Raw genomic sequence first — 57,671 nt, forward strand, 5'->3', positions numbered from 1 at the left:
GACGCTACTAGCATCGCTTCGCATAGTGGCGCGATCGGCGCCTCCGGGGAAGAAAAATGTCGACCGGAACTTCCGAGTCTAAGGTCATTGATGCTCTGCTAAGCAAGCTCAGGTTTGAAATATGTCGCCGTTAAAAGCCGTGACTGAAACGGGTACGGATTGAAGGCGCTTTCCGATCGCCTTGCGGTAACAACGATATCGGCATTGGCCGATGCATCAGCCGATTGTTGCACCGGCTCTAGAACTTTAGAAGTATTCTAAAAAACAGAAATTGACAATAATGACACATGCAACAATATCTATCAATATTTTTCTTATCGATAATTCCATAGGCCCAACTTATCATTATTATAATTTGGATCAGCCGATATTTTAAAGAAAAATCGCGAATTATCTGCCCAATTTCTCGAGAATATCTTCTCTAAGGCGCTGCTGCTGTCAAGAAAGTTAGCCGCTATTATCAGAACGGGCAGCTATTCCGGACGATCTGCAAGTTAGAGCGCGAGCCGGTTCCCCTGAAGTGAAGCCCCTCGACCGTCGTTTGTGTGACAGCTGTGCCATTCAGGTTTAAGCGCCGCAAATGTATTTGCAAAGACAGGCGAGCCACGCGCGGGTGCAGAGCCACGTATCGGCCGAAGATCCCGCCGCTGCGTGTAACCTTGCCCGTGAACGACCGGTAGTACTCACAGGCAACATCATTGCTTAACAGTCTACACCAGCAGTCGGGCTTATGTTCGCTTCACGCAACCACCACAGGCTGTCGCTTATCTGCACGGCAATTCGCTTCGGCGGGACCATTGCTCAGCGTGATATCGACAGGGATACCCGACATGCGTGGAGTGCCATTGATCGTCTGCAGGTCGCGATCGGTGCTAATGAGCTGGTTGGTCGAAACCCCTCCATCGAAATAGGTATCTTCGTCGGGAAGCCCGCCAAATCCATGGCACACAGAGATCACAGCCTTGCGGACGCTCGCATCCGACTGCGCGACAACCTGGATTGCGCCCGTGTCGGACTCGATCTGGATCCAGTCGCCATCACGGATGCCGATTGTCTCCATGTCTTCCGGGTTCATATAACCCAGATTCGAAGGCATAGCCCGCTGCAGTTCGGTTATCTTGAAGCCGATCGAGTTGAAACGATGCCGTTGGCGCCGGCTCGACATGAGGAACCCAAAAGTCCTGCCATTGCTCTTGAACGCGCCAAAGGTCGGGACATCATCGAGCAGAGCCTTCAGCTCCTCTTGGACATCGTCCGGCATGGTCGTGAAGCGGTCTGCGGTCTTGGGATCGCAGGCCAGCGCGACCGTCCCGGGATCACGGAAACATCCCAGCGTTTCCTGCTTGATCTCGTCCCAGGGCGCGAGCGCCTTGTGGGCCACGATCGCCAGCATCTCGTCCTCTGTCGGCATCTGTTCCATGTCGAGCGGAATGCCGTGGAAATGGATCGTCTTGCCAAGCCGCTTTGCCAGATGCCAGAAGACATCGAACTCCGTGCAAACGTCCGAGCCGGCAGGCGGATTGGTGAGCGATGGCGTGTAACGCGTATAGGGTCTCGGGTAGAGCACCTGCTCGAAGATGTGCATCGGCAGGTCAGCGCGCTCGTAAAACATCCGCGGCGGCAGGATGTAGTGCGACAGATGCGCCGTCGGGGTCATGAAAGGTTCGATGCTGACAAACAGTTCAAGCGATCGCAGCGCCTGCACCATCTTGCGCTGGTCGGGCACGCAGGTGGCCGGATTGCCGCCAAGATTGAACAGGAACTTCACCTGTCCCGGTCCAGGCTGGAGGATATCGTCCGCCATGGCTGAGGTCTGCATCTCGCCGCAGACCGGTCCATAACCGTTGATGCGATTTCTGGGACCCATGTCCCAGGTCCGCGGCAGCCGGACAACCTGCGCCGGCAAAGAGCCGGTCGGGAAGAGGAAGCCGGCGTTCGTGATTTCCTCGCCCTCTCGGGTGTAGCGGCCACACACGACATTGAGGCATTCGATGAGATGCTCGGTTACATTGGAATGGGGCCCCATGTCCGGCCCCGTGCCGCTGCTCGCGATGCCTTTTTTGTTATCGCGGGCAAACATCTCGGCAATCTGCCGGATCTGCTCAACGGGGATGTCGGCGCGGTGCGCGACTGACACCGCGTCGAAGGGCGCCACTGCTGCGCGAAGCAAATCGAGGTCCGCGACATGTTCGTCGCAAAATGCCTTGTCGTACCATCCCTCTTCCAGGATCGTTCTGAGGACGGCAGCGACGATCGGCCCGTCCTGTCCCGGGAGTGGCTGGACGAAGAGATCAGCATGGCGTGCCGTTTCCGTGTGGCGCGGATCCATGACGATCAGCTTCATGCCACGCGCCTTATGCTCCTTCAGCCGTTTGACCGGGTTGCGACAGTCAAGCTGGGTGATGGAGACGAGCGGATTGGCGCCAATAAGGAAAGCAACGTCGCTGAACTGCACGCGATGCTTGCCCGCCGCCCAATAGCCGAGCCGGGACATGACGATGGTCTTTGCCGACTGGTCGATTGTCAGCGTCGAATAGTTTTTGCCGCTGCCAAGGGCTGCCAGCCAATCGGTCAGCAGGTTGAGCGTGACAGCATAGAAGAAACCGCCCGATCCCCGGAAGCTCGCGATCGCTTCTGGTCCATCACGCTCGTAAATCTCGGCAAGTTTGTCACCGATCTCGGCAAGCGCGTCCTGAAGCGCGATCTTCTGGAAACTGCCGTCCGGCATGCGCTTGAGCGGATGCAGCAGCCGATCGGCGCTGTTGTGAAAGTCCGGCGCGTTGGAGCCCTTGGAGCAGACAAAACCCAGCGTTTGGGGGTCATCCTTGTCGCCGCGGGTCGCGACAATCCGGTCATCCCTGTCGAGCGTCACGATCGTGCCGCAAAGACCCGTGCAGATCCGACAGAAGGACTTCACCTCTCTCAGGTCACCTGGCTCAACATCCGCCATGACAACAATCCTCTCGCCAAAGCGGGCTTTTGGGTACCCGCAATTCTGTTATGACCCGCCCCCTTGCCGTTCGAGCGACTGGATCGTGGAATTCCAAAGCGGCTATTCAGCAGTGGCGTAAAGCTCCTGCTCGGACAGGCCTATCTGCCGGTAAACCGGCACTGGATCGTAATAGTCGCGCCACGCCGTGATCTTGCCGCGCGCGTCGAGCTCGAAAACACCGGACATCCTGGCCGAGACGCGCTTTCCATTGTGTCGCATCGTGACATGGTCTGTTCGCTCGGTGAAGACGAATGGACCGGATGCGCCGACGGCGTGGATCCTGCAGACACAGTCTTCGTACAGTTTGAATTGTGTCTCGATCGCCTTGCGGATCCCTTCGGGACCTTAAAAACGTTCGGAGTCGGGCACCCCACTTGGTAGTAGGACGTCTCGCCCAGGAAGGAGGCATATAGGTCCAATCCGGATCGCTGGTGTGGAAGACTTCAAGAAATTCCAAGACCGTTTCGGTATTGCTCGCCATCCCACCGCTCTCCTTGCAGCTACTGCCCGGCCATTTTGAACGGTGCAGATTTCAGCTTGCATTGGATCTATCACGGTAACATAACGTCGTTCAACTAATAAGTACGATAGCGATTGGCTTCGGCGGACAGCATGTACCGTTGGGTCCAAAGCGATGTGGAAGGGAATAGATGACCGAGAAGAGCGCTGTGAAAGCTCGAACTGGGGGCCCTGGCCGCCCCCTTCGGGCGCGCTCCGATGAAGCCAAGGAAAGCGTACGCCTCCGTCTCATCGAGATCGGGCGTGAACTGTTTTCGACGATGCCACATTCAAAAGTGACGATGCGAAAAATTGCACAACAGGCAGGTTATTCCACAGGCGTTGTTTATCATTATTTTGCTGACGGGGACGCGTTGTTTGATGCCATTCGCGACGCAGAGCTATGCCGATCCGAAGCAAGCCTCCTTGCTGCTCTGAAGGACATCGAAGATCCCGAAGCTCGGCTCAAGGCCTATGTTGTCTGTACTCGAAGCTACACTATTCACATCATGCAATTGTTTGGCACGCGTTTCCTGAGCGGCTCACATGACTCGGGCGAACCTGGGACTGCAATTCCCAGCGTCTCGCAATTCGATCCCTCGCCCGCGTCCGCTCGCATCCACGCTTTATGCGACACCTTGCTTCAGGACCTTTTCGACACTCTGCCCTGCCACCCTTTACCTATTCACATCGCAGCAGACAGCCTGATCGGGGCGATCAACAGCAATCTGATCATGGCAGGCGCCTCGAGTTATCGGCAATGGGCCGACCCCATAGAAGTAGGCGACAGGATTTTCGACGCGCTCATTTCCTATTGGCGCAGCCGCGCTTGCGAGATGGCCGGAGCGACGATCGGAGTCGATCAGCATTCTGCTCCACGGACTACGGAGGTGGCAGACGGAAAGACCTGATCAGCGAACGTCTTAAGCTGGTCGCGAGCTGCCAGAATAGCGGGCGGATCGCATCTGGACATGGAATTTCGGTGGCTAAGTGGCAAGGAGGGGTCGTCTAAAGTCATCGCGTTGGCTGGTTGCCCTGGCCGCAAGTGCGCGGTGAGCCAATCCGACCGATCTGGGTATGTCTCGTTCCCAAATGATCAGTACGTGGAACCATGGAGCTTATCTCAGACCGTCCAGCAAAAGCTCAATGAAGCTCATCCAAAACTAGCCCAGAACACGCGTCGGGAACGTTTCGTACGCGACCGGCAGGAGCGGCCTGAACCTAATATATCGATTTTATTGAAGATTTTGGTGGACGCACTAGGGCTCGAACCTAGGACCCGCTGATTAAGAGTCAGCTGCTCTACCAACTGAGCTATGCGTCCACATCGTTTGGAGCAGCTTGGTGGCCTGCTCCGTCGTGAGGTCGGCCGGTTAGCATGATCCTCCCGGCTTGCAAACATAAAATGATGCAGCGCCGAAAAAAATCCCGCTGCCGGATTTCAGGACCAATCACTTGGCCGATTTCCTCGCCTGCAGGACCGATCGATGCTCATGATGATGCCAACGCAGAGCATCACGGTCAGCATCGATGATCCACCATAGGACATGAAAGGCAGGGGGATGCCGACGACCGGTGCGAGCCCCATGACCATCATCAGATTGATCGCCATGTAGAAGAAGATGGTGGTGGTAAGGCCTGCTGCGGCAAGTCGGGCGAACTTGTCCTGCGTGCGCGTCGATACGCGAAGGCCCCACCGGAACAGCAACATGAACGCGCAGATCAGTAGAATACCTCCCACCAGCCCCCATTCTTCCGCCATGGTCGCAAATACGAAATCGGTGTGGCCTTCGGGCAAATAGTCCAGGTGGCTCTGTGTTCCCTTCAGGAAGCCCTTGCCGAAAATGCCACCTGATCCAATGGCGATCTTCGATTGACTGATATGGTATCCAGCGCCCAGCGGATCGCTTTCAGGATCAAGGAAAATGAGAACCCGTTTTTGCTGATAATCATGCAAGAAGCTGAAAACTATGGGGATGATGGCCGCCAGCGCCAATGCCGATCCGATGAAAAGACGGAGAGGCAGCCCAGCCAGGAACATGACGGTGATGCCACCGGCCGCTATCATGGTTGCCGTGCCCAGGTCGGGTTGGATCAGGACCAGCGACCAAGGGACGCCGATCAGGACCAGTGCGGGCCAGATCGCGTTCCATCGGCGAATTTCTCCGACGGAAAGCAGGGCGTAAAATCGCGCGACGGCAAGGACGATGATGGGTTTCATGAACTCCGATGGCTGAAGCTGCATGAAACCGAGATTGATCCACCGCTGGCTTCCGCCCGCCACTCCGCCGACCAGTTCGACCACCACCAGCGCAATCAAGACGGCCGCATAGGCAGGGAAAGCGAAACGAGCGAAGGTCTCCACCCTTATCCGACTGAGTACCAGCGCCATCACCGAAAAGAGGATGAAGCGGACGATCTGGTTGACAGCCCATGGCGTCATGCTGCCGCCTGCAGCGCTGTAAAGAACGACAGTGCCGAAAGCGGCAATCGCCAGGAGCAACAGCAGCACGCGCCATGGAAGTTCAGTGAGGGGCTGGGGAATGATGCTCATGGCGCGCTGGCCGGATTTGAGCCCGGAGGCGGCGGCGCATCATTATCGTCTTCCGGAGCCGTGCCGGGCACAGACGACATTGGCGGTGTGGTTGCGTGGGCCGCATTGCTGGCTTCGGGGGCTGGGACTTCACCCTTCTTGATTGCATTGGAAAGGCGAAACGCGGCGGTTTGCCGCGCCAGACGCTCTGCGGGCGTGCCGCCCCAGCCTTTTTCCAGCGTTTCTAGCTTTTCCGTCGCTTTCTTCGGGTCGAAGAGGAAGGACAAGGTATCGCTACAGATCATTGGCGCGTCTTCAACCCGGTTGATGTGACCGCCATGCTCGATGATGCAGCCCACCGCGTAGCGCGGATTGTCGAATGGAACGAAGCCCTGAAACAAGGCGTGGTCGCGCAGCTTGAAGGGCAAGGAGGCATTGCCGCGTACGCCGCCTGCGCGTTCGGACATGGAGATTCTGCGAACTTGGGCTGTGCCGGTTTTACCGGCGATCATCACTCCCGGGATGTTCATACGCGCCGCGCCACCCGTTCCACCGCCGTTCACCACCGCGCTCATCGCGTCGCGGATGACGACCAGATGGCCTTCATTGACGCCGACCGGCTCGGCTTCGGGGCGATCGGCGCCATGGATGAAATTGGGCATGAGTTGCCTGCCCGTGGCCAGCCGCGCCGCCATCACCGCCATCTGGAGCGGGTTGATCAGCATATAGCCCTGACCGATGGTGGCATTGACCGTGTCATATACCTGCCATTGCTGCCCATATTTCTTGAGCTTCCAGGCAGGGTCCGGCACCGTTCCATAGCTCTGGCTGGGAAAGGGCAGGGGGAATTTCTGTCCCATGCCCACGCGTCGCGCCATGCTGGCGATCCGGTCCATGCCAATGCGCTGGGCCATCTGATAGAAATAGATGTCGCAGCTTTGGGCAATGGCGGTCCGCATGTTGACCGCGCCATGACCGCGCCTTTTGTGGCAGTGGAACAATGTGTTGCCAACTCTGATCGCGCCCGCGCAGGTCACTGTTTCGGACGGTTGGACACCCGCTTCCAGTAGTGCGAGCGCTACCATGGGTTTGACGGTAGAGCCCGGCGGATATAGCCCCTGCAACGTTTTGTTACGCAGTGGGACATGATCGTCCTTCGACAGCATTTCCCATTCCAGGTGACTGATGCCGTCGGAAAAACTGTTGGGATCGAAACTGGGCATGGACGCCATGGCCAGCACATCGCCGTTGCGGCAATCGAGAATGACGACGGAACCGCTCTGCGTGGCAAGGCGCCGGCCCGCATATTCCTGCAATCCGGCGTCAATTGTCAGGCGGATGGTGTTGCCGGGCATATCCGGCCGGGTGGTCAGTTCACGCACGATCTTGCCACGCGCTGTGACTTCGACCCGCTTGGCGCCCGGTTTCCCGGTCAGTTCCCTATCGAACGACCGTTCCAGACCATCCTTGCCGACCTTGAAGCCAGGTGTGATGAGCAGCGGGTCCTTGCGTTCTTCATATTCCTTGGCGGAAGCCGCGCCGACATAGCCCAGCAAATGCCCCACGGACGCTCCCGCCGGATAATAGCGAGAAAAGCCCTGGCTGGGCGCGACGCCGGGCAGGTCGGGCAAGCGGACGCTGACGGCAGCATATTGATCGTAGGTCAGCTTGTCCGCGACCTGCACCGGGCGGAATCCGGGCGATTTGTCCAACTCTTCCTTGATCCGCTCGATTTCATCCGACTCCAGCGCCAGCAGTGCGGCAAGGCTGCGGATGGTGCCTTCGGCATCCTTCACCCGCTCAGGGATCAGGTCGACACGGAAATCGGTGCGGTTATTGGCCAGCGGCCGGCCATTCCTGTCTATGATCCATCCACGACGCGGCGGAATGAGCGTCAAATTGACGCGGTTGCTTTCCGACAGGAGCTTGTATTTCTCATTCTCCGCCACGCTGATCCACGCCATGCGTCCAGCCAGCAACAGGCCAAAACCGCCTTGCAGCCCGCCCACTACCATGGCCCGACGCGTGAAGGTGAAGGACTGGGTGGCTTCCGTGACGATCTTGCGCTTGGAACGGGGAAATTTCATGCCATCACGCGCCAGCTGTCTATCCGGGCGCATTGCCGCACGATGAAGGGAAAAAGCAATATCGTCCAGAACATCTGCGGCGCGACCAGTATCAGCTTGATTTCTCCTCCACCGGTGATGCGCGCGAAGAATACGCCTCCAGCGAGGCAGAAGATAATCGCGACCGAAGCGATAAGCCAGTCCTGCCGATAGCCGCGCCACACCATTCTGTGTTCGATGGCGTCGATGCCGATCAGGGTCAGTGTCCAAAGACACATGGCGGAACCAATAGGTTGCCCGCTCAACATGTCATCGAACAGCCCCAGCGGCAGTCCGATCCATGCTCTCCACAATTCGGGGCGCAATAACCGCCAGGCGAGCAGAATCAGAAGGCCAAAGGGCGGCATGGACGGAAATTGAGCAATTACCGGCAGGGCCGTGACCATCGATCCCACCAGGACAGTGATGACCGGCGTGCCGGTCAAGCGGAAACGGGAAGGATGGCGGCCAAGTCGGGTGGCATGGTTAAGATGCCGGTCGATCATCGGGCCGCCGCATTTTCTGCGGCGGGCGCCTCTTGCTCAACGGGGGCGTTGGCTTCAGAACGGGTCACGACCTGCTCGAAAGCGCGCTCCACGACGACGGCATCCACGCGCGAAGGGTTGGCGAGCGGGACGCCATAGCCGATTTCACCTTGTACGCGGACCACCACAGCAACGGGAATATTGGGCTGATAGATGCCGCCTATGCCGGACGTGACCAGCAGGTCGCCGGGCTTGAAAGGGTTGCGCCCTGCCGACAATGCGCGGATTTCCAATGTGCCGTCGCCAAGACCCGTTGAAATCGCCGGAATATTATCGTTGGCGCGCCGCACCGGAACGATATTGCTGCTGTCGGTCAGCAATAGCACTTCGGCCGTGTTGGGTGTTGTGATGTGCACACGCCCGATCAGTCCTTCGGGAGCACGCACCGGCATTCCGGTCTTCAACCCTTGCCAGCTGCCCGCATTCAGCCGCGCGAAACGCCGCGTACTGCTGGAAGAGGAACTGATGAGGCGGGCGGCAAGCAGCTCGCTTCCATCTTCATCCACCAGTTTCAACAGCTTCTTCAGCCGCGTATTTTCCTGCGCGACAGCCTTCGCTTCGATGATGAGGTTGCGATCCGCTTCCACTTGCCGGCGCAATGCGACATTCTGTGTGCCGGCGCGCCAATAGGCGGCCAGCACTTCATCCAGGGACGCCGCTCCGCTAACCATGTGGCGAAGGCCTGTGGACATCGGACGCGTCAATTCGGCCGCGCCGGTTCGGATAGCGGCAAAACCCGTGGGATCGAATATGGCGACTACCACCAGCAGCAGGCCGACGACCGCGCCAGTCACCGCCACCACATAGCTGGCGAACAGGCTATATTGCGCCTTCCGGTTATGGCCGGGGCGTCGGCTGGGTGGCCGCGCCATCTCTTGTTCCCCTGTGCCTTAGGTGGTTTGCAGCACGCCCCGGAAGATCGGGTCTTCCATCGCCCGTCCGGTGCCGATCGCGACGCAGGTCAACGGATCTTCCGCGATGGTGACGGGCAGTCCCGTTTCATCGCGCAGTTCGTCGTCCAGCCCCTTGAGTAGCGCGCCGCCGCCGGTCAGCACGATGCCCTGATCGACAATGTCGGCCGCCAGTTCGGGCGCCGTGTTTTCCAGTGCGATCCGCACGCCTTCGACAATGGTGCTGATCGGCTCGGCCAGCGCGTCGGCGATCTGGCCCTGATTGATGCTGATTTCCTTGGGCACGCCGTTCACCAGGTCGCGGCCCTTGATGTGGATCGTTTCGCCTACGCCGTCTTCGGGCGGCTGGGCGACGCCGAACTGCTTCTTGATACGCTCGGCGGTGGCTTCGCCGATCAACAGGTTGTGATGGCGGCGAACAAAGGAAACGATGGCTTCGTCCATCTTGTCTCCACCCACGCGGACGGAGGTGGTGTAGGCAAGGCCGCGCAGCGAGAGGACCGCGACCTCAGTCGTGCCGCCGCCGATGTCGACGACCATCGAACCGATCGGTTCGGTAACGGGCATGTCCGCACCGATCGCAGCAGCCATGGGTTCCTCGATCAGGAACACCTGACTTGCACCCGCATTGCTGGCCGCGTCACGGATGGCGCGGCGCTCGACGCTGGTGGAACCGCTGGGCACGCAGATCACGATTTCGGGGAAGCGCCAAGGGCGCTGCTTGCCGCCATGCACCTTCGTGATGAAATGCTTTATCATCTGCTCGGCGACGTCAATGTCGGCGATGACGCCGTCGCGCAGCGGGCGGATGGCTTCAATCGAATCGGGCGTCTTGCCCATCATCAACTTCGCATCGTCGCCCACGGCCTTGACGCGCTTGACCCCGTTCAGGGTTTCAACCGCCACCACGGAAGGCTCGTTCAGCACAATCCCGCGCCCACGCACGTAGACCACCGTATTGGCGGTGCCCAGATCGATTGCCATATCCTGAGAGGAGAATTTGAAGAGACGCGAAAAAATCGACATGCCTTATCCTGTTCAGCCTGCCCTTGACCGACGAAAAAAAGCTGGGGCTGTGGGTCGCGGAAAGCGCTCGCTTGGGCTAGTCACTAACTAATGTCAATACGCCGTCTGCCCGAACATCTGGTCAATCGCATCGCCGCGGGCGAAGTGGTCGAACGACCCGCCAGCGCGCTCAAGGAAATCGTTGAAAACGCACTGGATGCCGGAGCGAGACGGATCGTCATCCGCTTGTCCAATGGCGGGCTTGATCGCGTGGAGGTCAGCGACGACGGCTGCGGCATGGATTCGGGCGAAATCGCGCTCGCGCTGGAACGTCATGCAACCTCCAAGCTGCCCGATGACGCAATCGAGAATGTCGCGACACTCGGCTTTCGGGGGGAGGCGCTTCCATCCATCGCCAGCGTGGCCCGACTGTCGATAGACAGCCGCCCGCATGGGATGGACGGTTGGAATCGCACGGTGGATAATGGCGCAGTGGTGAGCGAAGGCCCCGCAGCGCTCCCACCCGGAACACGCGTGGTGATGGAAGAGCTTTTCGCCCGTGTGCCGGCGCGCCGCAAATTTCTGCGCTCTTCCAAGTCCGAATATGCCGCCTGCATGGATGTCGTCCGCCGACTGGCGATGGCGCACCCCTCCGTTGCCTTCAGCCTGGAGCATGACGGGCGCCGCATATTGAACGTGCAGGAAGGGGATTCGCGGGAGGACCGCGTGGCCGCACTCACCGACCGGGCGCTGGCGGACAATCATGTCATCATCTCGCTGGAGCGGGAAGGGGTGCGCCTGTCGGGCGTGGCGTCGATCCCAACCTATCATCGCGGCGTCGGCGATCATCAGTTTCTGTTCGTGAACGGCCGACCGGTGCGCGATCGACTGCTGGTGGGGGCGGTCCGCGGCGCCTATGCCGACATGCTGGCGCGTGACAGGCATCCGGTGGTCGCCCTGTTTTTGGACGTGCCGCCGCTGGAGGTCGATGTGAACGTCCATCCGGCCAAGACGGAGGTGCGCTTCCGCGATCCAGCAATGATCCGGGGCATGATCGTATCCGGCCTCCGCCGCGCGCTGGATGCGGAAGGCTTCCGCGCCGTTCAACATGCCGATCCCGCTGCGCTTTCGGCCTGGAAAAGCGAGCCTATATCCCCAACGCCGATCAGTGCCATGCCCATCTTCGAGGCGGCAAATGCCAGCGCGTCTGCGTCCCCCATCTTCGCGGATCGGCGCGCCAGTTTCTTCACGCCCCCGCCGCAGGCTCGCGCCGAAACTGCCGCAGCGCCTGCGCCGGAAGGCCAGAATTTTCCTCTCGGCGTTGCGCGTGGGCAAGTGGCGCGCACCTATATCGTTGCGGAAGCGGAGGACGGCCTCGTCATTGTCGACCAGCACGCGGCGCATGAGCGGTTGACGCTGGAACGGATGCGCCGCGCGATGGAAGGGCAAGGGGTGGCTTCACAGGCGCTCCTTCTTCCAGAAGTCGTCGAACTGGACGAACCTGCCTGCGACCGGTTGGAGGCGCGGGTGCCGGAATTGCGCGAATTTGGTCTGGAACTGGAGCGTTTCGGTCCCTCGGCCATGTTGGTGCGCGCTATTCCCGCGATTTTGGGGCAGGCCGACGCACAGGGGCTCGTCACCGATCTGGCGGACGATCTGGCCGCATATGACAGCGCGCTTTCGCTCAAGGAGCGTCTCGACCTCATTGCCGCGACCATGGCCTGCCATGGATCCGTGCGCGCGGGTCGGGTGCTGAGCGTGGCGGAAATGAACGCCCTCCTGCGTGAGATGGAAGTCACGCCCCGTAGCGGCCAGTGCAACCATGGCCGCCCCACATGGGTGAAGCTGGGCCATGGCGACATCGAAAAGCTGTTCGGAAGGAAATGAGGATGAAGCATTTTCCAAACATGCTGATGCTCGGCATATTTTCCATCCCGCTATCGGCCTTCGCGCAGACGAGCGAGAAATCGGCCTGTGAAAGCCCAACGCCGCTTGCCGAGCCATGGACGAGTTGGACGCAAAGCGGGGCCGTCATCGCGGGAGGAGATAGTGTCAGCGCGCCTCCCCTTATCCTCGGAAAACCTGTAATGGCAACGCTTCGACCATCAGCTTATGTGCACTATGCAGTAATTCCCGACAAAGGCGCTGGTCAGGGGCAGGGCGGTCTTTTTACTTTGTCGCTCAGGGTTCCGGCACATGTCGGCATCGCGTTGTCCGATGCGGCTTGGGTCGATGTGGTCGATAACAAGTCTACGGTTGTGGCAGCGGACCATGGTCATGGTCCCGACTGTTCGGGCATCCGCAAGATCGTCTGGTTCGATCTGCGGGAGGGCCTGCACCTTGTCCAGATTGCCGGTGCGCCGGGACAGGAAATCCGTATCATGGCTGCGGATGCGTTGGCCAACCTGCCTGCGCCGCAGCCGGACGACGAAGATTTTTAGGGAGGATTTTCAGGCGGCGGTGGGCCGGGTCCGCGCCATGGTAATAGGAATCATGGTCAACACGGGTTCGTCGTGTTGATTGAACAGCATGACCTTCGATTTCACGATGCCCATTTCCGGGCGGCTTCGTGATGCCGATGTCTCGATGATTTCCGCCGTGCCACGAAGCGTGTCATCGGGACGGACTGGCCTTAGCCAGCGCAATTCGTCAATGCCGATGCCGCCAAGGCTCGCTTCCTGCCAGCCATGTTTCTGCATCTCGGTCAGAAACATCTTCATATAGAGCGCCAACGTGTGCCAGCCGCTGGCGATGATGCTGCCGAAATGGGTTTCGGCCGCGGCCTCGTCTGAGAGGTGAAAGGGCTGGAAGTCATATTTGGCCGCGAACTCGATCACTTCCTCGCGATCGACCGTCAACGGACCGAAGCTGATGCTGTCGCCCAGTTTTATATCTTCGAAATAGATGGCTTCGCTCATGCCTGGTTCCGTTTTCTTCTGCAACGAAGGCGGAGGTAAAGATGCTTTACGTTCGCGTCAAGTGAATCAAGGTCGAGCTAGTCGATCCAGCGCCGCAAAAGCTGCCAGGCTTCGGCCTTCTTTTCACGCGGCATGGAGGCGTAAGCGCCGCTGGAAGAGGGCAGGTCAATCAGCGCCAATCCGCTATCCTCGCCAATCTGCCGCCTCCCATGGAGCGCGGCTGTTTTTCCGTTGAAGGCGATTGCGCGCAACATGGGAAACCGCGACACAAAGATAGGAAGGTCGCGCAATTCCGCGCCCCGGATCGCGCTGTCCAGACTGCCTTCCCGATCCGCGCTTTCGATGACGTCCCACAAGCCCACGCCTCGCATCCGCAGCCTTTTGAGACGCATTGCGTATGGCAAGCCGCGCAAATCCTCACCCAGCACGTCGCCGAGCAGCGACCAGAAGGCATTGCCGCGATGGGCATAATATTCCCCCTGTCGGATCGAGGCGTCGCCGGGCAGGCTGCCGAGGATCAGCAGGCGTGTATTTTCATCCACGCTGGGGGGAAAAGCCGCCTTGCGCTGCGCCGGCATCTGTCCGGGACGCAGCATGCCGGATCAGACGTTGAAGCGGAACAGCATGATGTCGCCGTCCTGCGTCACATAATCCTTGCCTTCGGAGCGCCACTTGCCCGCTTCCTTGGCCCCGGCCTCGCCGTTGAATTGGACATAGTCGGCATAGGCCATGGTTTCGGCCCGTATGAAGCCCTTCTCGAAATCGGAATGGATCGCGCCCGCCGCCTGCGGAGCCTTCGATCCCTGCGTCACCGTCCAGGCCCGCGCTTCCTTCGGCCCCACGGTGAAGAAGGTTATGAGGCCCAACAACTCATATCCCGCCCGGATGATCCGCGCGAGGCCCGCTTCGGCAAGGCCCAAGGCTTCAAGATATTCGGCGCGTTCCTCCACCGGCATGGTGATGAGTTCCGCCTCGATCGCGGCGGACACGATCACCGCCTTGGCGCCTTCCGCAGTGGCCTTTTCGAACACGCGCGCGCTATGGGCGTTGCCCTCCGCGGCCGCCTCTTCCTCGACATTGCAGACATAGAGAACGGGCTTGGCTGTCAGCAGTTGCGCCTGATGGAAGAGCCGTTCTTCCTCGTCGTCGCGGGGCTGCGTCAGCCGCGCAGGCTTGCCGTCGCGCAGCAGGTCCAACGCCTGCCCCAGCACGGACGCGGCGGCTTTCGCCTCCTTGTCGCCCTGCGCCGCTTTTTTGGCGAAGGCAGGCACCCGCTTTTCCAGGCTTTCAAGGTCCGCCAGCATCAATTCCGTTTCGACCGTCTCTGCGTCGGCGATGGGATCGACCTTGCCGTCTACATGGGTAATGTCGTCATCCTCGAAGCAGCGCAGCACATGGACGATGGCGTCCACCTCGCGGATATTGGCAAGGAACTGGTTCCCCAGCCCTTCGCCCTTGGATGCACCGCGCACCAGCCCCGCAATATCGACAAAGGCAAGCTGCGTTTCGATGATCTTGGCCGATCCGCCGATCTTCGCGATGGTCTGCAACCGCTCGTCCGGCACCGCGACCTGCCCGACATTGGGTTCGATGGTGCAAAAGGGATAGTTCGCCGCCTGCGCCGCCTGCGTTTCGGTAAGCGCATTGAACAGAGTGGATTTCCCCACATTGGGAAGCCCGACGATACCGCAACGAAAACCCATGGAACTGCCTTCATGTCTGGATGATGGCCGCGCCGATAGCCTTTTCCCGCCCGCTTGGCCAGCCTGCCTCGCAGGGGGTAGGACAAAAGGCGCAATTGCAATATCTGCCTTATGGTCCCAGCGGGACCCGAGCTTGAGGAGGCTGCAATGACCCAGGATGACCAGCAGATGTTCGTGGACGAAGCCGGAAGGCGCTGGCCCCGGCGCCCCGCGCATGAAACGGGTCCTTTTGGCCGCTGCCCGCGCTGTGGAGAAGGGCATATCTTCACTGGGTTCCTGAAGATCCGCGACCATTGCGATGTGTGCGGCCTTGATTATTCTTTCGCTGATCCGGCTGACGGCCCTGCGGTCTTTGTCCAGCTTTTCGCCTGCGTGCCGGGTGTCATCTTTATTGTGATGCTGGAAATCATGGCGCGGCCGGGTCTCTGGATTCATTTGGCAGTCGGCGTGCCCGTGCTGATCCTGACTACCATTTTGCCGTTGCGTCCTATCAAGGGATGGCTAGTCGCCGCGCAGTTCACCAACAAGGCGCAGGAAGCGGGTACGGCCGAGCTGTGGGCCAGGTTGCACGGCACCAAGGGAGAGGGCCCCAACGCCTGACCCGTCAAGTGATGACGCTTGGTCCTTCCATCCCGGTGAAGCCGGAAATATCTGCGACCTCCTGCGCCGCCTTCACCAGCGGCGCCAGCGCCTCTGCCGTCGCCATGCCAAGTTCGCCGCTGCTGCCGACATAGCGTTCGATATAGATGCGTAGGGTCGCACCTTCCGTTCCCGTTCCCGACAGGCGGAACACCACCCGCGATCCGTCCTCGAACAGGATACGCGCGCCCTGGTTGCGGCTAACGGACTGGTCGATCGGATCGGTATAGGTGAAGTCGTCGGCTTTTTCCACTTTGCCGCCACTGTTCGACGTGCCGGGCAGCGATGCCAGCTTGCCGCGCAACGCTTCCATCAGCGCGTCGGCCTTATCCTTGGCGATGCCTTCATAGTCATGCCGGGCATAGTAATTGCGACCATAGCTGACCCAATGCTCGGTCATGATCTGGGCGACGCTTTGCCGCCGAACCGCCAATATATTGAGCCACAGCAGCACTGCCCAGATGCCATCCTTCTCCCGTACATGATCGGAACCCGTGCCCGCGCTTTCCTCGCCGCAGATAGTCGCCATCCCGGCGTCCAGCAGGTTGCCGAAGAATTTCCAACCCGTCGGCGTCTCATAAAGCGGAATGCCCAGCTTTTCCGCGACCCGGTCAGCGGCGCCGCTGGTCGGCATGGAGCGCGCAATACCTTTGAGACCCAGCGCATAGCCGGGTGCCAGATGCGCGTTCGCCGCCAGCACCGCCAGCGAGTCCGATGGCGTCACATAGCTGTGCCGCCCAATGATGAGGTTGCGGTCGCCATCGCCGTCAGAAGCCGCGCCGAAATCGGGCGCGTCCTCGGCCATCATCCGGTCGTAAAGCTCCTTGGCATGGACCAGATTGGGATCGGGGTGATGATGACCGAAGTCGGGAAGGGGGATTGCATTCCGTACGGTGCCAGCAGGCGCGCCTAGTCGTTTCTCGAAAATTTCGATCGCATAAGGACCGGTCACGGCGCCCATGGAATCGAAGGATAGGGTAAAGCCGTCCGCGATCATCGCCCGGATTGCGCCGAAGTCGAACAGGCCTTCCATGAGATCGGCATAACCCGCCACTGGATCGACGACCTCTACGGCCATCTCGCCGAGCAGGCTCGTGCCCAGCGTGTCGATGTCCACCTCACCCGCCTCCAATATTCTGTAGTGGTCGATGGTCAGCGTTCGTGCGTGGATGGCTTCCGTCACCTTTTCCGGCGCGGGGCCGCCGTTGGACACGTTATATTTGATCCCGAAATCCTCGTCCGCCCCACCCGGATTGTGGCTGGCCGACAAGATCAGCCCGCCAAAAGCGTCCGATGACCGGATCAGATGCGATGCAGCGGGTGTCGATAATATTCCGCCTCGGCCCACCAAAACGCGCCCGAAGCCATTGGCCGCCGCCATCTTCAGCGCAATCTGGATCACTTCGCGATTGAGGAAACGTCCATCGCCGCCCAGCACCAACGTCTTGCCTTCAAACGCTTCCAGGCTGTCGAACACCGATTGAATGAAATTTTCCGCATAATGGGGCTGCTGAAAGACCCGAACTTTCTTTCGGAGGCCCGAAGTGCCCGGTTTCTGGTCGTTGAAGGGGGTGGTGGACAGACGCTGAATCACCCAAAACCTCTCAGCATGTTGGAATTAATGCCTTATGGCCTGCCGTGCGCTTCTTGTGCAATGCGGAACGGCGCCATTCCGGCGCTGCAAAGAGGCTGGCTGCCGCTCAATCGGCCATCCGCAGCGCTACTTCGTTCATGAAACGCGCGTCGTCGCCCTTCGCCAGCCACTCCGCCTCCGCGCCGATCGCGCCTAACATGTCGGAAAGAGCGTCCATCTCGCTCTTGTGGTAATTGCCAAGGACATAACCGTGCACCCGGTCCTTATGCCCCGGATGCCCGATGCCGATTCGCACGCGCCGGAAATCCGCGCCGATATGCGCGTCGGTTGAACGCAGGCCGTTGTGCCCGGCATTGCCGCCGCCGCGCTTCACCTTCACCTTCATTGGGGTAAGGTCGAGTTCGTCATGAAACACAGTTACGTCTTCCGGTGCCAGCTTGTAGAAGCGCATGGCTTCGCCCACGGACCGGCCGCTTTCGTTCATGAAGGTCGCCGGTTTCAGGAGGAGGATCTTTTCGTTGCCGATCCGGCCTTCTTGCACCCAGCCCTGAAATTGTTTTTTTACGGGGGTAAAGCGATGCAGGTCCGCGATCACGTCCGCCGCCATGAAGCCGACATTGTGCCGCTGCATTGCATATTGGGGACCGGGATTGCCAAGGCCTACCCAGATCTGCATCGTCCCATGCTCCCGAAAAGAAAATCCCGCCCGCCGGGTAGGCGGACGGGATCGGAATTTCCAGCCCTCTGGCGGAAAGGAAAGGCTTATTCGCCTTCCTCGACCGCCGGAGTTTCGTTGTCGCCTTCGGAACTCTTAAGAGCAGACGGCGCAACGATGGTCGCGATGGTGAAGTCGCGATCGTCAATGGCGGTCTTCGCGCCCTTGGGCAACGTGACGGCGCTGATGTGGATCGATTCGCCCACGTCAAAGCCCTTGAGGTCGACGACCAGATCGTCGGGGATATGGGCTGCGTCGACGATCAGTTCGATCTCGTGGCGCACGACGTTGAGCACGCCGCCGCGCTTCAGGCCCGGCGAAGCGTCTTCATTCTCAAAGCGAACGGGCACGTTGACGTGCACCTGGGCATGTTCGGAAACGCGTAGGAAGTCGGCGTGCAGCGGACGGTCGGACACGGGATGGAAAGCCACGTCCTTGGGCAGGGTACGCACGGCCTTGCCGTTCACTTCAACCATGACGACCGAATTGAAGAAGTGGCCGGTGCCGAGCAGTTTGCCCAGGAGCTTTTCCTCGACGTGGATCGACAGGGGTTCTTCATTGTTACCATAGATGACGGCGGGAACGCGGCCCTCACGGCGGAGGGCGCGGGAGGCTCCCTTGCCTGCCCGATCGCGTGCCTCGGCCGACAGCGTAAGCTGCTCGCTCATTTGCATGTCTCCAAAAGCGTAAATATTGCGGTTTAACCCGTGACGCCTCCAGGGATGACCATCACGGGAAGGCGGCCCTGTAGCAGAAAGGCGTCAGAAGGCAAGGCTGCGCTCAACTTATTGCAGGCGCGTGATCGAAAAACCCTTTGCCTTGAGCAGGTCGATCAGATTGTCGGTGCCGGTCAGATGTCCCGCACCTACCGCGATGAATGGGCGACCGGTCATCGGCTCGATGGCCTTTGCCCAATCGCGGTTGCGGGCGATCAGCACGGCTTCCTCGACCAGTGGATCGGGCTGATCCCCTATCTGGTCCTCCTTCGCGATGGCGGCCATGTCGCCCTTCATCCACGCATTCAATATGCGGTCGTAAAGCGCGCGCATGTCCTTCGCCTCATGCACGGTTTGCACCAGCAGGCGCCGCTGCGCCGCTTCGGGCAAAGTGTCGAAGGCCGCGAACTGCCGCTCCACGGTTTCGAGGCCGTCGATGGGCTTCCCCGCTGACTTGAAGGCTGCGATCAATGCCGGTTCGACGCCATTGTCCTGACTGACGTGTAAGGATTGCTGCGTTGCCGCCGACAGGAGCATTGCCGCAGCCCAGCTTTCATAGCCCGCCAGCGCCTGTGTGCTGGTGCCTCCGCCCGCGACGATCTGCTCCAGCGCGTCACGGTCGGCGGGGGGGATGCGGGCTTCCAACGGCGGCAGATCAGGGCTGCGCCCCATTTTCTCGAACAGCGCCAGCGTCTTTTGCGGATTTTGTAGATCTGCCGCCTCCAGAACCAGCCTGTCGGCCTGTTGGATAGCTTCCCCGAATGTGCGGGTTTGCCACGCAATTCCCTTTGGCAGCACATGAATGGTGCCGAAAATCCACCCGTCCAGCGCGCCCCGTTGCACCCGCCAGATGGCCGGGCCATGCTCCGGCTGCGGCGTGGGAGGTTCCTGCCCGCAGGCTGCGACGAAGGCGAACGCAAGGAGGGTCAGGAAGCGAGCGAAGATGCGTATCACTGACTCATTCCTGGATGCGCGCCGTGCTGATTCCCAGCGCTTTCAACTGGTCCTGCACACTGTTTTTTCCTGCCAGATGTCCCGCGCCCACGGCAATGAATACGGTTCCTGGCTGCCCCATCCGCGCCTTGATCCATTGCGCCCAGTGGGCGTTACGCTGGAACAGCAGGATCTGTGCCAACTCTGGCGTCGCTTCGAGCGATTCGTTCATTTCCTCGGCCAGCTTGTCCGGTTCACCCGCCTGCCAGTGTTGGACCAGCGAATCGAACTGCGCCTCTATGTCGTTAAGGCCTTCTACCGTCGAATTGAGGAAGGCTATCTGCTGCTCCATCGGCAGCGCCGCGAAATAGCCGATCTGCTGCTCCGGGGTTTCCAGCGCGCCTATCTTCTTGCCGGTGGCCCTAGCAGCGGCGCTCAACAGCTTTTCCACGCCCTGATCGGCCTTATATCCCAGCTTTTCCAGTGGCGCGACCGATAGGGCAAGGCCGGCCATCCACGGATTGAAGACTTCGAACGCTTGCCAAGGCAGGCCGTTGGCCTCCATCGCTGCCTGATATTTCTCGCGCGCCGTGGGCTCCAGCCGCTTGGAAAGCGCCGCCGCGTCCCGTGCGATGGCTTTCGCGCCCATAATGGAGGCCATCTCATTCGGATTGTCCGGCTCGATGATTTCGAGCACCAGTTCATCGGATTGATCGAAGGCGCGCCTAATCCCGCCCTTGAACCAGTCCACGCCCGGTTTCAGTACATGGACGGTCCCGAACAGATAGATGGTCGTGTCCGCATCCTTCACTTCCCACAGAGCAGGGGCGATAAGCCCATTATGCGCTTCCGTCCGGGCGAACGCTGTGCGGTGTTCCGCAAGCAGTCCGCCAGACAGCAACAGCGCGGCGACTAGCAGCCGGGGGAAAAACAATCTCATCTCAGCCCGATATCCTGTGATCCATTCTCCATCCATGCGGACGTGGGAGCGCCAGAGCAAGGGGATTAACCCTCATCGGCCCCTCTTGCCCTTGACCGTTCGCCCCGGCTGCGCCAAGGCGCGCGGCAAAGAAACCGTCATTTCCGAAGGACCATCGGTGGCCGAAGGCAAAGCGCTATCCTTTCAGGATTTGATCCTGACCCTTCACGCTTACTGGGGGAAGCAGGGCTGCGTCATCCTGCAACCGTATGACATGGAAGTGGGCGCAGGCACCTTTCATCCTGCGACTACGCTCCGCAGCCTCGGTCCGGATAACTGGAATGCTGCCTACGTTCAGCCCAGTCGTCGCCCGACCGATGGCCGCTATGGCGAGAACCCCAATCGCCTACAGCATTATTACCAGTACCAGGTCATCATGAAGCCGTCCCCGGCGAACTTGCAAGACCTCTATCTGGGATCGCTTCGGGAAATCGGCATCGACCCACTGGTCCACGACATCCGCTTTGTGGAAGACGACTGGGAAAGTCCGACGCTAGGCGCATGGGGTCTTGGCTGGGAAGTCTGGTGCGATGGTATGGAAGTCACCCAGTTCACCTATTTTCAGCAGATGGGCGGCTTCGACTGCAAACCCGTCGCGGGCGAACTGACCTACGGCCTTGAACGCCTCGCAATGTATATCCAGGGCGTCGACAGCGTCTATGACCTGAAATTCAACGATGCCGGTGTTACCTATGGTGACGTGTTCCTCGCCAACGAGCGGCAGATGTCGAAATGGAATTTCGAGATCGCCGATACCGAAAAGCTGTTCCGTTGGTTCCGCGACGCCGAAGCGGAATGCAAGACCTGCATAGAAGCAGGCGTGCCCCTTGCCGCCTATGATCAGGCAATCAAGGCGAGCCATGTCTTTAACCTGCTCCAGGCTCGCGGTGTCATCTCCGTGCAGGAGCGCGCCAGCTATATCGGTCGCGTCCGCGAACTCGCAAAGGGAAGCTGCGAGGCATGGATGGAAGTGAACGGGTGGGCCGCATAATGACCGATTTCCTGCTTGAACTGCGTTGCGAGGAAATCCCGGCGCGGATGCAGATCAAGGCATCGGACGACTTGGCCCGCCTCTTTACCGAGGAATTGGGCAGGGCAGGTCTGAAGCCCACCACTATCGACAGTTTCGCCACACCCCGCCGCCTGGCGCTGATCGCCCGTGACCTGCCGCTCGAAACGTTGGCGGTGAACGAGGAGTTCAAAGGCCCCCGCACCAATGCCCCCCCGCAGGCACTGGAGGGTTTCCTCCGCAAGACCGGCCTGAAACAGGAGCAGCTTGAGGACCGCGACGGCGTCTGGTTCGCCGTCGTGAATACGCCGGGTCGCGCTACGACGGAAGTTCTCGCGGAAGCCATTCCTGCCATAATCCGTGCTTTCCCCTGGCCCAAGTCGATGCGCTGGGGCACGGCGTCGCGGACGACTGAAAGCCTCCGCTGGGTCCGGCCGCTGCAAGGGATCGTCGCGATCCTTGGCGAAGACCTTGTCGATATTGAGATCGAGGGCGTCAAAAGCGGCTACACCACGCTCGGCCACCGCTTCCACCATCCCGGTGAGATCACCATAGGCGGTGTGCAGGACTATGCCGAAAAGCTGCGCGCCTGCCATGTGATCGTCAGCCATCGGGAACGACAGGCAATCATCGAGGCGAAAGCCAATGAAGCCGCTGCGGCGCACGGCTATACCGTGATCGAGGATAAAGGCCTGGTCGCGGAGAATGCAGGCCTCACCGAGTGGCCCGTTCCGCTGTTGGGCGATTTTGATCCCGCCTTTCTTGAGGTGCCGCCTGAGGTTATCCAGCTAACCTTACGTATCAACCAAAAATATTTCGTCCTAAGCGATCGCGCGGGCAAACTGGCTCCCGCCTTCATCTGCACCGCCAATATCGAGGCAAAGGATGGCGGTGCGGCAATCATCGCAGGCAATCGCAAGGTTCTGGCCGCGCGCCTTTCCGATGCCCGCTTCTTTTGGGAGCAGGACCGCAAGACTAGTCTGGCGGACCATGCGAAGAAACTGGAACGCATCACCTTCCACGAAAAGCTCGGCACCGTCGCCGACAAAGTGGAGCGCGTGGCGAAACTCGCCCGCTGGCTGGTGGAAGAAGGCATCGTGAAGGGCGCGGACGCGGATCAGGCCGAACAGGCTGCCCGCCTCGCGAAGGCCGACCTCGTCACCGAAATGGTTGGCGAATTCCCTGAATTACAGGGCGTCATGGGTGGCTATTACGCGCGCGCCGAGGGGCTGCCCGATGCTGTGGCGAACGCTATCCGCGATCATTACAAGCCAGTCGGGCAGGGCGATGATGTTCCGACTGCCTCGGTGACGGTGGCTGTGTCATTAGCGGATAAGTTGGATACGATTGTCGGCTTCTTTATTAAAAATGAGAGACCGACCGGCTCGCGAGACCCCTTCGCATTGCGCCGTGCGGTTTTGGGCGTTTCTTCCACGACGATAGATAACGGACTTAGAATACCGCTTAGAAAGGCAATCGTTGAAGCTGCCGTGAACGTGCTTTTGCAAACTGAGCCATCGGTTGGCCATAAGTTGGTAAAAGTTTACCCATCGTTGATCGCCGCCGTTGGCGAAGGTACTGCTACGGTAGCGCTGACAGCGGCCTTGAATGCTGTTGAAACGCCGAAAGAAGAGGCGGATCAAGTTTGGAATATCGTTTCTGAGGCAGTGCCTTCCATTCTCGACTTCTTCGCTGACCGTCTAAAGGTCCAGCAAAAGGAAGCAGGCGTTCGCCACGACCTCATTGACGCGGTGTTCGCGCTCGGCGGTGAGGATGATCTCGTCTGCCTTCTGGCCCGCGTGAAGGCGTTGCAATTCTTCATCGCTACCGACGACGGCGAGAACCTGCTCGCGGGCTACAAGCGCGCCGCGAACATCCTCAGGAAGGAAGGCGTGGAGCAGGCGGAGCAAAAGCCGTTGTCTTACACACCCGAAAAAGCGGAAGCGGACCTCATCGCTGCGCTCGAAGGAGCCGAGCCACGTGCGCGGCAGGCCGTGGAGACGGAAGATTTTGAAGGCGCAATGGCGGCGCTGGCCATGCTTCGCGGGCCCATCGATGCTTTCTTCGAAAGCGTCACGGTCAATGATGCCGATCCGGCCAAGCGTACAGCGCGTCTCGCGCTTCTTGCGCGGGTGCGGGACGCGGTTCACGCGGTTGCTGACTTTTCAAAAATTACCGGATAGCGGCAAAAAATGGCGAATTCTGTGAGACAGTTGCGACTTTGCGCGTAAAATATCGTAAAAGCAGGTGCATTTGTCGCCTGCATATTGTTTAGGGCTTGTTGCAACGCACAAAGATGCGGCCACGTTTTTGGGAGCCGCGGATATGTTGACGATGGAAGAGAACAGCATGAGCACTACGGCCACTCGTTATGTCTATCGTTTCGGCGGCGGCGTCGATGATGGTGGCAAGGGAGACAAGAATCTTCTCGGCGGCAAGGGAGCTAATCTGGACGGCATGGCCGCCATTGGCTTGCCCGTGCCCCCCGGCTTTACGATCACCACTGAGATGTGCACCCGCTATTATCAGGATGGCGGCGTCTATCCCGAAAGCCTCAAGGCCGAAGTCGAAAGCGGTATCAGCCATATCGAATCGGTGACAGGCAAGACATTCGGTGATGCCGACGACCCTCTGCTGGTTTCCGTCCGTTCCGGCGCGCGCATTTCGATGCCCGGCATGATGGATACCGTCCTTAACCTGGGCCTCAATGACGAAACCGTGCTCGGCCTTGCCACTGCCTCGGGTGACGAGCGCTTCGCATGGGACAGCTATCGCCGTTTTATCCAGATGTATTCTGATGTGGTGTTGGAACTCGACCATGGCGCGTTCGAGGAAGCCCTTGAAATCGCTAAGGAAGATCAAGGCTACACGCTCGACACCGAAATGACCGCCGAGGATTGGAAAGCACTGGTCGCGGAATATAAAACCCTTGTTTCAAAACTTTGGGGCAAGGATTTCCCGCAGAATGTGAGCGACCAGCTATGGGGCGCGATTTCTGCGGTGTTCGGTTCATGGCAGGCCGACCGTGCCAAGGTCTATCGCCGCCTGAACTCCATTCCTCACGACTGGGGCACTGCCGTCAATGTGCAGGCGATGGTGTTCGGCAACATGGGCGACACGTCCGCCACCGGCGTCGCCTTCACCCGCGACCCGGCTACTGGCGAGAACGCCTATTATGGCGAATATCTCATCAACGCGCAGGGTGAGGATGTAGTGGCGGGTATCCGCACGCCGCAATATCTCACCAAGCAGGCACGCGAACGGGCAGGGGCCAAGCCGCTGTCGATGGAAGAAGCGATGCCCGAAACCTATGCCGAACTGGCGCGGGTGTTTGAGACCCTCGAAAAACATTATCGCGACATGCAGGACATCGAGTTCACGGTGCAGCAGGGCAAGCTCTGGATGCTCCAGACCCGTTCGGGCAAGCGCACCGCCAAGGCTGCGCTCAAGATCGCGGTCGACATGGCCAGCGAAGGGCTGATTTCGGAAGAGGAAGCCGTCGCCCGCGTCGATCCCGCCGCACTCGACCAGCTTCTGCATCCCACGCTCGATCCTAAAGCGTCCCGCGACGTGCTGACCAAGGGACTGCCTGCTTCGCCGGGCGCGGCTTCGGGCGCGATCGTGTTCGACGCCGATACCGCTGAGCGCCGTAATGAACTGGGCGATTCGGTCATTTTGGTCCGCGTCGAAACCAGCCCCGAAGATATTCACGGCATGCACGCGGCCAAGGGCATTCTGACCGCGCGCGGAGGCATGACCAGCCACGCGGCAGTGGTGGCGCGCGGCATGGGTCGTCCCTGCGTTTCCGGCGCGGGCAGCTTGTCGATCGACAACGCCACCAAGACACTGCGTATCGACGGCCGCGAACTCAGGGAAGGAGACATTCTTACCATCGACGGTTCGACCGGTGAGGTGATGGCGGGAGAAGTCCCGACGGTGCAGCCTGAACTGGCGGGCGATTTCGGTACGCTGATGGTTTGGGCTGACAAGGTCCGCCGGCTTAAGGTCCGCGCCAATGCGGAAACGCCGCTCGACTGCCAGACTGCGCGCGATTTCGGTGCGGAAGGCGTAGGCCTGTGCCGCACCGAACATATGTTCTTCGATGCCGCGCGGATCACGGCGGTTCGTGAGATGATTTTGGCCGACAGTGAAAAGGGGCGCCGCACCGCGCTCGAAAAGCTGTTGCCGGAGCAACGGGACGACTTCGCGCAGATCTTCATGGTGATGGCGGGTTTACCTGTCACCATACGCCTGCTCGATCCGCCGCTGCACGAATTCTTGCCCCATGGCGAATCGGAGTTCGAGGAAGTGGCGAAGGCAGCCGGGGTCGGAGTCGACGCGCTCAAGCGCCGTGCCGCCGAACTGCACGAGTTCAACCCGATGCTGGGCCATCGCGGTTGCCGCCTTGGCGTCACTTATCCCGAAATCTATGAGATGCAGGCCCGCGCCATTTTCGAAGCGGCATTGCTCATCAAGCAGCGTAGCGGCGAAGCGCCGATCCCAGAGATCATGATCCCGCTGGTGGCGACGAAGAAGGAACTGGAACTGATGAAGGCGATCGTCGATCGCGTCGCCAGCGAGGTCTTTGCGGAGCAGGGGGCGACGGTCGATTATCTGGTTGGCACCATGATCGAACTACCGCGCGCAGCGCTCAAGGCCGGTGAGATCGCTGAGGTGGGTGAATTCTTCTCCTTCGGTACGAACGACCTGACGCAAACGACCATTGGTATCAGCCGTGACGATGCAGGCCGCTTCCTGACGCAATATGTCGACAAGGGCATCTTCGCTCGCGACCCGTTCGTCAGCATCGATGTGGAGGGCGTGGGCGAACTCATCGAATTGGCGACCGAACGCGGTCGCGCGGCGCGTCCTGGAATCAAGCTGGGTATTTGCGGCGAGCATGGCGGCGATCCGGCCTCCATTGCCTTTTGTGAGCAAACCGGTCTCGATTATGTGTCGGCCTCGCCCTATCGTGTGCCGATTGCCCGATTAGCTGCAGCGCAGGCTGCGCTGGCTAACAAGGCATAGAAATGGAAAAGGGCGGGTTGATGATCCGCCCTTTCTATAGGCATTATTGAGGGATAGCGGGCCGGTCATATCGACGGCCATGCTCTTCCAATTTGCCTTCATTCAGCAGTCGCGCCTGTTCAAGCCATTCCTCGCGATGAATGGTGCCGGGCGCGCGCCCCAGACGGGCCTCCAATGTCGCCTGTTGCTCGTCCGTCAGGTTTGCGATCTGCGAATAACGATGATAGCCGGCTTCATTGAGCGTGATTTCGTCCTGAAGCGATACGCCCTGCATCATGGCCAGATCGTCCCGACCGTAAGCTGCACCAGCTACCGCAGAGGCGGTTCCCGGGCCAATGGGGCCTGATTGCCTTTCAAGTTCGGCAATCCGTTCATTGGCGGCATGAAGCCGCTGATCCCGATCCTGAATGCTGTGTCTGTGGACGGTCTGCTCGTCCCGCCACAGCCTTTTATACTTGCCTCGGCCGCTTATCATAAGCCCCAGGATCAACCCAACGACCAGGGCGATGCCAAGCAATGCGATCTCGTTCAAAGTAAAAGACATGGCTATCCTCTCTGTGAAGATTGAACGATTTCAGCGCCGGAAAGTTGCTCGGAAGGCTCCCTGGAAGGAAAGGCGGAAAAAAAGAAAAAAAAGGGGCTTGCTCAATCATCACCCCCCCTATATCTGCGCCTCCACAACGCGCCCGTAGCTCAGCTGGATAGAGCATCAGACTACGAATCTGAGGGTCGGACGTTCGAATCGTTCCGGGCGCGCCAAAGCTGCTAAGCATGTCATGCAATGATATGCGGTGGATGTGGTCGCTGGCGGAATATGATGATGGCCCGCATACAAGCGCTACTTTCTGATTTTGCTGTTCTCCCAAACTGTCTCTGCTGGGGCGGAGGCCTCTTGCGACGGATCTGGAATTTACTGCAGGTGTAGCATCCCGTTCGACGAAGCGAGCATCAATGCGGTCTGACTGCGGCGGGCACGCTGGATGAGAAGGGAACAGGGTTCCGGCATGCGGTCGAACCTCGACCGTTACCTGCGTGAACTGGGCGTTGATCCAGATGTGCTCGACATGGCGTTGGTTCTGCCTCCAATGAAATCGCCCTGGCAGGTGCCGGTGTTGCCGTCCTTTCCTCACCGGCGGTCATGGCAGGGACATTGCACGCGGCCCCCATCGAGTTTGGGCCGTGTGCGTTCTTCGGTGCGCGCCACAATGAAGCTATCGCAGCAAGGCAGCAGCTGCGCTCCTGGAGCTGATCGGTTCGCATCGCTTTAAAATCGCCATCTGGTGGACAGCGGGTGCCACCCGCGTGGTGAATTGCGGAGGAATCGGCTCCTCCCAATCGACGGCGCCGTAGCGTGGTTGTCGCCATTCCAGTTGCAGGTTAGTGTCGGTTCATGACTGCTTCGCGTCCGCTGGATCGCCGCTCACTTGTTCTTGCGGGGATATCCACCGTGGTGGAGTGGTACGACTTTTCGCTCTTCCTCTATTTTGCGACGGTGCTCGCACGGCTGTTCTTCCAGGGCGAGGACGCTGTGTTGACGACGCTGGCGGGGTTTGCAGTCGCCTATTTGATGCGTCCAATCGGCGCGATGGTCTTCGGGCATTTCGGCGACCGATATGGACGGCGCGCGACGCTGCTGGTCTCAATGACGCTGATGACGACAGCCATGACGCTCACTGCAATGCTACCGACGGTGACTCAGGTTGGGCCTGTTGCAGGGGTGCTGCTGCTTATCCTGCGATGTCTGATGGGCTTTGCCGTAGGCGGCGAATATACCGGGGTCGTCGCATATTTGCTGGAAGGAGCGGCTCCAAGACGGCGTGGGCTCGTTACCTCGATGGCGGCTGCCACCAGTGAGATAGGGGCTTTGCTGGCGGCAGGAATATCGGCGGTCACGGTGAGTTTCATACCCGCTCCGGCACTCGACAGCTGGGGATGGCGCCTGCCCTTCGTTTTTGGGGCGGTCCTTGCGGGGGCCATTCTTCTGGCCCGTGCGTTTATGCAGGAGTCGCCTGAGTTCGAGGCGCATCGCCGGGCGGGGACGCTTGTTCGTTGGCCGCTTGGCCATGCCATAACGCGATATCGGTCCGGTATGCTGCGTGGCTTTGCTATTTCCGCACTGGGGTCGATCACTTATTATATCGGCATCACCTATCTGCCCGTTTACCTCACCTCGGCTGTCGGATTGACCGAGGCGCAAGCATTGCAATTAGCCACCGTGGCAGCGGTAGCGGTGATCGTGGTGACGCCCTTTGTTGGCATGCTTTCCGACAGGCTGGGCCGCCGGTCTGTACTGGTCGCTCTGGCGGTTCTCTCGGCAGTTGTGCCTTATCTGTCGTTCCGTCTGCTTGCGGACACAACGCCTATTATGGCGCTCATCGGCGCAATCCTGCTTGCCGCGTTGGCTGGCGGCGTCAGTGCGGTAGGAGCTGTGGCTACCGCAGAACAACTTCCTGCCAGGGGACGTCTGAGCGGCCTGGCGCTGGGCGCCACGACGGCGACAGCACTTTTCGGCGGCCTCACGCCCTGGCTCGCGCAAGTTCTAGTTGAACGGACGGATTCGTCTGCTGCTCCCGGGATAATGATCGCGCTCGTAGCTCTAGCGGTGCTTCCGGTGCTGTTGACTCTTCCCGAAACGCAAGCGGGAAGAGTTGCTCGTTGAATTAGTGGATCGGCGTTCTCCCGTTCCCTTCACTGGGCAGGTTGGAACATCTCCACAACTGGTTTGCTGGAGGCTTGTATTGCGCCGGAAGAGCCAGTCTCCGCGCGACGTCGGAACTCCGATGCCATGGCCTGATGCATCATGCGCGCCGAAGCGTCCGCTGTGGTTGATGCAAGCCGCTCGTGCATTCTTGCCCGGTCAAGACATTCCTGGGGCGTAAGAGCATCCGTCATGTATCGGCCTCCGCTTGAGGTGTCGGGCACGCCCCGATCTGCGACGCATGCACTCATGCCAGCGTCTCGGCAAAGCCTGACCCGTGAAAACAGCATGAAATTTACGCCTCTCGGCCACGGAATGAAAACGGAATCTGACAAGCGGAGGCGGCGCTTCACAGTCTTAATCCTCTCACCGCATCCATTCAGGCTGCGGCTGGGCCTGATGGCTCCTCAATTCGTTCCGGTTTTCAGCGTCCACTTCGCTGAGAGCTACTTCATAACCCCATAGATTCGCCAAATTTTGCAGTACCATGGTGGTGTCGCCCTCATCCAGAAGCACGCCGTTCAACACCACATGCTCCAACATCAGCAAGCGATCCCCAGCCAGATCGACGTCCACGACCTGAATATCCGGCTCCTGCTGCCCAATGTCATATTCGTGCGCCAATGTTCGCCGGATGCGCCGGTAGCCCCGTTCATCATGGATGGCGTCCACCCGGATCTCCGAGTCGTTTTCCTGATCGAGGATCTTGAACAGGCGCCATTGGCGGATCAGACGGGGACTGAGAAACTGCGAGATGAAGCTCTCATCGCGATAATTCGCCCATATGTCCTTCAGCACTTCCAGCGGATCGCCCGACCCGGCAATGTCGCCGAACCATTCGCGATCCTCCTGTGTCGGGTCCATGCAGATGCGCTCTACATCGGTCATGATGCCAAAGCCCAGCGCATAGGGATTGAAGCTGCCGAAATGCCCTGAATCATAGGTCGGCTGATAGACAACGCCGGTATGCGACTGAAGGAACTCCAGAAACGCGCCGTTGGTGATCTGCCCCCGTTCGTGCAACATCGTCATGATGCGGTAGTGGACATAGGTGGCCGCGCCCTCATTCATCGCTTTTGTCTGGCGCTGCGGGTAGAAATATTGTGCGATCAACCGAACGATCCTCAATATCTCCCGCTGCCACGCAGCTAGCTGAGGGCCGGACTTTTCGAGGAAATAGAGGATATTTTCTTGCGGCAATCCCAGCACTGCCAATCGCTCGTCACGGGCTATCGTCGCCGCCTTCGCGCCAATCGGCACCGTGCGCCATAGATCGTCGTAGATGCTCTCGCGATAGGCCTGCCGCTCGGCTTCCCGCTCCGCTTCGCGCCGTAGATCGCGGGGACGCACGCGAGGATAGCGGTGCACACCTTGGTTCATCAGCGCATGAGCCGCGTCCAGCACCCGTTCGACCGCCAACTGCCCATGTCGCTCCTCGCACAGAGTGATGTAGCGCTTGGCGAACTCCAAATAGTCGAGGATGCCGTCGGCATCGGTCCACTGGCGGAAGAGATAATTGTTCTTGAAGAAGTGGTTATGCCCGAAGGCCGCATGGGCGATCACCAGCGCCTGCATCGTGGCGCTGTTTTCCTGCATGATATAGCTGATGCAGGGGTTGGAGTTGATGACCAGTTCATAGGCCAGGCCACGCAAACCCTTGCGGTAGAGCATTTCATTGGTGACGAACTGCTTGCCGAAGGACCAGTGCTTGTAGAAGAGCGGCATGCCCACCGACGAATAGGCGTCCAGCATCTGTTCCGAACTGATAATCTCAAGCTGATTGGGATAGACGTTCAGCTTCATCTCATCGACGGCGATCGGCTCTATTGCTTCATAGATGCGGTTGACGAGCGCGAAATCCCAATCGCTTCCGGTGAACAGGGGCGTTTCGGCGCGCAGGTCCATCAGTTTGGCGCCCCTTCGCCAAGGCCCCGACGTTGGAACAGTTCACGGAAGACGGGATAGATTTCCTGCCGATGCGCGACCTTTCGCATTACGAAGTGACGATGCGCTTCCGCCACCGGGGCATAAGCCTGCCACAGGGTTGTCATCGGCTGCGTGGTCGCCGCGTCGGGAAACTTATCCCGGCCGACTTCCAGATAGGCGACATATTGGGTCATGGGCAGGATATGGTCCTGCATCAAGCTAATGACCCTTGCGTTGTCCTGCATCATATTGTCACCATCGGACGCCTGCGCGACATAGATGTTCCAGTTGTCGGGGCGATAGCGATCCGCCGCCACCTCGATCAGCTTGTCGAGCGCGCTCGACACGAGCGTGCCGCCCGTGACCGTGCTGTAGAAGAAGGTCTGCTCATCGACCTCCGCCGCCCGGTCGGTATGGTGGATGAACACAACCTCGACATGCTCGTAACAGCGGGACAGGAATAGATGGAGCAAGGCGAAGAAGCGTTTCGCCAGATCCTTCATATGCTCGCTCATGGAGCCGGACACGTCCATCAGGCAGAACATCACCGCTTGTGCGACGGGGCGGGGCACAGCTTCGAACCGGCGATACCGCAGGTCGACGGGATCAATATAAGCGATCAAATTGCGGCGGCGGACGAGGTGAGCATGGTCCTCACGCAGCCGCTTCAGCCGATCCGCATCCTCCGGCCGGAGTGGATCGAGGGCTTCGATCGTCGCCATTTCCTCTTCAATCCGCTGCACTTCAGCACCACTCGGCCGCCGGAGCGCCATGCGCCGTGCCATTGCCTTCTGCATGGTGCGGGGCACGGACAGGTTGGAGGGCGATCCGGCGGTGGAATAGCCCGTGCGCCTGATCCCATCGACTTCCCCGCCGATCAGCCGCCGCTTGGCAAGGTCCGGCAGTTCCAGATCGTCGAGAAACAGGTCGAGAAATTCCTCCCGGCTGAGCACGAACTGGAAATCGTCATTCCCTTCGCCCGTGCCGGCATCCGCACCATTCCCTTCGCCGCCTTCGGGTCGCTTGATCCGGTCACCTTCCAAATAGTCATGATTGCCGGGCAGCACCCGCTCGCGATTGCCGCCCTTCCCGGCGCGGTGGAAGGTCGGTTCATAGATCGCGTCGCGGCCGATGGAGATTTCACTCTCCTTATCGAGTTCGCGGATGCTGCGATCCTTCAGGCTGTCGCGCACCGCCTTTTGCACATACGCTCTTGCCCTTCGCAGGAAACGCTGCCGGTTGACCAGGCTCTTGCCGCCGGGGTTCAGGCGTCTGTCGACGATGTGCATGTCGGTCGGCGCACCTCCCTCAACCTGCCTGTTTGACGCGGATATACCATTCTACCAAACGCCTTACCTGCCGCTCAGTATAGCCGCGCTCGATCATGCGGGAGACGAACTCCTCATGCTTGCCGGCCGTGTCGCCGTCTTTTTTCGACCCAAAGCTGATGACGGGCAGCAGATCCTCGACCTGGCTGAACATCCGCTTTTCGATGACTTCACGAATCTTTTCATAGGATGTCCATGACGGGTTGCGACCGTCATGGCTGGCCCGCATCCGCAGCGCGAACTTCACGACTTCGTTGCGGAAATCCTTGGGATTGGCGATCCCGGCGGGCTTTTCCGTCTTGGTCAGTTCCTGATTGATAATTTCTCGGTTGAGTAACTGGCCGGTGTCAGGGTCTTTGAAGTCCAGATCCTCGATCCATGCATCGGCATAAGCGACATAGCGGTCGAACAGATTCTGCCCGTAATCATCATAGGATTCGAGATAGGCTTTCTGAATCTCGTTTCCGATGAACTCGGCATAGCGGGGCGCCAATTCGCCCTTGATGAACTCCAGATAGCGGGCCTCCGTCTCGGTGGGGAACTGTTCCTGACGGACCATGCCTTCTAGCACATAGATGAGGTGGACGGGGTCCGCCGCGATCTCGGTGGTGTCGTGGTTGAAGGTCGCCGACAGCGCCTTGAAGGCGAAGCGGGTGGATATGCCCGACATCCCCTCATCCACGCCCGCCGCGTCGCGATATTCCTGCAGGCTTTTCGCGCGCGGGTCGATTTCCCGCAGCATTTCGCCGTCATAGACGCGCATCTTCGAATAGAGATTGCTGTTCTCATGCTCGCGCAGCCGCGTCAGCACGGAAAAGCGCGCCAGCATGTCCAGCGTCCCCGGCGCGCAGGGCGCCTTGTTCAGATCGGAATCGCGCAGCAACTTCTCATAGACCTGCCGTTCCTCCGTCGCCTGCAGGCTATAGGGTACCTTGATGACGTAGATGCGATCGATAAAGGCTTCGTTATTCTTGTTGTTCTTGAAATTCTGCCATTCCGATTCATTGCTATGGGCCATGATGATTCCGGTGAAAGGAATGGCCCCGATATTCTCTGTCCCGATATAATTGCCTTCCTGTGTCGCCGTCAGCAGTGGATGGAGCATCTTGATCGGCGCCTTGAACATCTCGACAAATTCGAGGATGCCCTGATTTGCTCGGTTGAGGCCGCCGGAATAGCTGTAGGCATCGGGATCGTTTTGGGAGAGCATCTCCAGCTTGCGGATATCGACCTTGCCTACCAGCGAGGAGATGTCCTGGTTATTCTCGTCGCCCGGCTCGGTCTTCGAAATGGCGATCTGGCGAATACGGGAAGGCATCAGCCGGACGACCGTGAAGCGGGAAATGTCGCCGCTGAACTCATCGAGCCGCTTGCGGCACCAAGGGCTGATAAGGCCTGTCAGCCGCCGCCGAGGAATGCCGTAGCTGTCCTCGATCATGTCGCCATGGGTTTCCGCGTCGAACAGTGCCAGCGGGCTTTCGAAGATCGGGCTGATTTCCTCCCCGGCTTTCAGCGCATAGATGGGGTGCGCTTCCATCAGCGACTTCAATCGCTCCGCCAGCGAGGACTTGCCGCCGCCCACCGGGCCGAGCAGGTAGAGGATCTGCTTGCGTTCCTCCAACCCCTGGGAGGCATGGCGCAGGAAGCTGACGATATGCTCGATTGTCCCTTCCATCCCGTAGAAGTTCGAAAAGCTCTTATAGCGCCGGATCGTCCGGTTCATGAAGATGCGGCCCAGCCTGGAATCGCGGGACGTGTCGATGATTTCCGGCTCGCCGATGGCTGCCAGCAACCGCTCCGGCGCGGATGCGTGCATCAGCGGATCGTTGCGGCATCCCAGCAGATAATCCTCGACCGACATTTCGGCCTGATGCCGGTCGTCATACGCCCGCATGAAACTGGAGAACAGTTCGCTATTCGCCATGTGTCGACTCCCGCAGCGGCAGTGCTCACGTCGACAAGCATATCCCATCGAGCCCTGCAAAAACAGGGTGATGCGGAAATTAAAGGGGATTTACCATGCGTTCAGCTGCGATGAGAAGATATGCGGAGCATATTATTGGGAATGGCGGGACGAGACGTGATATGGCCTGGATCAGGCAGTTTTGCTGAAGAAGTCGGCCTATTCTGCATCTCACGCACTGCCGATCAGTTTAGCACCTTAGCTTGGCTGGACGAGCGCGATCAATCCATGCTGCCAAGCTATAGGCGAGCTTATTAAACCCAGCATGTCGGCTGCCTTGAAAGAGTCGGTTGTCCAGAACCGATGGGATCAGTTTACCTTATTCCCCATCCGGCGGCGGGCCGGAAACGTTCCGTCGCCGGACGAGCAAGCACCACATGCCTTGGCGGCCTGCGCGTTCCAGCTCTAATTAGCCCCGAATCGATAACCTATCTCCAGGCCGAAAGTGCGTGGATCGTTGTAAATCGTCCCGGCAAACCCAAACGCATTTACCAAATCCTGTCGTTCAAGAGCATAGGCTTCGTTCGTCAGATTCTTGACAAAGAGACTGGCGGAAAGTCCCGTTTCGCCGATGTCGGACATGCCCAGTCGGGCATCGACAATGCTATATCCTTTTTGGAATGCCAGCGAGGATCCGAGATTGTCGTCCTGGAAGGATATGCGGCTCTGATATGTGAACCCCGTGCTGGCCACCAGCTTGCCCGCATTACCCAAGTCGTGCGTATAGCTGGCCGACAGGTTGACCGTGTGCTTGGGCGCTTGCGCGAAGGCGTTGCCCTTGGGGAAGCCGGGCGATCCTTCATCGTAGCGGGTCTCGAGCAGGCCGTAATTGGCGTTCAGCAAAAAGCCGGGGGCGGGGCGGATGGTCGATTCCAGCTGGAAGCCATAGATTGTCGCTTTGGGCCCGTTCGATGTGCCGATAAAGGTAGCGCCGGTGCTGCTGACGCCGAAGGTGCTGCGCTGGATACTGCTATACTTGCCGTAGAAACCGGACAGGTTGGTGCGTACGGGCATGCTTCCGATATGCCAGTCCGCTTTTATGCCTGCTTCATAATCGCGGATATATTCGGGACCGAAGGACGGCTGAGGTGCGCTCGGCTCCTGCGATGCCGGAACGCTTGGATTGAAGCCGCCGGAATTATAGCCGCGACGGGTCGTGACATAGAGCAGCATGGCGCTGCTGACACGATAGTCGACGGAGAAGTTATAGGTGACGGCGTCATAATTGTCAGAAATGGACCGAGTGCAGTTGGCGAAATCGACGCCAGGTGCGGTCGGCGAAAACCGGCAGATCTGTGGGCCGAAAAAGGTGAACTGCGGACCGACCGACGATGTCAGCAACGCGGCCTTGTCCTTGTTGAACCTCAGTCCGCCGGTCACGTTCAAGCCATCCGCCAGCGTAATAGTCGCTTGGCCATAGACGCCGGTCGTCGTCTGGGACTGGTTGATCGTCGTGAAATTGTTGCGGTCGTTGGAAAAGGGCAAATTCGGATTACCGAACAGTGAATAGGACAGGCCGCCGCGTGATTCCTGTTTTGATCGGAAGATCCCGATGGCCCAGTTCAGCCGGCCGTCAAGCACATTGCCCAGCGCTTGCACTTCGTGAGAGATCACCCGTCCGAAGTCCTGAAAGTTGTTGCCGATCTGGATGGGCAAGTCGAGCGTCGTCTGATTGGTGAAGCGATTGTATGAACTGCGGCGCAGGCCAAACACATATTTCAACGTGATGCCTTCGGTTGGTTCGATCGCCGCAATGTTGGTGACGCCCCATTCCTTGCTATCCTGGATCGCAGGATAGCGCGACCGGACACGCCGGATACCCAATTCGTCCTGTATGGCGCCCAGTTCGGCGGGCTGGGTTCCGTACAAGCAGCCAAGACCGGGAAAGCAGCCCGCCGTGGGTCGGACGTTGGAGGTGATCAGGGCGCCCGGCGCTTCGTTGACATCGGTATAGTCGAACACCGTGTAGTTGGAGAACACGCTGCCGGGCTCTAGCAATAGCGAGGCACGGAAGCTGTCACGATGCTGCGACTGGAAATCGGGGCCGATCTCATTCTTCACGACGCCATCACGTCGCACGATACGACCGCCCACGCGCAGACTGACCGCATCTGCAACCGGGAGGTTCAGAACCGCGGTCGCCTGCCGCCAGTCATAATTGCCATAACCAAGCTCGACTGAACCCTCAAACTCTCCCGTCGGACGGGCCGGCACGAACAGGATCGCGCCCCCTGTGCTATTCCGGCCAAACAAGGTGCCTTGCGGACCGGCCAAGGCCTGCACCGATTCCAGATCCCACATCTGATTGTTCACGGCGTTGGTCGATGTCGGCACTTCGTTGAAATAGGTTATGACGCCGGTACGGATGCCGCGCAGCGAATATGATTGTCCCGGCCCGGTGGATGATTGCTGCACATTGAGGGTAGGGACCAGACGGATAAGGTCGGAGCCCTGGCTGATCTGCGCCGTCTTGATTGTCTCGGCACTGATCGCCGTTATGGAGATGGGCACGTCCTGCAGCCGTTCCTGGGCGCGCCGCGCTACGACGACAATGTCGTCCAGGCTGGCTTGTTCGGTAACGGCTGTTGGTGAAGCTGCCATATTCGCTTGGGCACTCGCCTGGGCGGATGCTCCTGCAATCGTGAGGGCCGCGAATGAAACGCCAATTCGAAAAATAGAATGAACCATGTTTTTCCTCCCCTGTTGTGCCGTCTCGTTTGTTTGCGAGGCCCGTCTTTAGCGGGATACCGGCGGGTAATATGTGTTCGCGACCGGCTAGGTCCGAATGATCAATTGCGGTCGGTTTCCTTGCCGAGATAACGGTCGAAAAAATCCACTGCCACTTGCCAGGCTGCGATGGCCTCGGGCACATCAGGCGTTTGCGTGAAATAGCCGTGGCCAAATCCCTCGCGGACATAAAGCTGGTTGGGCACTTTCGCAGCCACCAGATTGGCGCTTGTATCCAGGGCATTGCCCAGCAGCGCGTCGCGCGAGGACGACACGATCAAAGTTGGCGGAAACTTGGCTAGAATGGCGGGCGAACTGGCGGGGAAGGCATAGGGATCTTCCATATCCTTCGCCTTGAAATATTGAGGCATGGACAACATGGCCGGTTGCGGGGTGACCTGTGCGCCCGTCAGACCTAGCATCCAGTAGGAAGAATCGGATGCTCCACGTTTCGCCGCGCCGGCCGCCATGATCGCGATCGCCGCGGGGGGGCGCAACTGTTCCTTTTGCAGGCGCGCGACCAACTGGGCCGTCAGCATACCCCCAGCCGACGAGCCGTAAACGCCGATATTCTCAGGGCGATAGGTCTTGAGAAGGGCTCGATAGACAGTGACGGCGTCATCGGTTGCGGCCGGATAAACGGCTTCGGGCGCTTGCCGGTAGTCAACGGTGATGACACGGTATCCGGCCAGGCCGGCCATCGGCACCGCTTCTATCCTGCCGCCGATTCCGCCATTGCCCAGAATAAAACCGCCCCCGTGAAAGTTGATGAGGACCTTGTCAGCCTTATCGGCGGGCACACCTTTTCCAGGGGTAACAATATCCACGACCACGCCGTCGATCGTCGTGCGTTCGGTCTTGACCGGAAATCGTTTTTCCCATTGCGCCAGGATCGGGCCAGCCCATTTCTCATCATAAATGCGTCGGATGTTGAAGATGTCGCCAGAAAAGGCGGGATCTCCGCCACGGGCGAAATAGTCCGTGAACGCCTTGCGGGCTTCCGGGCTGAAGCTGCCGGGCATGGCGACGCTGTGCGCGGGCACACTGACGTTGCCGTCGGCGGTGAGCGTGGGATGATCCTGCTCCAACTTTTGTTCTCCGGTCGCAGGCGTCCCCGCCGCGAGGCAAAAGGCCAGGACGCTGGCGAGGCGCACGTAAAAGGCGGCTTTTTTTGTGGTCATGGGATGGCCCTTTCTTCGGTGGTTCAGCCTTTTGAGGGGGCCAGTGCATCCATCAGCATGGAGCGCACTTCTGTTCGAGGGTCGTTTTCGGCATGCGTTGGGACGTCGAAAACCATTGTTGCCCGCTCGGTCGGTTCATAAGGTTTCCATTGTGGAATGGCGGGGTTGTTGGGATTGCCGGTCGCAGCGAAATGAACCCAGGTGTCGCTCATGATCTTTGCCATGGCCGGGTTTTCAGGGCGGTCGCCCGCCATGCTCGAAGCCGTATAATTATTCATGGCGAAGGGAATGTCGCCGCCATGCGCGGCGCCTATGGCGCCATCGAGAGCCGCGGACTCCAGGTCGAAGCGATAAACATAAGCGGGCGCTGCGCCGGCCGCTTCCGCGCGCCGTTCGGCCCAGCGGATTGATCCGGCCCACATCACCCGATCGGTCACGAAAGAGCAGGCGATGTCGGTCGGCGATGCATCGGGCCGCTCGCGGCGATAGGCCGCCAGTAGCGCCGGTCCCTTTTCGCCGAAGGTCGCCGTCGCCATCTTTGCAAGACCAGCCTCATCCAAAGTGCCGAACCAGGGCATGCCGAACATCATCATCGTCATGTCATCGCGGGTGTAGCCTACCAGCACGGGCACATGCGTGCCGTTGGGCGACGCCACAGGCTCCATTGGATGAGTCGGCAAGATCGTCCCGTCGACGACCGGCATGAGGCCCATAAACTGTTCGGGGCTTGCAGCGCCCGCCAGCGCGGTGCTGATCGGCATCGCGTTCATGCGCTCGGCTTCCTGTACCAGCGTCGTAAACGGTACATCGTGGAGCTTGCGGAAATCCTTTGGAGCGATGTCGAGCCGGGTGAGCAGTTTTTCCGCATTACGTGCGGCGAGATCGGCCGGCGCGGCCTGCATCGCCGCGCCGCTCATTAAGTTGGCGCGATGGAACAGCCCTTTTGCCGATGGCATCGCGAGCAAAACTGAGGTTTTGCTTGCGCCGCCCGATGATCCATAGACAAGAACGCGTGACGGATCACCGCCAAAATTCTCGATATTGTCGCGCACCCATTGCAGAGCAGCGACAATGTCCAACATTCCTACGTTGCCCGAGGGGGCATAATCCGCTCCGCCAAGTTCAGCCAGATGAAGATAGCCGAGCGCGCCGAGTCGATGATTGATGGTCACGGCCACGGCGTCGCCACGTTGAGCCAGGCCCAGACCATCATACAGCTTCCAAGATCCCGAGCCGCTGGTGTAGGCACCCCCGTGCAGATAAACCAGGACGGGACGTTTGCGATCGCGTTGCGTGCTGGAAGTCCACACGTTGAGAACAAGGCAATCCTCGCCCATCGCCGGTTCGTCGCCCGCCATGCCATGCAGGAACGTCATGAAATTTTTCATCCGGATGGCACCCGGCCCCTCGGCCAGTTTGTCCATCCCGCCAGCTTCTGCGGCGCTGGCCTGGGGAGCTGTCGGACCGAATGACAGCGTATCGCGAACACCTGACCATGGTGCGACAGGTTGCGGCGGCATGAAGCGGCCCTTGCCACCTGTGGGGGCTCCGTAAGGAATGCCTTTGAATATGTAGACGCTGCCATCCCTGCTACCGCGGACCTTGCCTGCGGTGGTTTCAACGATCTCCCCTTTTCCCGTTCCGGCCGAACCCGTGGTTCCAGCGCCGGCTTGGGCGGGCTTGCTGCTGCCGATTATAGGCAATGCGGCCGCTCCGCCGATGCCACGTAACACATCGCGCCGTTCTGCAAGAGATCGCATCACTATCCTCTCCCTATCATAACATGTTGTTCACGCGGCAAACTTGACTTGCGCGTGGACGATATTGTCGGTGTTCGAGCAATGAGGGCCATCAAATCGCCGTTCATCACGCGATTGCCATGGGGAAGGAGTTAACTTAACCTCGTTCGCTACCGTAAGGGACGTCAGCGGGAAAAGCTGGGACTTTTTTTGGTAGTCGAAATGGAGAGGGTGGCCATATGACTATATCTGATGGCAATCGGAACGACGTTCGCGCCAATGTATGGCTAACGGCGATAGAGTGCCCGAAGGACGCAGAAGCGGAAATGCGTGATCTTTCGGATCGGCGCTATCGCCAATATTTGTTCGTTCACAGTGGTGGAGGCCTGGCCCGGTTGGAAGGGTGGCGAACTTCCCTTGCTGGCGGCGAAACGGCGTTTATCCCGGCTGGATCCCAGGCGCACGTCATGCTGGAAGGAGGCACCAAGTCTATCCTCTTTGGCATAGCCGATGATTTTTTGCTGTCTCGCGTCGTGCCTGCTTTGGGCGTATCTATCGCGAGTTATTGGCACGATTTTCACAGTCCAAAGAAATTGAGCCATTGGATCGGTCGCGCTGGAGCGGAGGATCGCAACCGGCTGTGGAATGAATTGCGACAAGCAGGCGGCAGGCTCGGAACGGCAAGCGACGGCGCCGTTGCTGCTTATATTCTTCTCACTCTTTTTGAGAAGAATAACAATTACAATGAGAGCAATGGGGAATTATTCCCAATATCCAATAGTGCCGATGAGATGTCGGGATCTGAACTTGATATCGTAAATCGATTTCGAGGGCTAATAGATGAAAACCTTGCAAGCGATTGGCAAATTGCCGATTACTGCGAGGCGTTGGACGTTAGGCCAGCGCAGTTGGTGCAGGCATGCAAGGCATTGCTTGGGAGCACCCCGGTCGCCGTAATCCAGGCGCAGAAAATTCTTCATGCCAAGCGAAAATTGGCATATTCGCGCGCTTCTGCGGCGGAAATATCCTACCAGCTTGGATTTGAAGATCCCGCTTATTTCAGCAGGTTTTTCCGGAAACGGACCGGCACCACGCCAGTTCAATTCCGCAAAAGCCAACGGACATTCGCGGTGTACGAAGACCCGGCCGGCACGGGCGCGTCTGCGAAACAGCGTTGATGGCGCGGAATGGTCACGGTTCAATATGTCGATGCTAACGGTTTTTCGAACGGGAGAGTGATGCAGATTCTCCAGCCGTTGGCCGCTCAATCTCCGGGTAGATGATCGAGCTTTCCATCACCCTCTGAAATGTCTCGGCAAACCGGGAAGCCTCGGCGCGGCGGTCATTGAGATTCTGCTTGAGATCGACCGCCATCATGGATGCCAGCCACATGGAGAGGCTGATGACCGCGGCGTGATCGGCGTCGATGTCGGGGCGGAGCCAGTTCCGTGCCTTTACCTCGCGATAATGTGATCGCGCGATCGCCAGCAGCGAATCTTCGCGTGCGTCACCAGCAAGAAGTCGAGACAGGAAACTACGTACCAGCTCGGGGCTATCGACCATCAGGCCGGCGACCATCAGATAATCGTTACGCGATGGCGTTTTGGCAAAATCGAAGACATGCGCGAGCCGGTCACGCAAATGAATCTGCACCTCAGCGATCAGATCGTCTCGGTCGCGGAAATGATGATACATGATGCCGCGGGTGCGGCCGGCTCGCTCCGCCACAGCCTGCATGGTGACGCGGTTGATCCCCTCTTCTGACCAGATCGCCAACGCCGCGTCCAGAAGAGCGGCATAGGTGTCGCGCCCGTTGGCGCGCTGACGTCGTTGCAATTCCGTCTCCGTTGTCAACATCGCGCCCGTTGCGACCCTGACCTTCATGCAGGGGCGAACGCGACAAGACCAGCCCCGATGATCGAGTCACTATTATATATACATCAATGTACAATTAGCATTGACCATTTTCCAGCCTCGCTATAGCCTCGGTCTTGCAGCGCCAGATCTGATCGATTCTGAACCCATAGGCAGGGGCGCTGAAACAAAGCCGCGGGGACATTCGGCAACGGCCATCGGAGCTTCCTACGGCTCCAATGCGCCGCCATCGTCCGGCGGTCAGGAGAGGAGAGGGATATGGCGACCGTTGAGTTGGACCATCCGGTCGAGGCATCGGAACTGTCTTTCGAGCAGCAGCAGGCTGGCATTACGCGTTGGGTGCGTGACACCTTGGGCGCGAAGGTGACCAGCATTGTGCGACAGCGCCGCTGGCGCCCGGTGTGGCGGGTATTTATCGAGAAGGACGGCGTGGAATCGAGCCTGTTGTTCAAGAGCACCCGGCCTTGGCCCGACCATCCCTATCCACTCCGTCATGAATATGAAGTGCTCAAGGTCTTGCAGGACAATGGGGTCCTCATTCCGACGTTGCACGGCATGTGCGCGGAACCCGAAGCGATCGTCATGGAATGGGTGCGTGGAGGCCGTGATCCGGGCCTTGTGATGGAGGCGGAGGAAAGCCGGTCGGTGATGACCCCTGATCGCTGGGCGGCCAGCCTGAAATATATGGAAGCGTTGGCCGACATCCACCGCATACCGCCCGAACAGTTCTCCGGCACTGAGCTGCCGTTTCCGCAGACGCCTGCCGATATTGCACTCAACAGCGTGCAGCGCTTCTATGCGATGTGCCTGGAGCAAAATGTCGTCGATCCATTGATGGAATTTTGCGACCTCTGGCTGCGGCGTAATGTGCCACAGGATCTGACGCATATCTCCTTCGTCACTGGCGACTGTGGGCAGTTTCTGTCGGACGGGCCGGAAATGACAGCAATCATCGACATGGAGGTCGGTCATCTGGGTGATAATCACCATGACCTCGCCTGTTTCCGCGGGCGCCATCCCATCGAGAATATGGGCGATCTTCCGGCGCTCTATCGCCATTATGAAAAGGCGCTGGGGCGACCGGTCGATTTCCACAAGATCGCTTATCAGACGATCGTGTTCATGTCGGTTGGCTATTATGCGCCCTTGTTCGCGCTCGCCAATCGAGCGCCCGGCGGCGACTGGGTGGAAAGCGCGGTCCAGGTTGCGATGATCGGGCGTCGTTGCCTGGAAGCGTTGGCCGAGATCATCGGTATCGAGCTGGAGCAGTTCGCCCTGCCAGCGCCGCGCGTGACGCCGATAGAGGATATGGCGCTACAGAAGCTGGCTGACGAGATCCGTAGCATCCCGACCTCGCCGGGGTTTGAGGACTGGCAGCGCGGGGTCATCGCCACCATTCCCGAATTCCTGGTCAACCAGCAGCATTATGGCGCCTGGGCCGAAGCGGAGGATCTGAATGACGCCGAAGCTCTGCTGGGGTATCGGCCGGTCGACCTCAATGCTGCCGATCGGGATCTTGTCGCCTATATCAAGGCGGCTGGACCGGAAGAGGATGTCGCCCTCGTCCGGTTCCTGTATCGCCGGATGTTGCGTAAATGCCTGGTGATCGCTGGCGGAAACAAGGATCATCTGGTGATGGTGGAGATGGAACCGATCCTGTGATCGAGGTTCTATCTTTGAGCGGAGTGGGAGATATCGGGTGAGCGAAACCCGCATCGGCATCTGTAAGGTCTGCTGGGCCTGCTGTCCCGTCGAGGTCACGATCGAGGAAGGGCGCGCCATCAAGGTTGTGGGCGACCGGCAGTCGCCCATCTATGGCGGCTATACCTGCCCCAAGGGCCGCGCCATGCCCGAGGGCCATTATGCCGAGAGCCGCATCCTGCACCCGCAAAAGCGCATGCCGGACGGCAGCTATCAATCCATTCCAATGGAGCAGGCGATCGATGAAATCGCTGCTCGGCTACAGGCGATCAGCGACGAACATGGCGTCGACGCGATCGCCGTCTATCCCGGCAACGGCAATCTCAGTAATCCGATCAATCCGGTGATTGGCGCCATGTTCATCATGGCGCTCGGAACCTTTCCCCATCGCTTCTTCTCCGTGCAGACGATCGATCAGGCGGGGAAGGTGATCGCGCAGGCGCTGCACGGACGCTGGATGGCCGGGCCCAATGCCTTCGCCGATGCCGACAGCTGGATCATGGTTGGCACCAACCCGGTGATTTCCAAACAGGGCATGTCGGTCAATCCGGGACAGACCGTGAAGCAAGCGGTCAAGAATGGCATGAAGCTCATCGTGATCGACCCGCGGGAGACGGAATCGGCGGCGCATGCCTTTCTCCACATACGGCCGCAACCAGGACAGGACTCGACGCTGCTGGCCGGCCTGCTGCACGTGATCCTGACCGAGGGGCTGTATGATCGCGATTTTGTTGAAACCAATGCCGTGGGCATCGATGCACTGAAGGTGGCCGTCGCGCCTTTCACACCCGATCATGTAGCCGATGTCGCGGGTGTTTCGGCGGCGGACATCGTGTTGGCAGCGCGCACATTTGCGGAGGCGAAGAGTGGATGCGTGGTCACGGCCACTGGCGCACATTTCCCGCTACACGGCACTCTGGCGGAATACCTGGCGCTTTGCCTCAATAGCGTATGCGGACGCTGGGTGCGGGCAGGTGAGCAGCATTCGCAGCCGCACGTTTTATTGCCTGACGTACCGATCCGGGCGCAGCCCTATGCGCCTTATACGCCCTGGGATTATAGTGAGACCAGCCGGATCAACGGTCTGCCGAAAACCGTCGTTGGGGCGCCGACGGGCACCCTGCCGGACGAGATACTAACCCCCGGTAAGGGACAGGTTCGAGCGCTGATCTGCTCAGGCAGCAATCCAGCCGTTTCCCTTCCTGACCAGAACCGGGCGGGGCGAGCGCTGGGTGCGCTCGACCTGCTGGTCGCGATCGACGTGGAAATGTCGAATACCGCACGCATGGCGGACTATGTCATTCCGGACCGTATGTCGCTGGAAACGCCTGGCTGCACGCAGTTCACCGAATCAATGAAATATTACGGTATCTGGACGGGCGGGTTTGAACAGCCCTATGCGATGTACGCGCCTGCCACCGTTGAGCCGCCAGCCGGTTCGGACACAATCGAAAGCTGGCAGTTCTTTTATGAGCTGGCCAAGAAGCTGGGCAAGCAGATCACCTATTTCGGTAATGCGGCGGGGACGGGCGAGCATTGGGACAAGTTTCCGGTTCCCTTCGCGCTTCCGCTTGATCGCCGTCCCTCGACTGAGGAGATGTTCGAGGCGATGTGCGCCGGATCACGTGTTCCGTTGGAGGAGGTGCGCCGGCATCAACATGGCAAGCTTTTTACGGAACTCGACCTTACCGTGCTGCCCCGTGGAGAGGATTGCGAGGCGATGCTCCAACTGGCCGATCCGACGATGATGGCCGAATTGGGAGTTGTCCTGGTCAAACGCGGTGACACGGCGCAGCCCAGCGCGGAATTCCCATTGTTGCTAACGCCGCGGCGGAGCAACGAGATGATGAATTCCATCGGCCGCAACAATCCGAAGCTGACGGTCAAGAGACGGCACAATCCAGCTTTCGTTAACCCAGCCGAACTGCAGCGGTTTGGCGTCACATCCGGCGAGGTCGTGCGTATACGTTCGGTTCATGGAGTGATCGATGGCGTGGTCGAGGTCGATTCCCGTCTGCGTCCAGGGGTTCTGTCGATGTCACATTGCTTCGGCACCAACCCTGATGAGGCGGATGATGCCCTAGGTGAAGGTGGGTGCACCTCCCGATTGATGGATGCACAGGCAGCCTTCGATCCTATCTTCGGCCAACCGCGGATGGGTGCTATTCCCGTGACAATAGAACGCGTATAGTCTTGGCCGATCAAGGCCTGAGCTATCTTGCGCCGTGCAACATTTCCTGTCGAAAACGACGCGGGCTTATCCCGGTCGCCTTGCGAAAAGCGGCGCTGAACGCAGCGGCGCTCTGGAACCCGCAATTGCCCGCGACGACCTTTATCATCGCCCCCTCCTGAACCAGTTCACGTTTGGCCCGCATGATCCGCGCATCGGAAATATAGCTGCTGATGGTCGTCCCCACGGTGTTCTTGAAGGTTCGCATCAGATGCCGTGAACTCAGCCCGCACTCTTGCGCCAGGTCGACGATGGACAGGGGACCGTTCAACCCGGCATCGATACGCTCCTGAAGGCGGCGCAGGCGCCAATCCGCCATCCGTCCATCGCACATGTCGTCCGAAACCGGTCGCATCTGGAGATGGCGGCACAGGTCGATGATCAATGACAAGGCGATGGTTTCTACCAGCATATCCTGTGCAAAGCCCGGATTGCGAACCTCTTTGGCAATGCGGGCAAGGCCTTGCCGAACCCATGGAGACTTAACGTCGAAACAGGGCGGCAGGGAACCAGGGAGATCCTCGCTCTGAAAGATGCGTTCAGCCATGATATCTTCGAAGGTGAGGCAAAGGACCCGATATTCGCTGGGCTCGCAACGCGCCTCAAACTGAGATCCCATCGGCAGATAGGCCACCTCGCCGAAGGGCGGTGTGTTGCGCCGCCCCTCCGACAGCAACCGCGCTCCATGTGCACGCGGCCCCAGCGAATAATCCAGGTAGTGACTGTTCGCTTCAAACTGCGCGTCGCAGGATCGTTCCCACGCAAAATGACGAATGTCGGCGCGAATGCCGTTGGCGACGATGCTGTTTTCGACATGGAAATAGGAGGCCGTGACCGGTTGGCAAAGTATGACGTCAGCAGAGCTGTGTCCGGTAGTTTGCACGTTTCCCATTGCCCCTCCTACTCGCGAATATCCATGTCCGCGTAGCAATCGGGGTTTATGCCCTAATTTGGCCCAATCGGCGAGTCTGATCACAAGGCACGACTATTCATGTATGTTGCGTGCGATGGAAAGCCACAACAATGAAGCAAGCAGGACGACCCGAGGCTGAGCGACAGGGCAATTCTCACGCGCACGCCATGCGACGCCATCACGACCTGACCCACGTCGCTGATCAGGCCTATGACTGGAGACCCCAGCCCGTAGCCAGCCAACGAAATGACGCCGATCATCAATGCAGCAGCAGTCGCCCGCATCGATAGCGGGGACACATTTTGTGCCAGTATATACAGGGCTGGCATGGGAAAATGCTGACCAGTGAGGTCGCGAGCAGTAGGCGGCTCGCGATCAGGATGGATTCCACCATGAACGCCGTCGCAAAAACGCGGCCCGATCAGATTAGCCCCAACGTCGGCCGCCATGTCCTGATCAGGGGAAGCGGTTGCGCCACCATTGATCAACGGGCCTGTGACCAGCATGACGAATATGTCGATGCCACCCGTCGCCAGGCCCAGCAAGGTAGCAGCGCTACTGCCAGGCAGGCCGTCCGCTCGCATTAGGAAGGAGACCGTATATTGAGGGTTCGAATAGCTTACGAAACCTGCGACGCCGCCAGCGCCCAGATCAGTCCGCCCGTCAAACCTGTGCTGACAATTGTCGTATCGGCTTTCAATGGCTGCTTCCCGCCCAACGGCATGCTTGCCCCTCGCTCCGAACATTTTATGACTTTGATTATGTAGCGGGGGATAGGCAGGTTAAGTTCAACCATATGTGCGATCGGGACTTTCTATCGCCAAACGTCCCTGCCACCAGCTTTTGGGCCTCAAGTCGCCGCTCATAGGTCGCATCGCTCACCTCGCCCTCGTCGCCGGATGACATTGGACGGCGGAATTGCTGACCTGGTCGGCGGCTTTCGCGATCTGTAGCAACGCATCGTTTGCGTGCTGCAAGGCCGTATAGATTCCGGTACGCACCAGTCCCGGATGAAGCGGAAAGTATTTCCATTGCGCTATCGGGGTGGCGCCATGTCACTTTGGGAACAGTCTTGTTGGATTGAGGAAGCCAGAGCATCTGTTAGGATGGCCCATAACGAAAAATCACAAAGGGAGAGAGTAATGGGAAGAACAAGAATATTGCGTTGCGCTTTGCTACTGTCATCCGCGGTAGTCGCGGTCCAGTCAGCGCAAGCGCAAGACAGTCAAACGCCACAGAATCGCGTTACAGGGGGTATTGAAGATATCGTCGTTACCGCGCGTCGCACGGAAGAAAATCTCCAGACCACCCCGGTAGCAGTCACCGCGCTTGGCGCGGAAGCGATCAAGAACGCGCAGATTACGGACGCGGCGGCGCTGCAGAAAACCGCACCGGGCCTGTCCATCTCCACCGGCTCGGCCGGTGGCTCGGGCTTTGCCAATATTTCCATCCGCGGTTCGGCCACGCTTAACCCTGGCACAGCGAACGATCCGGCAGTCGCTACCTATCTGGACGGTGTCTATATCGCGCGTCCGTCGCAGGGGTTGACTGATCTTATCGACATGCAACGGATCGAGGTATTGCGCGGACCGCAGGGGACGCTATTCGGCCGGAATACGACCGGCGGTGCCCTTAACATCATCACCCGGGATCCCACGGGCGATTTCGAAGGCGAAGTGCGCGGTCGGATCGGCAATTATGGTCTGCGTAATGCAGGCGCCACGCTCAACGTCCCGATCATGGGCGAAGAACTCGCGATGCGCGTCGTCTATGAATTCACCGATCGCAACGGCTATGCCCGCAACAGCTTCACTGGACAGGACGTCAATGACCGCAACAGCCAATATGTGCGCGGCAAGATCAAATGGGCGCCGGCGGACAGCGACTGGTCGGTCACGCTCGCAGGCGACTATAACAAGATCAAAGACCATGGGCAGTTTGTCGGGCTGAAGGATTTTCTGCCTACAGCCAACCCCGCCATCGGCGCTATCAACGCGCTGTTTCCGCTCTCCGCCTATCTTCATACCAAGGATAGCTGGTACACCACCGCCAACCAGCAATTCATCAACAACTACACGACCGAAGGTAAGTATAGCGGCCGGAACAACGGCTATGATCGTCTGACCGCATCCGGCGGATCGTTGACGGTTGAAGGGCGGCTGGGCGATATCAATGTCAAATCGATCACTGCCTATCGGTACAGCTTTTCCATCGGTCTGGGCGAACTCGATGGCACGCCGATCCAGATCCTGGCGGCGGAAAGCTATTATGGATCGAAGCAATGGTCCCAGGAACTTCAGTTCTCGGGCGATCTGACCGATCGACTCAGCTATATTTTCGGCGGTTACTATTCCAATGAAAAGGGCTCGGAGGCATCGCTCTCTCAGACCTTCGGAGTGCTTCAACCGCCGACCTCCACCAACAAGGGCTATGCCGAGAATCGGTCGGCTGTGCGGAATAAATCGACGGGTGTGTTCGGCCAGCTCTATTACGATATCACGGATCGGTTGAGCTTCACGGGTGGTCTTCGCTGGACCTGGGATACGCGCGGTACTACATCGTTCAATCGTACCAGCATCAATCCCAGCGTCTGTGCGCCCGAACTGGTGGCCCAGCCCGACTTCCAGCCACCTTGCAGCTTGGGACGGGTTGCGAAATTCAACTATCCTGCCTGGACGGCAGGGTTGGATTTCAAGGCGAACGACAATGTCTTCGCCTATATCAAAACCAGCGGCGCTGCCAAGGCAGGTGGTTGGAACCTGCGTAACGGGTCGGTCAACACGCCAGCCTTCGATCCGGAAAAGGTGAAGGACATCGAACTGGGCCTGAAATTGGAATCGGACGATCGCCGCGCACGCGCCAACATCGCGATATTCTATTCCTGGCAGACGGGCGTGCAGCGTAATGCGGGCGCTGTGGTCAACGGCCTCACCACCCAATATCTTCTGAATGCCGGCGATCAGGACGTGTATGGCGCCGAATTCGAACTGACCGTGATTCCGTGGGAGGGCATGACGCTGGCCGGTAATGCAAGCTTGCAGGCTGGCAACTATCGCAGGGGCAGTTTCACCGAAACTCGTGCCATCGCAGGCGGCACAGGCGCGGACTGCGTCCCGAACCCGGCCAACCCGGCGGCTCCGTTATGCATCGTGGATCGTAGCGGTGAAAATGTGCCACAGCTGCCCAAAACACAGGTCAACATCAGTGCGAATCAGGTGTTTCCGCTGGGATTTGGGGAACTGGCGCTGCACGCGAACTATTCCTATGTCAGTAGCCAGTGGTTTGACACGACGACGGCTGACCCGCGGGAATCCGCTGCAACTATCGCAGCTCTCACCCGGCAGAACCAGTTGGGTCGCATTGATGGTTATGGCCTGCTCGACGGACGGGTTTCAGTCACGCTGAACGAACCTGATCTGGAAGTCTACGCCTTCGCCAAGAACATCACCGGCAAGAAGTATACGACCCGGTCATTCAGCAATCTCTATTCCAGCCTCGGGGTGGCATTCGAATGGATCGGTCAGCCCTTCACCTGGGGGGTAGGCACGACCTTCCGGTTCTGAGCCTGAGCAGCACCGGCGGTGCTTCGTCAACATCGCCGGCGTTTGCTGACAATGATGCGGGGATCATCACTGCCTCCGCTGATTGAAATGTCCGATCATGCAAATGACCTGCCCGGGATGATGTTCATCCCGGGCAGCCTCATGTGGCCGAGCGCGGCGCAAAGCGGAGGTCGCTGAATTACCCCGGCACGCACTGCGACGCGCCGGGATCGAAGGATCAGGCGTCCCAGATAGCGTGGACCGCGTCCGCGCCGCGCATGTGCATGCCACGGATAACCGGATGCGGATGTGCAGGGTCGAGCCGCAGATTTGGGAAATCGAGCAGCAGGTCCAAAGCCACTGCCATTTCCATACGGGCGATATGCATGCCCATGCAGATGTGCGGGCCGAACCCGAAGCTGAGCAGCGGCCGCATAGGCCTTTCCAACCAGAAGTCGTTCGGACGCTCATAGGTCGACGGATCGCGGTTCGCCGCTCCGATCGACAAGGTGACCGCAGTGCCCTTGGGAACGGTCACGCCGCACACTTCCATGTCCTGCGCCGCGATGCGGGCTAGGTTGGTTGCGACCGGATCAAGGCGCATCGATTCTGTAATGGCTTTGTTGATCAGGCTGCGGTCGGCACGCACTTTTTCCATCGCTTCGGGATTTTCGAACAGCATGATCAGCAGGTTCGCGAAACTCCGGCTTGTCGTCTCCGCCGCCGCGAGTAGCAGCATCCGAACGAAACCGGTAATTTCCTCGTCCGTGAAGCGTTGGCCTTCGAGTTCGACATTCTGCATGAAGCTGATCAGGTCTTCGCGCTCGTCGCCCGATGCCCGGCGGGCGCGGACGATGGGCAGCACATGATCGAACAGTTGCTGACCGGCATCCATAGCGGCCGGTCCGGTAACCGCCAGCTTGGCGGGATCGATCTGTGGCCCGCTCAATATGCGTAGGGCCCAACTGGCGAATTTCATGACCGTGTCGCCATCCCCGTCATCGGGAAAGCCAAACAACGCGTAGACGACCCGCACAGGGAAGGGCAAAGCAAGTTCGCGAACCAGGTCCGCGCTCCCCTTGGGCCGGAGTTTGTCGGTATACTCGCGCTGAATGATGGGGCGCATCATCGTTTCCTGCAGGCGGGCGATAACCGGCATGGCAAAGGCCGGAGCCAGCAGGGCGCGATATTTCTTGTGTTCTTCGTCATCCATGCCGGTGAGAAGGAGATTGTCGACCGCGGCGCCGAAGCCGTCGGCCATGATATAGCTTTTCCAGTTGGTGGAATCGCGCAGGATCGCGTGTACGTCGGGATAGCGGAAAACGGTCATGACCGGACGGCCACTGCCGGCATAGTCGGCCTGGCTCGGCACCCCGAAGCGGGCGAGGATGTCACCATCCATGACCGGCTCCTCCTCGCGGAGTTCTGCGAGCATGGGATAGGGATTGGCAGGGCCGGTGCCGCTGTAGGTTTCGCTCACCATAAGGAAATCATGCGCCATCTCGTCCAGATTGGTCGCTGCTTCTTCGTTCATTACAATCTCCACCATAGCGGCCTTTGCTCGTCCCCGCGGTCGGGGCATGGGGCCTTTCCTTGGATGCGGAATCGGTCCGCGCCTCCTATCTAGCGATATAGGCGAAATCTTCTCGGAAACGCGTGCCTAATGCATTTCCAGCCTTTCCGCGATAGTTTGTCGCTGTGAGGACAGCAAAATTCGATCGCAAGATGGGTTCCTGTTCTAATGCCGTCCCAAAGCGGATCGGACAGGAGAGACATCCCATGAGCGGGGCGCAGCAAGCAATCGAGTCAATTCTTATAGGCGGCCCCGAAAATGGTTCCGGGCGGAGCCCCGAGGCGACCATCGCAGCATGGGCAAGCAGCCTCTGCTATGAGGATCTGCCCGCCGATGTCGTTGCCGGGATGAAATTGTTGCTGCGTACGATCATCGGCACGGCGGTCGCTGGCGCGACGGCGGACGGGTGCGAAGATGTGGTGGCGCAGGTCATGGAATGGGGAGGCACGACGGAGGCTTCCATCTGGTTCCACGGCGGGAAGGTTCCAGTTCACGCAGCGGCACTGGCCAACAGCACCATGGCGCGCGCGCTCGACATTTGTGACTTTGCTGTGCCTGGGCAGCATATCGGCAGCAGCCTCGTGCCCGTGGTGCTGGGCATGGCCGAACGGGTGGGCGGGGTAAGCGGACGCACACTGATCGCAGCCATGACTGCCGGTTCAGAGATCGCAATCCGCTTGGGGCATGTGGCGCGGCTGGACGGCTTCGATCCCACCGGAGCTTGCTCGATCTTCGCGCCGACGATTGCCGCGGGCCGCATCCTCGGTCTCACCGAAAAGCAGATGGCCAATGCGCTGGCGCTCGCTTTCAACAAGGCGGGCAGCAGCTTCCAGAGCAATGTCGACGCCTCGCTCGCCGTGCGGGTCATCCAGGGTTTCGTGTCGCAGGATTCCGTCATCTGCGCCCAACTCGCCCAACGCAACATCACTGGCCCGAAAAACTGGCTCACCGGCATATGGGGCTATTATCATCTATTCTGCAAAGATGCGCGCAACGATTCCCTCCTGCTCGGCGGGCTGGGTGAGCAGTGGTTCGCGCGCAATTTCGGTTACAAGACACGCCCTCAATGCGGCGCAACCATCTCCAGCACCGATGCCGTCATGGATCTGTTGAAGGCCCATCCCTTCGAACCGGAGGATGTCGACCGGATCGACATTCACATGGCGGCTGAAGGGCCGTGCAGCCTCGTCGGATCGGGCTTCGAGTTGGGTGACAATCCGCAGGTCAACGGCCAGTTCAATGTCCGCTATTGCGTGGCCAACGCCATTGTACGCAAAACCGTTCGGCTTGCCCATTTCACCAACGAAGCAGTTGCCGATCCCCAGGTTGGCGCGCTGGCGCAGCGCATCCATACTCACCTGACCCCGGAATTGATGGAAGGTCGCGTCGAGCTTGCCGCACGCGTTGCGGTCGAGATTCGTTTCCAGGACGGACGCATTCTAACCTGCGGAGCAGACGGGCCGTCGGGCATAGGCGCCAAGGCCAAGACCGAAGAGCAGCATCTTACCGACTTCCATGAGCATGTGAATTATGGCGGTAAGCCGATCGCCAAAGATACCGCAAACGCCATCGTTTCGCAGATTTCCCGTCTGGAAGAGATGGAGGATGTTCGTGACATCTTGTGCCTGTTGACCTGACGTCAACAAGTCGCCGCCGAAAACACTCCGCGATGCAGCTGCGGCAGACAGAAGAAAGGAGACATAGAAGAGCTATTCCTGATAAGGATCATGCCAATAAAGGCGGCAAATATTCTTGAGGGGAGGGTGGCATACAGGTGCATTTTGATTGGCCGAAGCTTTACGCCTCGGTGTTGGGACGTCCCGTCCAGGAAAAGCTGGCCCAAGGCGCTGCCCGGCTGATTGAGCATGATATTCGCGCGGAGAAGCGTCGCGCCGGCGAGGTGCTGGGCGGCAGTGACGAAATTGCCCGACGATATGGACTCGCGCGCGAAACGCTGCTGGGCGCTGTCCGGTTGTTGGAAGATCAGGGCATAGCCCGCATGCGGCGTGGCCCCGGTGGCGGACTCATGGTTCTGGAGGAGAGCCATGCGACCTTAACCCGCTTTCTCGCCGAATATTTTCTGATCCGCGGCATTACATCGGTGCAACGCAAAGAAGCTGAACATGCGGTTGCGTTGCTCAGTCAGGCTGCGGGGACTGGGCCAAGTGACAGCGAGGACTATAGTAGCGGTTATTCTTATGCACTGTTGACGCGCGGGCTGGATTATAAATCACCTGCTGCTGAACCCAATGGCGTTTCTAAAATCAGCCGAGTGTTGCGGCCTTTCGTGGATGCGCTCGAAATTTTGGAGCAGTGGGAAGATCCGCCTCGCCCGTCAGCGCTCAACGAGGGCAGTCTCGCTATTCTGGTCGCCCGTTTGTTGGCGGACGAAGTGCGGCGCCTGCGTGAGCGCGGCGAAGAACGGCTGGGCTCGGAAGCGGAACTCACGGAGCGGATTGGCGTGAGCCGTCAGGTATTGCGGCAGGCAGTGCAGATGCTCGAAACCCGCGGCGTATTGATCTGCCGCAGGGGCCGGAGCCGTGGCGTGGAGATCAGGCTCGAGCATGCACGGGATGCAATCGAACGCATTACTCAACACTACACTCGTTTGGATGTAGGCGCGGCCGAGTTTCGGCCTATCCTCTCCCTAATCGGCCGGCTCAATCGCCACGTCATGGGGATGCGTACTGAACCCGGCGATTTTACGGGGTTGAGGCGGATGATTGCGGAACAGGACTGGACAGACGCAAACGGGCATGTCCGGCGCATTCATATGGAATGGCGGATGATCGACAACCCGGTACTCAGTCTGATCGAACAATCACTCGCGGCGTATCGCGCCTGCAAGGCGGGCAAGGTCGCCATGGACAATGCTTATGACGTAGACCGCCTGAAGGCCTGGTCAGAAGAATATCTGGAAAGCCTTGCAGTCGGCGACCTTGCGGCCGCCGACCAGGTTTATTGCGCGATCCATGGCTATGCCGACCGGGTACTGGGGCGTTACTAAGCGGCTGCTCCGGTGACGACGACACGCACGCGAGCCAGATTGGGGATACGCAAGTAGGGCGTAGATACGTCGCCTTGCCGATGAGCCGTCACGCGGACAGTCACGAAATAGGTTCCCGGCTTGTCATAGCTGTGACGCCGCTCATAGCTTCCACTTGCCGCCGTCCCGTCCACGCTTTCTTCCGCAGCAAGGAACCGGCCGGTCCCGTCGAAATCCCATTCGACTGCCACGATGGTGCCTTGCCCGGCCGGCACTTCAGCCATAGCTGAAATGGTAAACTCTGCGCCGACGGCGACTTCGGCGCGTGCGGCTTCCTCTATGCTTGCGGAAACCACCGGCTGGATGCCGCCGCGTTTGGAAGCTGCGGCTGGCAGGGTGAGTTTTCCGCCCGTGTAGCTATAGGCGCTATCGGGCGGAGCAATCCCTCGTTCGACCCAGGCGACGAGATCGGCCAGGCCCTGTTCGATAATTCCCGAATAATCGATCAGGCGTGAGGTGGGAGAGGGGACGATGCTTGGCGGCAGAAAGGCTGGGGGGATATGCTCGGCATTTTCTACCCATTGCAGGCGGAAATTTTCGGGCATTCCGTAACGGGCAACGCCTTCGGCATAAAGGATCGCCTGATCCGGCCATAGGGACGTGTCGTGCGTATGCTGCATGTAGAGCAGTTTGCCCTTGAACTGCGCGGAATAATGTCCGCCAAAGGGACTGGGGACAGTGATACGGGGCCGCTGGGGAAACATGGGACTACCATCGACGATGACCTGGTCAAAACCCTTTTCGCCGTCGATGACATGGTGCCTGTGCCAATAGCAATATGCGAGATAGGCGTCATTATCGACTTCTACCTGATCGCCCGGCCGGACCCCTTCCGCCTTTGCATTTCCGTCGGCACCAAAGCCGTCGAGCAATAGCGTATCACCGAATACGCCCGTCACGAAAAGCTGACGCCCGGCAGCCTCGCCGCTCAGTATGCGGACAGATGCACCGGGAAGATAGCCGGAAGGTTGTTCGGCCAGCCGGATAGCAATCTGCCGGTCCGGCGGGGACATGATCGCCATGAAGGAACTCGCCTCCATGGCCGCCGGGCCGCCAGCATGGACCTCGGCAGCGATGTCGGCCGCGGTGCGGGGCTGGTCCACGCCAGTCTTGAACCGCACAATCCGGTCGCCTTCGAAAAGGTGCGGCTGGTCATGTCCCGCATAACCCGGCTTGCTCCAGAAATCAGGGGTATAGCCAGGATCCTGACGTGCGAATTCTGCTGCGTTCCAGCACCACATGGCGGCCTGACCCATGGGTTGGGCAATCATATATTCCGCGCCTCGGGGAAAACCGAGACGATATAGATCGGCCAGTGCTTCCCGCTCATGCGCGTTCAGCCCCTCGAACGGATTGCCGCTGCCTCCCGGTTCGGTCGCATCAATGACATTGGCAAGCTTGTCGCGGAGCAGGCGACGAACATTGAACATGGCGCCGAAACCCGTGGGCTGCACGCTTTCAATCGCCTCATCCGCTTTCCCTGGAGCGATGGGGCCGCCGCCCATGAAAGGCAGGGCGCCATCATAAATGTCGGGCGCATTTTCCAGACACAAGGGGGATCGGCGTGCGCCGCCACTCCCGCCATAGACATAGCCATGATGCGGCACTTCGCCATAATGATGCTTGGCGAGATGTTTGGCGAAACGCGCCGATTCCGCGCTGGCCCGCCAGCCATAGAGGCCCGGATCGTCGCCTGCGCGCTGATCAAGGTCATTGCCGATATGACCCTGATTGGATTCCAGCATATAGCCGCCCAGACGAAAGGCACCGGGAACTCCGCCGAGCACGCCTGCCAGCGGTCCGACGAAAGCGAATTCAGTGCCACCCAGTCCACCGCCTAGCGGCTGGAAAAAGCGCCCTCGATAAACATCCTTTTCGGGAAAGTAGATCGCGAACCGGGTATCGCTATTCTCAAATCCGCCATGAACATAGCGATGCGGCAATGGATCGGTCCGCATCTCGTCCGCGTCGATGAAGGGTTTGCCAAAATAGGCGTCGGTCGGGACATAGCTATTGATGGCTTGTGTCGTTGCTTCGAGAGTTCCAGCCATGATTAACTTACCTTGGGACGCTCATTGCGCGGGAAAGCCGCTTGATAGGTCTGGGCGGCGCGAAAGATTTTCGCCTCGCTACCCGGAGGGCCGGCAATCTGTAGACCCACTGGAAAGCCGTCGACGAAACCGCAGGGAACCGAGATGGCGGGGAATTTCAGCCAGTTGAACATATCGGTGTGGCTGCAATAGCTACCCATGAAGCTTCCACCCGGATATTTGGGGCCATCGGTGGTCCAGCCCGCTTCCCATTCGGCAATCGGGCGGGTGATGAGCTGCGATGTCGCTGAAAGGATCAGGTCATGCGTCGCAAACAGCTTGCGGAAGCGGTCCCAGTTACGGCCGCGCGCCTCGA

42 protein-coding genes and 2 tRNA genes (1 of these 44 only partly in view) are annotated in these 57,671 nt (G+C 59.4%); 15 read left to right on the plus strand and 29 right to left on the minus strand.

Going from position 1 to position 57,671, the window contains the following annotated elements; all coding sequences use genetic code 11:
* Positions 1-739: 739 nt before the first annotated feature.
* Both ATN00_RS13545 and ATN00_RS22950 read right to left on the minus strand, forming a co-directional pair.
* Positions 740-2,950 (minus strand): molybdopterin-containing oxidoreductase family protein, encoded by a 2,211-nt coding sequence (locus ATN00_RS13545; protein ID WP_062065531.1) that lies wholly within the window; start codon positions 2,948-2,950, stop codon positions 740-742.
* A 102-nt stretch (positions 2,951-3,052) separates the two neighbouring features.
* Positions 3,053-3,325, minus strand: a complete 273-nt coding sequence (locus ATN00_RS22950) for a limonene-1,2-epoxide hydrolase family protein (protein WP_082635215.1) — start codon at positions 3,323-3,325, stop codon at positions 3,053-3,055.
* A gap of 317 nt (positions 3,326-3,642) precedes the next feature.
* Between ATN00_RS22950 and ATN00_RS13550 the strand changes: the two genes are divergently transcribed.
* On the plus strand, positions 3,643-4,401 hold the full coding sequence (locus ATN00_RS13550; protein ID WP_062065533.1) for a TetR/AcrR family transcriptional regulator: 759 nt from the start codon (positions 3,643-3,645) through the stop codon (positions 4,399-4,401).
* A gap of 337 nt (positions 4,402-4,738) precedes the next feature.
* Here ATN00_RS13550 and ATN00_RS13555 read toward each other — a convergent pair.
* The 6 genes from ATN00_RS13555 to ATN00_RS13580 all read right to left on the minus strand — a co-directional run bounded on the left by ATN00_RS13555 (position 4,739) and on the right by ATN00_RS13580 (position 10,610).
* Positions 4,739-4,814 (minus strand) — tRNA-Lys (locus ATN00_RS13555).
* Positions 4,815-4,931: 117 nt separating this feature from the next.
* Entirely contained in the window at positions 4,932-6,044 is a 1,113-nt protein-coding gene (rodA, locus tag ATN00_RS13560) for a rod shape-determining protein RodA (RefSeq protein WP_062065536.1), read from the minus strand.
* A complete protein-coding gene (gene mrdA, locus ATN00_RS13565) occupies positions 6,041-8,110 on the minus strand; it encodes a penicillin-binding protein 2 (protein ID WP_062065539.1) in 2,070 nt (689 codons plus the stop codon). The genes rodA and mrdA overlap by 4 nt, the downstream gene beginning before the upstream one ends.
* Positions 8,107-8,634, minus strand: a complete 528-nt coding sequence (mreD, locus tag ATN00_RS13570; protein ID WP_062065542.1) for a rod shape-determining protein MreD — start codon at positions 8,632-8,634, stop codon at positions 8,107-8,109. The genes mrdA and mreD overlap by 4 nt, the downstream gene beginning before the upstream one ends.
* The gene (mreC, locus tag ATN00_RS13575) at positions 8,631-9,545 is read right to left on the minus strand and encodes a rod shape-determining protein MreC (protein ID WP_062065545.1); all 915 of its coding nucleotides are present in this window, start codon (positions 9,543-9,545) and stop codon (positions 8,631-8,633) included. Before mreC ends, mreD begins: the two co-directional genes overlap by 4 nt.
* Before the next feature lie 18 nt (positions 9,546-9,563).
* The gene (locus ATN00_RS13580; protein ID WP_021246840.1) at positions 9,564-10,610 is read right to left on the minus strand and encodes a rod shape-determining protein; all 1,047 of its coding nucleotides are present in this window, start codon (positions 10,608-10,610) and stop codon (positions 9,564-9,566) included.
* 90 nt (positions 10,611-10,700) lie between these two features.
* Here ATN00_RS13580 and mutL point away from each other — a divergent pair, with 90 nt between their 5' ends.
* Both mutL and ATN00_RS13590 read left to right on the plus strand, forming a co-directional pair.
* Positions 10,701-12,476, plus strand: a complete 1,776-nt coding sequence (mutL, locus tag ATN00_RS13585) for a DNA mismatch repair endonuclease MutL (RefSeq protein WP_062065548.1) — start codon at positions 10,701-10,703, stop codon at positions 12,474-12,476.
* Positions 12,477-12,478: 2 nt separating this feature from the next.
* On the plus strand, positions 12,479-13,030 hold the full coding sequence (locus tag ATN00_RS13590; RefSeq protein ID WP_231746281.1) for a hypothetical protein: 552 nt from the start codon (positions 12,479-12,481) through the stop codon (positions 13,028-13,030).
* Between the two features lie 9 nt (positions 13,031-13,039).
* On the opposite strand, the gene ATN00_RS13595 is transcribed toward ATN00_RS13590, so the two are convergent.
* The 3 genes from ATN00_RS13595 to ychF all read right to left on the minus strand — a co-directional run bounded on the left by ATN00_RS13595 (position 13,040) and on the right by ychF (position 15,210).
* The gene (locus tag ATN00_RS13595; protein WP_062065551.1) at positions 13,040-13,507 is read right to left on the minus strand and encodes a MaoC family dehydratase; all 468 of its coding nucleotides are present in this window, start codon (positions 13,505-13,507) and stop codon (positions 13,040-13,042) included.
* Between the two features lie 77 nt (positions 13,508-13,584).
* Complete coding sequence (locus ATN00_RS13600) at positions 13,585-14,103, minus strand: DNA-deoxyinosine glycosylase (RefSeq protein WP_062065554.1); 519 nt, start codon at positions 14,101-14,103, stop codon at positions 13,585-13,587.
* 6 nt (positions 14,104-14,109) lie between these two features.
* On the minus strand, positions 14,110-15,210 hold the full coding sequence (gene ychF, locus ATN00_RS13605; protein WP_062065557.1) for a redox-regulated ATPase YchF: 1,101 nt from the start codon (positions 15,208-15,210) through the stop codon (positions 14,110-14,112).
* 147 nt (positions 15,211-15,357) lie between these two features.
* Between ychF and ATN00_RS13610 the strand changes: the two genes are divergently transcribed.
* Entirely contained in the window at positions 15,358-15,810 is a 453-nt protein-coding gene (locus ATN00_RS13610; RefSeq protein ID WP_082635216.1) for a DUF983 domain-containing protein, read from the plus strand.
* A gap of 4 nt (positions 15,811-15,814) precedes the next feature.
* Here the strand turns inward: ATN00_RS13610 and ATN00_RS13615 are convergent, their stop codons facing one another.
* The 5 genes from ATN00_RS13615 to ATN00_RS13635 all read right to left on the minus strand — a co-directional run bounded on the left by ATN00_RS13615 (position 15,815) and on the right by ATN00_RS13635 (position 20,747).
* A complete protein-coding gene (locus ATN00_RS13615; RefSeq protein ID WP_062065560.1) occupies positions 15,815-17,443 on the minus strand; it encodes an alpha-D-glucose phosphate-specific phosphoglucomutase in 1,629 nt (542 codons plus the stop codon).
* 106 nt (positions 17,444-17,549) lie between these two features.
* A complete protein-coding gene (gene pth / locus ATN00_RS13620) occupies positions 17,550-18,119 on the minus strand; it encodes an aminoacyl-tRNA hydrolase (RefSeq protein ID WP_062065563.1) in 570 nt (189 codons plus the stop codon).
* 86 nt (positions 18,120-18,205) lie between these two features.
* Positions 18,206-18,826: a 50S ribosomal protein L25/general stress protein Ctc gene (locus ATN00_RS13625; RefSeq protein ID WP_062065566.1), complete on the minus strand. Its 621-nt coding sequence runs from the start codon at positions 18,824-18,826 to the stop codon at positions 18,206-18,208.
* 117 nt (positions 18,827-18,943) lie between these two features.
* On the minus strand, positions 18,944-19,828 hold the full coding sequence (locus ATN00_RS13630) for a TraB/GumN family protein (protein ID WP_231746282.1): 885 nt from the start codon (positions 19,826-19,828) through the stop codon (positions 18,944-18,946).
* A gap of 4 nt (positions 19,829-19,832) precedes the next feature.
* On the minus strand, positions 19,833-20,747 hold the full coding sequence (locus ATN00_RS13635; protein ID WP_062065569.1) for a TraB/GumN family protein: 915 nt from the start codon (positions 20,745-20,747) through the stop codon (positions 19,833-19,835).
* 157 nt (positions 20,748-20,904) lie between these two features.
* Between ATN00_RS13635 and ATN00_RS13640 the strand changes: the two genes are divergently transcribed.
* The 3 genes from ATN00_RS13640 to ppdK all read left to right on the plus strand — a co-directional run bounded on the left by ATN00_RS13640 (position 20,905) and on the right by ppdK (position 26,823).
* On the plus strand, positions 20,905-21,777 hold the full coding sequence (locus ATN00_RS13640) for a glycine--tRNA ligase subunit alpha (RefSeq protein WP_062068812.1): 873 nt from the start codon (positions 20,905-20,907) through the stop codon (positions 21,775-21,777).
* Positions 21,777-23,978, plus strand: a complete 2,202-nt coding sequence (glyS, locus tag ATN00_RS13645; protein ID WP_062065572.1) for a glycine--tRNA ligase subunit beta — start codon at positions 21,777-21,779, stop codon at positions 23,976-23,978. Before ATN00_RS13640 ends, glyS begins: the two co-directional genes overlap by 1 nt.
* Positions 23,979-24,120: 142 nt before the next feature.
* Positions 24,121-26,823: a pyruvate, phosphate dikinase gene (ppdK, locus tag ATN00_RS13650; protein WP_062065575.1), complete on the plus strand. Its 2,703-nt coding sequence runs from the start codon at positions 24,121-24,123 to the stop codon at positions 26,821-26,823.
* A 43-nt stretch (positions 26,824-26,866) separates the two neighbouring features.
* Here the strand turns inward: ppdK and ATN00_RS13655 are convergent, their stop codons facing one another.
* Complete coding sequence (locus ATN00_RS13655; RefSeq protein WP_062065578.1) at positions 26,867-27,367, minus strand: hypothetical protein; 501 nt, start codon at positions 27,365-27,367, stop codon at positions 26,867-26,869.
* Between the two features lie 138 nt (positions 27,368-27,505).
* Here ATN00_RS13655 and ATN00_RS13660 point away from each other — a divergent pair.
* Both ATN00_RS13660 and ATN00_RS13665 read left to right on the plus strand, forming a co-directional pair.
* Positions 27,506-27,582 (plus strand) — tRNA-Arg (locus tag ATN00_RS13660).
* Positions 27,583-28,213: 631 nt separating this feature from the next.
* Entirely contained in the window at positions 28,214-29,482 is a 1,269-nt protein-coding gene (locus ATN00_RS13665; RefSeq protein ID WP_062065581.1) for an MFS transporter, read from the plus strand.
* Between the two features lie 405 nt (positions 29,483-29,887).
* On the opposite strand, the gene ATN00_RS13670 is transcribed toward ATN00_RS13665, so the two are convergent.
* The 6 genes from ATN00_RS13670 to ATN00_RS13695 all read right to left on the minus strand — a co-directional run bounded on the left by ATN00_RS13670 (position 29,888) and on the right by ATN00_RS13695 (position 40,406).
* Complete coding sequence (locus ATN00_RS13670) at positions 29,888-31,426, minus strand: SpoVR family protein (protein ID WP_062065584.1); 1,539 nt, start codon at positions 31,424-31,426, stop codon at positions 29,888-29,890.
* Entirely contained in the window at positions 31,426-32,736 is a 1,311-nt protein-coding gene (locus ATN00_RS13675) for a YeaH/YhbH family protein (RefSeq protein ID WP_062065587.1), read from the minus strand. Before ATN00_RS13675 ends, ATN00_RS13670 begins: the two co-directional genes overlap by 1 nt.
* A 19-nt stretch (positions 32,737-32,755) precedes the next feature.
* Positions 32,756-34,699: a PrkA family serine protein kinase gene (locus ATN00_RS13680; protein WP_062065590.1), complete on the minus strand. Its 1,944-nt coding sequence runs from the start codon at positions 34,697-34,699 to the stop codon at positions 32,756-32,758.
* A 444-nt stretch (positions 34,700-35,143) separates the two neighbouring features.
* Entirely contained in the window at positions 35,144-37,339 is a 2,196-nt protein-coding gene (locus tag ATN00_RS13685) for a TonB-dependent receptor (RefSeq protein WP_062065592.1), read from the minus strand.
* A gap of 188 nt (positions 37,340-37,527) precedes the next feature.
* Entirely contained in the window at positions 37,528-38,646 is a 1,119-nt protein-coding gene (locus tag ATN00_RS13690) for an alpha/beta hydrolase (RefSeq protein WP_062065595.1), read from the minus strand.
* A 23-nt stretch (positions 38,647-38,669) separates the two neighbouring features.
* Positions 38,670-40,406: a carboxylesterase/lipase family protein gene (locus ATN00_RS13695; protein ID WP_082635219.1), complete on the minus strand. Its 1,737-nt coding sequence runs from the start codon at positions 40,404-40,406 to the stop codon at positions 38,670-38,672.
* 218 nt (positions 40,407-40,624) lie between these two features.
* Between ATN00_RS13695 and ATN00_RS13700 the strand changes: the two genes are divergently transcribed.
* Entirely contained in the window at positions 40,625-41,563 is a 939-nt protein-coding gene (locus ATN00_RS13700) for a helix-turn-helix domain-containing protein (RefSeq protein WP_062065598.1), read from the plus strand.
* Positions 41,564-41,597: 34 nt separating this feature from the next.
* On the opposite strand, the gene ATN00_RS13705 is transcribed toward ATN00_RS13700, so the two are convergent.
* Positions 41,598-42,221 (minus strand): TetR/AcrR family transcriptional regulator, encoded by a 624-nt coding sequence (locus ATN00_RS13705; protein WP_197413602.1) that lies wholly within the window; start codon positions 42,219-42,221, stop codon positions 41,598-41,600.
* Between the two features lie 297 nt (positions 42,222-42,518).
* Here ATN00_RS13705 and ATN00_RS13710 point away from each other — a divergent pair, with 297 nt between their 5' ends.
* Both ATN00_RS13710 and ATN00_RS13715 read left to right on the plus strand, forming a co-directional pair.
* Positions 42,519-43,922 carry a phosphotransferase gene (locus tag ATN00_RS13710; protein WP_231746283.1) on the plus strand — a complete coding sequence of 468 codons (1,404 nt, stop codon included), beginning with the start codon at positions 42,519-42,521 and terminating at the stop codon, positions 43,920-43,922.
* Between the two features lie 37 nt (positions 43,923-43,959).
* Positions 43,960-46,152, plus strand: coding sequence for a molybdopterin-containing oxidoreductase family protein (locus ATN00_RS13715; RefSeq protein ID WP_062065603.1), 2,193 nt, complete (start codon positions 43,960-43,962; stop codon positions 46,150-46,152).
* A 22-nt stretch (positions 46,153-46,174) separates the two neighbouring features.
* Here the strand turns inward: ATN00_RS13715 and ATN00_RS13720 are convergent, their stop codons facing one another.
* Both ATN00_RS13720 and ATN00_RS13725 read right to left on the minus strand, forming a co-directional pair.
* On the minus strand, positions 46,175-47,083 hold the full coding sequence (locus ATN00_RS13720) for a helix-turn-helix transcriptional regulator (protein ID WP_062065606.1): 909 nt from the start codon (positions 47,081-47,083) through the stop codon (positions 46,175-46,177).
* Between the two features lie 80 nt (positions 47,084-47,163).
* Positions 47,164-47,649: a hypothetical protein gene (locus tag ATN00_RS13725; protein ID WP_156415282.1), complete on the minus strand. Its 486-nt coding sequence runs from the start codon at positions 47,647-47,649 to the stop codon at positions 47,164-47,166.
* A gap of 627 nt (positions 47,650-48,276) precedes the next feature.
* On the opposite strand from ATN00_RS13725, the gene ATN00_RS13730 reads away from it, so the two are divergent.
* Positions 48,277-50,667 (plus strand): TonB-dependent receptor, encoded by a 2,391-nt coding sequence (locus ATN00_RS13730; protein ID WP_062065612.1) that lies wholly within the window; start codon positions 48,277-48,279, stop codon positions 50,665-50,667.
* A gap of 217 nt (positions 50,668-50,884) precedes the next feature.
* Here ATN00_RS13730 and ATN00_RS13735 read toward each other — a convergent pair whose 3' ends face one another.
* Positions 50,885-52,180, minus strand: coding sequence for a cytochrome P450 (locus ATN00_RS13735; RefSeq protein ID WP_062065615.1), 1,296 nt, complete (start codon positions 52,178-52,180; stop codon positions 50,885-50,887).
* Between the two features lie 245 nt (positions 52,181-52,425).
* Here ATN00_RS13735 and ATN00_RS13740 point away from each other — a divergent pair, with 245 nt between their 5' ends.
* Both ATN00_RS13740 and ATN00_RS13745 read left to right on the plus strand, forming a co-directional pair.
* Positions 52,426-53,856 carry an MmgE/PrpD family protein gene (locus ATN00_RS13740; protein WP_062065618.1) on the plus strand — a complete coding sequence of 477 codons (1,431 nt, stop codon included), beginning with the start codon at positions 52,426-52,428 and terminating at the stop codon, positions 53,854-53,856.
* A 137-nt stretch (positions 53,857-53,993) separates the two neighbouring features.
* Positions 53,994-55,226, plus strand: coding sequence for a GntR family transcriptional regulator (locus ATN00_RS13745; protein WP_062065621.1), 1,233 nt, complete (start codon positions 53,994-53,996; stop codon positions 55,224-55,226).
* Here the strand turns inward: ATN00_RS13745 and ATN00_RS13750 are convergent.
* Both ATN00_RS13750 and ATN00_RS13755 read right to left on the minus strand, forming a co-directional pair.
* Positions 55,223-57,316, minus strand: a complete 2,094-nt coding sequence (locus ATN00_RS13750) for a PKD domain-containing protein (protein ID WP_062065624.1) — start codon at positions 57,314-57,316, stop codon at positions 55,223-55,225. The two genes, ATN00_RS13745 and ATN00_RS13750, sit on opposite strands and share 4 nt — an antisense overlap.
* Positions 57,317-57,318: 2 nt before the next feature.
* A protein-coding gene (locus ATN00_RS13755; protein ID WP_231746284.1) for an amidase crosses the window boundary here: on the minus strand, positions 57,319-57,671 show its 3' portion. 1,138 nt of this gene lie beyond the right edge of the window; 353 of the gene's 1,491 nt are visible here — the last part of the coding sequence; its start codon lies off the right edge, out of view; the stop codon is at positions 57,319-57,321.

It is taken from the genome of Sphingobium baderi (assembly GCF_001456115.1).
In the GTDB taxonomy this organism is placed as follows: domain Bacteria; phylum Pseudomonadota; class Alphaproteobacteria; order Sphingomonadales; family Sphingomonadaceae; genus Sphingobium; species Sphingobium baderi_A.

Coding starts and splice junctions, on each gene's coding strand:
- ATN00_RS13545 (WP_062065531.1), bottom strand. CDS start 2,950: ATGGCGGATGTTGAGCCAGGTGACCTGAGAGAGGTGAAGTCCTTCTGT.
- ATN00_RS13550 (WP_062065533.1), top strand. CDS start 3,643: ATGACCGAGAAGAGCGCTGTGAAAGCTCGAACTGGGGGCCCTGGCCGC.
- rodA (WP_062065536.1), bottom strand. CDS start 6,044: ATGAGCATCATTCCCCAGCCCCTCACTGAACTTCCATGGCGCGTGCTG.
- mrdA (WP_062065539.1), bottom strand. CDS start 8,110: ATGAAATTTCCCCGTTCCAAGCGCAAGATCGTCACGGAAGCCACCCAG.
- mreD (WP_062065542.1), bottom strand. CDS start 8,634: ATGATCGACCGGCATCTTAACCATGCCACCCGACTTGGCCGCCATCCT.
- mreC (WP_062065545.1), bottom strand. CDS start 9,545: ATGGCGCGGCCACCCAGCCGACGCCCCGGCCATAACCGGAAGGCGCAA.
- ATN00_RS13580 (WP_021246840.1), bottom strand. CDS start 10,610: ATGTCGATTTTTTCGCGTCTCTTCAAATTCTCCTCTCAGGATATGGCA.
- mutL (WP_062065548.1), top strand. CDS start 10,701: ATGTCAATACGCCGTCTGCCCGAACATCTGGTCAATCGCATCGCCGCG.
- ATN00_RS13590 (WP_231746281.1), top strand. CDS start 12,479: ATGAAGCATTTTCCAAACATGCTGATGCTCGGCATATTTTCCATCCCG.
- ATN00_RS13595 (WP_062065551.1), bottom strand. CDS start 13,507: ATGAGCGAAGCCATCTATTTCGAAGATATAAAACTGGGCGACAGCATC.
- ATN00_RS13600 (WP_062065554.1), bottom strand. CDS start 14,103: ATGCTGCGTCCCGGACAGATGCCGGCGCAGCGCAAGGCGGCTTTTCCC.
- ychF (WP_062065557.1), bottom strand. CDS start 15,210: ATGGGTTTTCGTTGCGGTATCGTCGGGCTTCCCAATGTGGGGAAATCC.
- ATN00_RS13610 (WP_082635216.1), top strand. CDS start 15,358: ATGACCCAGGATGACCAGCAGATGTTCGTGGACGAAGCCGGAAGGCGC.
- pth (WP_062065563.1), bottom strand. CDS start 18,119: ATGCAGATCTGGGTAGGCCTTGGCAATCCCGGTCCCCAATATGCAATG.
- ATN00_RS13625 (WP_062065566.1), bottom strand. CDS start 18,826: ATGAGCGAGCAGCTTACGCTGTCGGCCGAGGCACGCGATCGGGCAGGC.
- ATN00_RS13635 (WP_062065569.1), bottom strand. CDS start 20,747: ATGAGATTGTTTTTCCCCCGGCTGCTAGTCGCCGCGCTGTTGCTGTCT.
- glyS (WP_062065572.1), top strand. CDS start 21,777: ATGACCGATTTCCTGCTTGAACTGCGTTGCGAGGAAATCCCGGCGCGG.
- ppdK (WP_062065575.1), top strand. CDS start 24,121: ATGTTGACGATGGAAGAGAACAGCATGAGCACTACGGCCACTCGTTAT.
- ATN00_RS13655 (WP_062065578.1), bottom strand. CDS start 27,367: ATGTCTTTTACTTTGAACGAGATCGCATTGCTTGGCATCGCCCTGGTC.
- ATN00_RS13665 (WP_062065581.1), top strand. CDS start 28,214: ATGACTGCTTCGCGTCCGCTGGATCGCCGCTCACTTGTTCTTGCGGGG.
- ATN00_RS13670 (WP_062065584.1), bottom strand. CDS start 31,426: ATGGACCTGCGCGCCGAAACGCCCCTGTTCACCGGAAGCGATTGGGAT.
- ATN00_RS13675 (WP_062065587.1), bottom strand. CDS start 32,736: ATGCACATCGTCGACAGACGCCTGAACCCCGGCGGCAAGAGCCTGGTC.
- ATN00_RS13680 (WP_062065590.1), bottom strand. CDS start 34,699: ATGGCGAATAGCGAACTGTTCTCCAGTTTCATGCGGGCGTATGACGAC.
- ATN00_RS13685 (WP_062065592.1), bottom strand. CDS start 37,339: ATGGCAGCTTCACCAACAGCCGTTACCGAACAAGCCAGCCTGGACGAC.
- ATN00_RS13690 (WP_062065595.1), bottom strand. CDS start 38,646: ATGACCACAAAAAAAGCCGCCTTTTACGTGCGCCTCGCCAGCGTCCTG.
- ATN00_RS13695 (WP_082635219.1), bottom strand. CDS start 40,406: ATGCGATCTCTTGCAGAACGGCGCGATGTGTTACGTGGCATCGGCGGA.
- ATN00_RS13700 (WP_062065598.1), top strand. CDS start 40,625: ATGACTATATCTGATGGCAATCGGAACGACGTTCGCGCCAATGTATGG.
- ATN00_RS13710 (WP_231746283.1), top strand. CDS start 42,519: ATGGCGACCGTTGAGTTGGACCATCCGGTCGAGGCATCGGAACTGTCT.
- ATN00_RS13720 (WP_062065606.1), bottom strand. CDS start 47,083: ATGGGAAACGTGCAAACTACCGGACACAGCTCTGCTGACGTCATACTT.
- ATN00_RS13735 (WP_062065615.1), bottom strand. CDS start 52,180: ATGAACGAAGAAGCAGCGACCAATCTGGACGAGATGGCGCATGATTTC.
- ATN00_RS13740 (WP_062065618.1), top strand. CDS start 52,426: ATGAGCGGGGCGCAGCAAGCAATCGAGTCAATTCTTATAGGCGGCCCC.
- ATN00_RS13750 (WP_062065624.1), bottom strand. CDS start 57,316: ATGGCTGGAACTCTCGAAGCAACGACACAAGCCATCAATAGCTATGTC.